The following is a 57,671-nucleotide window of genomic DNA, read 5'->3' on the forward strand; positions in this document are numbered from 1 at the left end:
CATGGTAAGTGGCAGTGGCCGCCTGAAGGAGTAGTGAATGAAATCTGGTTTGCTTCTGACGGTAGCCTCGTTCGCAATCGCGAGCAGTGCCGCGCTTGCGCAATATCCCGGCCGCGTCGATACGGAGAAGAAGGCTGCAACGTCGAGCCTGCGCTCGGTCGCTGTCCTGGAAACGACTGGCGATCCGAAGCATCCGGCGGCGACGCGCCTGGTTCCGGTGTCGCTGTTCGATGGAGAGCGGCTCGAAGACGGTGGCCTGTATCTGGCGCGGCCCGTGCCGCTCGCGCTCGACAGCGGGACGGAGTACGAGGTGGAGAGCTCCGGTGTGCCGCAGGGCTGGTACGACGTGAATAGCGCACGGCAGATCGGCACGGACTGGTTCGGTGTCGGCGATCTGAAGCCTTACATCGCGCCTCCGCCGAAGAAGCTCCACCCCTCGAAGGATCCCCCGACGGTGGTGCATGACAAGGCGCCAGCCGACGATCGCCCGCACTTCGTGCGCCGAGACCAGACGCCGGCAACGCCCGGTACCGCGAGCGCGACGCCTCAGCCGCAGGCATCCCAGGCGTCCTCTGCTCCGGTCGATCCGGATCGTCCAAAGCTGCGCCGCCGTCCGGATGAAGAGCGGCCGGCCGAGACCGCGTCCGCAGCACCGGCCGAAACGCCAAGCGCAGCGCCCGACCCCGAGCGCCCGCACCTGGGACACGGCGTGCCAGCTGATCTGAAAGATGAAGCGAAGCCGCTCGAGATCACGCCCGTGGATATGAATCAGCGTGTCGCCGTCTCGGATGCTGACAAGGTGGCGCCGCAGACCTGGGCCTATGACTGGGCGAGCGCCGGCGATGCCGCGAACGCGCAGAAGGAACTCGAAGCGCAGGCTGCGCAGTTGTTGGCGGCCGCGCCAGCGGCGTCCGGCTCACCAGCCACGCCCAAGCCCGCCGCAGTCAGAACGCCCGCCGGAGCAGGTCATACTGCACACCACACGACGCCGCGCTCTGCGCGCGTGAGGCCGGCAGACAAGGCGATTTCGGCGCTCACGGATGTGACGTTTCACGCGTTCGCGCTCACCAACGGAAGCGGCGCAACACTGGTGCTGACTGCGCGTGAGACCGGGACCACGCGATCGATTGCGCTGATCGCACAGCAGGATATCTACGGCAAGATCCAGGTAGTGTGGCACTCGATTACGGATGATCAGCATCTTGACGTCACGCCGCAGATGAGGCTCGTGGATGCGGTGGACCCGCGCGGCGACGGACGCGCGCACCTGCTGTTCGAGCAGCGCAACACGACTGATCGCCGATTCGTGCTGTATGCCGTGGGCGCGAATAGTGCGCAGCCGGTGTTTGCCGGCGATCCGCTTCCGCTGCATCCGATCGCCGCGCCAGCAACCGACTAGCAACCTTAAGGGTGCTGCGGAAGCTGTGTGCGATCCCAACCTCCGCCCAGTGACTTGACCAGCTGCACGCTCGCAGAAAACTGTCGCGTGGTGATGTCCGCCGCCGTGCGTCGATTGGTGAGTTCGATTGCCTGCGCCGTGATGACCTCAAGCGACGTGGTCAGCCCGCCCTTGTAGCGATTCGTCGAGATTTGGAGCGAGCGCTGCGCGTCAGCAACAGTGCGGGCCTGCTGCGCTGCCTCCTGGTTCAGAATGGTCAGTGACGAGAGCTGATCCTCGACATCCTGGAAGGACTGCAGCACGGTCTGCCGGTAGTTCGCGACCTGCAGGTCGTAGGCTGCGCGCGCCTGATCGCTCAATGCGCGACGACGGCCTGCGTCGAACAGAATCTGCGTCGCCGAGCCACCGAGCGACCACAGCGCACTGGGCCCCTGGAAGAGGATGCCCGGGCGTTTCGATTCCACGCCGCCGGTCCCGATGAGGTTAAGCCTCGGATAGTATGCGGCGATGTCGATGCCGATCTGCTCATTCGCCTGCGCCGCTCGGCGCTCGGCCGCGGCAACGTCAGGGCGGCGTTCCAGCAGCTCCGAAGGCACGCCGACAGGGAAGCTAGGCAGCGCCAACGTGAGTGGCGCTGGCGGCAAAGCGAAGGCGGATGCCGGCTGCCCGGTGAGTGTCGCGATGGCGTGCTCATACTGCGTGCGCGCGATGCTCACATCCACATCCTGGGCGCGTGTCTGGTCGAGCTGCGTCTGCGCCAGGGCCACATCCGATTCGCTCGCGACACCGCCACGGAATCGTGTCTGTGTCAGCTGCAGGTAGTGATCGTATTGCGCGATCGTGTCGTCGAGCAGTTGCTTCTGCGTGTCGAGGCCGCGCAACTCGAAGTAGTCGAGCGCCAGCTCCGAGCGGATGCTCAGGTCGGCATTTGCCAGCTCCGCGGCGGAGGCCTGGGCTACATCGCGCGCCTGCTGCACGGAGCGACGAATGTCGCCCCACAGGTCGGGCTCCCAGCTTGCCTGTCCGGCGACGACGTAATCGCTGTACGGATTGCCGCTGGTCGGCACGCCGATAGGACGATTGTTCGACTGGCGCGTGCGCGTGTACTGCGGCGTGAGCGCAACCTGTGGATAGTAGTTGGCCCGGTAGTAGCGGATTGCAGCCAAGGCTTCGGTGTACTGGGCCAGAGAGGCTTTGAGGGTCTGGTTGGAGATCGTCACGCGATCTTCGAGCGTGTTGAGCTGCGGGTCGCCGTAGGCCTCCCACCACTTGCCGCGGACGCGATCGTCTCCGGGCTGCGCCTGTTTCCAGCCCACGCCGGGTGCGTTCGGCGGCGGCACGCTGGGTATAGACACGCCGGGCTCCTCCTTGTAGGACGGAGCCATCGCCGCATCCGGCGTCTTGTAATTCGGGCCCACCTTGCAGCCGCCAAGCGCCGCGGCGATGGTTAGCGCCATGCCCGCAAGCATCAGCCGGCGAATGCTTGTTCTTGTTGCTGTCCTCACTGTCCCTGCTCCGCTCGATTCTGTCCCGGCTGGATGACGTGCAGCTTCTCGCCTTCGATCACCGAGTCCGGAGGATTCGTCACAATCATGGTATCTGGTTCGAGGCCGCTGACCACCTGCACCGTATCGCCGTCGTCGTGCCCGAGCACGATTGGCAGCAGCTTCGCGATGTCGCCGTTCGCGGTGTGATCGACCGTGACCACGCGCAGCCCTTCGCTGCGGAAGAGCAGCGCCGAGACGGGAATCACTGCTGTTGCCACGGGGCGGCCTACCTTCAGGTGAACCTCCGTGTAGGCGCCGGGAGTCAGCTCGCCCTTGGCGTTTGGCACATCGATTTCGACCAGCAAGGTGCGCGAGGTCAGGTCAATCGACTTCGCCGTGCGGACCAGCCTGCCTTCGAAGGTGCGCCCCGGGTACTCTGCGAACGTAAGCTGCGCGTTCACGCCCGGCAGTGCATCCCGCGAGTAGAGTTGCGGCACATTCACGTACACGCGGAGCACGTTTGTGGAGGCCATGTGGAACAGTTCCCGTGCTGCGCCGGCGTCGATGAGTTGCCCGATGTCGATGCTGCGCGAGGTGATGACACCATCGAATGGGGCATAGATATGTTCGAATCCGGCCAGTTGCTCCAGCCGCTGCACGTTTGCCTGCTGCGCACGAACCGTGGTGTTGCTGGACTGCGCCTGCGTGGTGAAGTTCTCCGTCTCCTGTCGCGACACGGCGTCCGAGCCGAGCAGGTCCTGGTAGCGCCTGGCCGTGGTCTTTGCGAGGCTGGCGTTCGACTCTGCGGTCGCCAGATCGGCGCGTGCCTGCAGAAGCTGCTGGTCGACTTCGGGCGAGCTGATCTCGGCCAGCAGCTGTCCCTTGCGTACATGCGCGCCGATGTCGAAGTTCCAGCGGCGGAGATAGCCGTTGGTGCGCGCGTAGATCGGCGCATCTTCGAACGCGTAGATGTTGCCGGGCAGCACAATTTCCGCGTTGGGCGAGCCGTTCTGCGCTTTTGCGAGCAGCACATCGGGCGCAGCCAGCGCGCTTGTCTCTGCGGCGAGTGTGGTGCCGGCATGCTTGCGCTGGATGATGCCGACCACCACGATCACGATGCCGGCGACCAGCACGATCGCAAGAAAGGTGAGCGCAGCGCGCGCGGAGACTTGAGCGGGCGCAGTCTCCGCGCGCGGCGGGTTCGTCTCGGAATTACGATCAGGCTGGTTCATGATCCTCGAAGCTCCCGGTATTGCCGGTTTTGTTGCCGTTCCGACCCGCGTTCTGCCGGCGACGCTCAAGCGCACCGTGCACGACGCTGAAGAAGGTGGGAACAAAGAAGAGTGTTGCCGCCGTGGCGAAAAGAAGACCTCCGATGACAGCGCGGCCGAGTGGCGCATTCTGTTCGCCGCCGTCGCCCAGGCCGAGCGCCATCGGCACCATGCCGATGATCATCGCCAGCGCCGTCATCAAGACCGGACGGAAGCGAGTGAACCCGGCATCCAGTGCGGCGCGGAGTGCGTCACCACCATTGCTCTCCATCTGCTCGCGGGCGAACGAGACCACGAGGATGGAGTTGGCCGTCGCGACGCCCATACACATGATGGAGCCGGTCAGCGCGGGCACGCTGATGTGTGTGCCGGTAAGAAAGAGCATCCACACGATGCCGGCCAGCGCGGCAGGCAATGCGGCGATGATGATGAACGGATCGAGCCATGACTGGAAGTTGACGACGATCAGCAGGTAGACCAGCAGGATTGAAAAGAGCAGGCCGCCGATCAGGCCAAGGAACGACGAGTTCATCGTCTGCACCTGGCCACGCACCACCAGGCGCGAGCCGCTGGGCAGTTCCTTGTGGTGCGCAGCAAGAATCTTGTTGATCCGGTCCGAGACGCTGCGCAGGTCAGCGCGCTCCACATTGCCGTAAATATCGACTACGGGCTGAATGTTGTAGTGGGTCACGGTGGCAAGCTGTTCGCCGCGCGTGATCGATGACAGGTTGCCGAGGATCTGCACCGGCTTGCCACCCATCTGTGCGGCCGGCGCGAAGACGCTGGGGCCGGTGTTGCCAGCGGCATTGCTGGCCGGGGTGAGCGGGATGTTCTGCAGATCGTTCAGTGTGTCCAGCGCATACTGCGGGGTCTGCGTTGCGATATTGTAACTAACGCCGTTCTTAGGATTCAGCCAATAGGTGGGCTGGGTCTGGAACGATCCGCTGAGCGCCACCAGTAGTGAACCCGCCACATCGCGCTGCGTCAGCCCGATGTCCTGCGCGCGTGAGCGGTCCACGTCAACGAACATGCGCGGCTGGTTGATGGGCTGCTGGATGCGCAGGTCTGCCGTCCCAGGCACGTACTTGATCTCATTCAGCAGGCGCTCGGCAAAGGCGTGGTTCGCGCTCTGGTTTGGGCCGATCACCTGGACGTCGAGCGGCGCCGGCAGACCGAAGTTCAGGATCTGCGTGGTGATGTCGACGGGCAGGCTGTAGAACGTGACGCCAGGGAACTGTTCTGCCAGCTTGCCGCGCAGGTCCTGCACGTACCGGTCGGTCGAGTGGTGATCCTTCGAGAGCGAGACCGTGATGTCCGCGTCGGCCGTGCCCACCACGCCCGAGTTGCTGTAGGAGAGGTTCAGGCCGGAGTAGGGAACGCCAATGTTGTCAATGATAGTGACGATTTCGCGGCGCGGGACTTCGCGGCGGATCGCGCCATCCACCTCGTCGCACAGGCGCGCCATCTCCTCGATGCGTGTGCCGGTTCGTGCCCGCACATGCAGCTTGAACTGCCCCGCATCGACGGAGGGGAAGAAGTCCTGACCCAGCCACGGGTAGAGCAGCGCGAACGAGCCGAGGCAGAAGATCACGAACAGGATCAGGAAGACGGTGCTCCGTGCGACGGCGAGCCCGAGCAGTCCGTGATAGAAGCCGCGAAGCTGCTCGAAGCGATGCTCGAACCCAAGCTGGAAGCGCACGAACGGGTTCCGGCTCTGCTGCTTGCGCTCTTCCTGCTCCGGGTCGTGCGCTTGCAGTAGATACTTCGCCATTGTCGGCACGACCGTGCGCGACAGGAAGTACGAGGCGAGCATGGCGAAGACGACGGACTCAGCGAGCGGGACAAAGAGATACTTTGCAACGCCGCCGAGAAAGAACATCGGCACGAACACGATGCAGATCGACAGTGTCGAGACAAAGGCCGGAATCGCGATCTGCGCGGCGCCGTCAAAGATGGCCTGCTCGATCTCCTTGCCTTCTTCGAGGTTGCGATTGACGTTCTCGATCTCGACCGTGGCGTCATCGACCAAGATGCCAACGGCAAGCGCCAGTCCGCCCAGCGTCATGATGTTGATGGTCTCGCCGAGCGCGCTCAGCAGGATCAGCGAGACGAGGATGGAGAGCGGAATCGAAACGGCGATGATCAGGGTCGAGCGCCAGCTGCCGAGGAAGACCAGGATCATGAAGCCGGTGAGGCAGAAGGCGATGATTGCCTCGCGGACAACGCCGGTGATCGCGCCTTTGACGAAGATCGATTGATCGGAGAGCGGTGTCAGGCGCAACTGTGGAGGCAGCGCGGCCTTGATGCCGGGCAGCTTGCCGTAGATGCCCTTGATGATGTCCAGCGTGGAGGCGTTGCCGTTCTTCTGGATGGTGAGCAGGGCGGCGCGCTGGCCATCCACGCGCACGATGTTGGTCTGCGGCGGAAAGCCGTCCCGCACATGCGCCACATCGCGGATGTAAACGGTGGCGCCGTTCACCTGACGGATGGGCAGATCGTTCAAGCCATCGATCGTGGTCGGCGCACTGTTCGTCTCCACCTGATATTCGTAGGCGCCCACTTTGACGGTGCCCGAAGGCAGGATCAGGTTCTGGTTGGCGATCGTGTTCGAGACGTCGCTTGGGGACAGCCCTTTGGCCTGCAGCTGCTTCAGGTCGAGATCCACCTGCACCTGGCGCTGCTTGCCGCCGTAAGGGTAGGGGACGGCAGCGCCACGCACGGTGACGAGCTGCGTGCGAACGAAGTTGAGACTGATGTCATTGAGTTGTTGTTCGGTCAGCCCTTCACCCGAGACGCCGAGCTGCAGGATCGGTACGCTCGACGCGCTGTAATCGATGATCAGCGGCGGTGTCGTGCCCGCGGGCAATTGGCGCAATTGCGTCTGCGAGACAGCCGTGACCTGCGCGATTGCCATCGACAGGTTCACCTGTGGCTGGAAGTAGAGCTTGACGACCGCGACGCCGTTCAGCGAGTTCGACTCGATGTGGTCGATGTTGTCGACCGTCGTCGTCAGGGCGCGCTCGGTGATGGTGATGATGCGCTCCGACATCTGCTCGGCGGAGAGCCCCTGGTAATTCCAGATAATGCTCACCACGGGGATGTCGATATTAGGGAAGATATCGACCGGCGTATTCAGGATCGAAAGCGGTCCGACGATGAGCAAAAGCAGCGCAAGGACGGCAAACGTATACGGCCGTCGAAGCGCGAGACGAACAATCCACATAGTGTTTTCGGACTTCCTGTAAACCGGACTGATGCCGGCCCGCTCTCCCTGTCCGCGCGAGCCGGAACGGAGGGGAGTGCAACATAGTGGGGCGGATGCCCCCAGTGTACAAAGAGAACCGGGTTCACCCGGACCGCACGGAGCGGCTCCCCTTCGCCTGCTGACTTGCCCTGGTGACGAGTGTCGCTCAGCCGCAGCGGCGGAGCGTGTCTCGAAGCCGGCGATTCTCCTGCTCAGCTTGAGCGCTGCTTAGGTAGATGTGAGATGCTGCCGGACCGATGCAGAAACTCCCACGTCAGCCGCAGGCGGCCTAAGTTCGAGTGACCCGCATGCGTGTTCCACATCGCCGGGTCAAAGAACAGAAGAGGGGCTCTGGCATCCTGGGAAATGCTGGAAAAGATTTACTCTTGTGCGAGAAACCAAAGCTCGTTCCTGTCCGTCTCCTAGCACAAGGCCGGCACCCCGCCCGCACTCGGGATGACACGCTGGTTCGAAAGCAGGCCGACGCCAGGGTTCGAGCTTCGGACCTATCGCATCGAGCCTCAGACGGCACAACGGAAAGAAGACTGCTCATGTCACCTGCTGCTCCAGTTGAACAGGCTCCCACCTCCACTTATGCGTACCGTGTTCCAGGTGGTGAGCCGCCCGCCGGCAGCCCGCCGGAGGAACCACGCCGTGGCGGCTGGGTCCGCTGGGTGGTGCTGCTCGTGCTGCTCTCGCTGGCTGGTCTTATCACCTGGCGCACCGTTACGGCGAAGCGTGAGGAGCAGGCCACCGCGGCCCGTCGCCAGCAGGCGATGGCGAACATGGCGATTCCGGTCCAGGTGGTTGCGGTGCAGCAGCGCACGGTCCCGATCTATCTCACGGGACTCGGGACCATCACGCCGTATTACAGCGTCAAGATCACCCCTCGCGTGACCGGCGAGTTGCTGCGCGTTAACTTCCACGAGGGCCAGGACGTGCACAAGGGCGAAGAGCTGATGACGATCGATCCGCGCCCCTACCAGGCGACGCTCGATCAGGCACGCGGCCAGCTGGCACGCGACCAGGCTCAGCTGCAGAACAACCAGGCGGAGTTCAACCGCTACAAGGCCCTGTACGACCAGGGCGTGGTTTCCAGGGAGCAGCTCGATACCTACCAATCCAACCTGGGCCAGTTCCAGGGTGCGATCAAGGCAGACGAGGCCTCGATCGAATCAGCTGAGCTGAACGTGACCTACTGCCACATCAAGTCGCCGATCGACGGCAAGGTCGGGCTCCGCCAGGTCGATCCCGGCAACCTGATCACCGCAAACACGACGCAGGCGCTCGTGATCAACCAGTTCCGGCCCATCGCGGTCTACTTCACGCTGCCGGAGGATGCTCTGCAGCGCGTGCTCGGCAAGCTGCGCTCCGACCACCACATGGACGCGATCGCCTATGACCGCTCCGACACGCACCAGCTCGAGAGCGGCCAGTTGATGGCCGCCGACAACCAGATCGACGTGACTACAGGCACGGACAAGCTGAAGGCGGTCTTTGCCAACCAGGATGAGGGTCTTTTCCCGAACCAGTTCGTCAACGTTCACCTCGTGCTCGAGCAGCGCAACAACGCCATCCTGGTGCCTGCGGCGGCCGTCCAGCACGGCACGGAGGGCGACTTCGTGTGGTTAGTGAAGCCCGGCTCGACAGGCGCGCAGCCGAGCTCGGCGAGCACCGATGCGTCGGATGCACCGAGTGGCGGCCGCCAGACCCGGGGTTCCGGGCAGCCCGCTGCGACGACGGGCACGCAGGACGGTCCGCAGCGTGCGCAGGCAGGCCCCAGCGGCACCGCGCAGATGCAGCCCGTTGTGGTTGACACCACCGAGGGCTCGATTGTGGTGCTCAAGAGCGGCGTTGCCCCTGGCGATCTGGTCGTGGTGGATGGCGCAGACAAGCTCCAGAACGGCAACAAGGTCGTCACCTCGATGGCGCGGCGCACGAACAGCGGCCAGCCGCCGCCGCAACAACAGCAGCTAGGTCCCTCGTGAGTCCTTCTCGCATCTTTATCCTTCGACCCGTGGCCACCTCGCTCCTGATGGTGGCCATCCTGCTGGCCGGCTTTGTCGCGTACCGGCAACTGCCGGTGTCGGCGCTGCCGGAGGTCGATTACCCGATTATTCAGGTCGTCACGTTCTATCCCGGCGCCAGCCCCGATGTGATGTCGTCCGCGGTGACAGCGCCGCTCGAGCGCCAGTTCGGCCAGATGCCGGGGCTGAACCAGATGACCTCGACCAGTTCGCAGGGCGGCTCGGTCATCACGCTGCAGTTCAATCTCGACGAAGACATCGATGTTGCCGAGCAGGAGGTGCAGGCCGGCATCAACGCTGCGCAGACCTTCCTGCCGCAGGGGCTGCCCAACCCGCCGATTTACAACAAGGTGAACCCGGCCGACCAGCCGGTCATGACGCTCGCGCTGACGTCGGAGACGATGCCGCTGACGCGGGTGGAAGATCTGGCCGACAGCAACCTGGCGCAGAAGATCTCGCAGGTACCGGGCGTAGGACTCGTCTCGATCGCCGGCGGACAAAAGCCGGCCGTCCGCATCCAGGCGAACCCGGCTCAGCTCGCCGCATACGGCATCAGCCTTGAAGACCTGCGCACCGCCGTCGCCGCAGCCAACGTGAACACCGCGAAGGGTAGCCTGAACGGCACGCGTCAGGCCTACACGATCGGCGCGAACGATCAGCTGCTCACCTCCGCCGAGTACCGGCCGGTGATCGTGGCCTACCGCAATGGCGCACCGGTGCGCATGTCGGATGTGGCGGACATCATCGATGGCGCGGAGAACACGATGCAGGCGGCCTGGATGAATCGCCAGCCTGCCGTGATCGTCAACGTGCAGCGGCAGCCGGGCGCCAACATCATCGCAGTCGTCGATCGCATTCGCAAGATCCTGCCGCAGTTGCAGAACACCCTGCCGGTGTCGATCCACGTGCAGGTGCTCACCGATCGCACGGAGACCATCCGCTCCTCTGTCGAGGACGTGCAGTTCGAACTGATGCTCACCATTGCGCTGGTCGTGATGGTGATCTTCCTGTTCCTGCGCAGCGTGGCCGCGACCATCATCCCCAGCGTGGCCGTGCCGCTCTCGCTGGTCGGCACCTTCGGCATCATGTACCTGCTCGGGTACAGCCTGAATAACCTCACCCTGATGGCACTCACGATCTCGACCGGCTTCGTCGTCGACGACGCCATCGTGATGATCGAGAACATCACGCGCTACATCGAGGAGGGCGAGCAGCCACTCGTGGCGGCGCTCAGGGGATCCGAGCAGATTGGCTTCACCATCGTCTCGCTCACCGTTTCGTTGATCGCGGTGCTGATCCCGCTGCTCTTCATGGGCGACGTCGTGGGCCGGCTCTTCCGGGAGTTTGCCATCACGCTCGCGGTCACCATCCTGGTCTCGGCCGTCGTCTCTCTGACGCTGACGCCGATGATGTGCGCCAAGCTGCTGCGTCATAAGCCGGCCGCGCAGCAGAACGTCTTTTATCGCCGGTCGGAGCAGTTCTTCGAGTATGTGATCCGCAAGTACGGCGAGACGCTCCAGTTCGTGCTGCGCCATCGTTTCGCCACTCTGCTGGTCACCATCGGCACGCTGGTTCTGACGCTGCTCCTGTATGTCGTCGTGCCCAAGGGCTTCTTCCCGATCGAAGACACGGGCGTGATTCTTGGCATTTCCGAGGCGCCGCAATCGGTGTCGTTCGCGAGTCTGGCTGAACGGCAGCAGCGGCTCGCCGATACCATCCTCCGTGACCCGGACGTGCTCAGCCTCAGCTCCTTCATCGGCGTCGACGGCGTGAACACAACGATGAACAGTGGCCGCATCCAGATCAATCTGAAGCCGCTGGCGCAGCGCACGGACCGGGTGAATGCCATCATCCAGCGTCTGCAGAGCTCAGTGCGCAATGTGCAGGGCATCACGCTGTACATGCAGCCGCTGCAGGATCTCACCGTTTCGGATGTGGTGAGCCGCACGCAGTATCAGTACTCACTCGAAGGCGCGGACGCGAATGAGCTGCGCACGTGGACTGTGCGCCTGGTCGACGAGTTGCGCAAGCATCCGGAGCTCACCGACGTTGCCAGTGATCTGCAGGACCAGGGGCTCGAGACCGACCTCATCGTCGATCGCGACACGGCGTCCCGCCTCGGCGTCAGCATGGCCACGATTGACAACGTGCTCTATGACGCGTTCGGTCAGCGCCAGGTCTCGACGATGTACACGCAACTGAATCAGTACCATGTGGTGCTCGAGGTATCGCCGAACTTCCAGGTCGATCCGAGCAAGCTGAGCAGCCTGTATGTGGCCTCCTCGACCGGCACAGAGGTCCCGCTGAGCACCTTCGTCAAGGTGCAGCCGACCAACACGGTGCTATCCATCGATCACCTGGGACAGTTCCCGGCCAGCACGATCTCATTCAACCTGGCTCCGGGCGCCTCGCTCGGCGACGCGGTTCGCATCATCAATCAGGTCGAGAACGACCTGCACATGCCGGAGACGGTGAACGCCAGCTTCCAGGGCACGGCCAAGGCGTTCGAGTCCTCGCTCACCAATGAGCCCATTCTCATCCTCGCCGCACTGATCACTGTCTACATCGTGCTGGGCGTGCTCTATGAGAGCTACATTCACCCGGTCACGATTCTCTCGACGCTGCCCTCGGCAGGCGTGGGTGCGATCCTTGCGCTGCTGCTCTTCCGCATGGACCTGAATGTGATCGGCATTATCGGGATCATCCTGCTGATTGGCATCGTGAAGAAGAACGCCATCATGATGATCGACTTCGCGCTCGAGGCAGAGCGGCAGGGCGGCAAGAGCTCTGAGGCGGCGATCTACGAAGCGTGCCTGCTGCGCTTCCGCCCCATCATGATGACCACAATGGCAGCGCTGCTCGGGGGCCTGCCTCTCGCACTTGGCACCGGCATGGGTTCGGAGCTGCGCAAGCCGCTCGGCATCACCATCGTTGGTGGCCTGATCGTCTCGCAGGCGCTCACGCTTTACACCACGCCGGTGATTTACATCTACTTCGACCGGCTTGCGCAGCGGCTCTCCCGTAGTCGCCGCGCGTCGATGCAGGTCACCGAACATACGGTCTCGGCGGACTAGGGCGATCGCATGCATCTCTCCGCACCCTTCATCCGCCGCCCCGTGGGCACCTCGCTGCTCAGCCTCGCGCTGCTGCTGGCCGGCGCAGTCGCGTATGCGCTGCTCCCCGTCTCATCGCTGCCCGAGGTCGACTTTCCGACGATCAACGTGCAGGCCAGCCTGCCCGGCGCCAGCCCCGAGACAGCTGCGTCCTCGCTTGCCACGCCATTGGAACGCCAGTTCGGCCGCATCGCCGGCGTGACAGAAATGACATCGTCGAGCACGCTCGGCGGCTCGAACATCACGCTGCAGTTCGACTTGAGTCGCGACATCAACGGAGCCGCGCGCGATGTGCAGGCCGCGATCAATGGGGCACGCGCGCAGTTGCCGGCGAACATGCCGCAGAATCCGCACTTCTATAAAGCGAATCCTGCGGACGCGCCGATCATGATCCTCGCGCTCACTTCAAACGTCCTCAGCCGGCCCGAAATGTTCGACGCCGCGGACTCGGTGCTGCAACAGAAGATCTCGCAGGTGCCGGGCGTGGGTCAGAGCTTCGTCGGCGGGGGCGCCAGCCCCGCGGTCCGTGTCGAGGCCAACCCGCTGCAGTTGAGCGCGTACGGCATCGGGCTCGAATCGCTGCGCGCGACGCTTGGCGCGGTCAACCAGAACATGGCGACCGGCTACTTCCGCAACAACCGCCGCATCAGCGACATTCGGACCAACGATCAGCTCTTTCACGCGAGCGCCTATGCGCCGCTGGTCGTCGGCTACAACCAGCAGACCGGCGCTGCGGTGCGCCTGCAGGACATCGCGCAAGTCGTGGACTCCAGCTCAAACCTGTACACCTCGGGCCTGGTGAACGGGAAAGACGCCGTCCTGATCATCATTTTCAAGATTGCCGGCGCGAACGTGATCGAGACGGTCGATCGCGTCAAGGCGGCACTGCCTTCGCTCGAGGCATCGGTCTCGCCACTCATCCACACCAGCATCGTGCTCGACCGCACCACCACGATCCGTGCCGCGGTTCGCGACGTGGAGATCACGCTGTTGATCTCGATCGTTCTGGTCATCGTCGTGGTCTTTGTGTTCCTGCGGGATCTTTGGGCGACCATCATCCCCAGCGTCGCCGTGCCGCTCTCGCTGGTCGGCACGTTTGGCGTGATGTACCTGCTCGGCTACACGCTCGACAATCTCTCGCTGATGGCCCTCACCATCTCCACTGGTTTCGTGGTCGACGATGCGATTGTCGTACTCGAGAACATCACCCGCTATCTAGAGCAGGGCCTGACACCGGTGGACGCAGCGCTCAAGGGTTCGCGCGAGATCGGCTTTACCGTGCTCTCGATGAGCACATCGCTCATCGCCGTCTTCATCCCCATCCTGTTGATGGGTGGGATCGTGGGCCGTCTCTTCCGCGAGTTCGCCGTCACGCTCTCGGTCGCGATTGCCGTCTCGCTGGTCGTCTCTCTGACGACGACACCCATGATGTGCGCGCGATTCCTGAAGCCACACAACCCGAGCACGCGCAGCGGGTGGTACCTGCTCGGCGAGCGCATGTTCAATCGCCTGCTCGCCTCCTACGAACGCGGCCTGCGCTGGGTGCTGCGCCACCAGAACGTCACCCTGCTGATCGCGGTTGCGACGCTCGCGCTGAATATCTATCTGTTCATCATCGTGCCCAAGGGCTTCTTCCCGCAGCAGGACGCGGGCCGGATGGGTGGCGCGGCGCGCGCATCTCAGGACATCTCCTTCGCCTCCATGGCAGTGAAGCAGGAGCAGCTGGCGAACATCGTCAAGCAGGATCCGGCGGTCGATTACGTGATGGCGTTTGCGGGCAGCGGCGGTGGTGGCGCCACGACCAATGTCGGTCGCATGTTCGTCTCGCTCAAGCCGCTCAGCGACCGTCATGCGACAGCGGACCAGGTGATCAATCGGCTGCGCCCCAAGCTCTCGCACATCCCTGGCGTGCAGCTCTTCCTGCAGGCAGCGCAGGAAATTTCCGTCGGTGGACGAGCCAGCGATGCGCAGTACCAGTACACCCTGCAGGATCCCAATCTAGACGAGCTGAACGCGTGGGCGCCGCGTCTGCTGGGCAGGATGCGCACCATGCCGGAGCTACGGGACGCCTCAACGGATCAGCAGGAGAACGGGCTGGAGGCGCGGCTGGTGATTGACCGTGACAGCGCCGCACGCCTTGGCGTGACCGCGCAGGCCATCGACAACGTGCTCTACGACGCCTTCGGTCAGCGCCAGGTTTCGACCATGTACACGGGGTTGAATCAGTACTACGTCGTGATGGAGGTCGACCCCAAGTTCCAGCGCGATCCGGACGCGCTCGACAACATCTACGTGCGCTCGAGTAACAGCACGAACGTTCCGCTCTCCGCGATCTCGCATTTTGAACGCCGTCGCACGGCACTCGCGGTGAACCACTCGGGCCAGTACCCGTCCATCACGCTGACCTTCAACCTGGCGCCCGGCATCGCTCTCGGCCAGGCAGTTACGGCGCTTGAAAAGGCCAAGCAGGAGATGCAGTTCCCGAGCACCGTGCAGGCGGCCTTCTCCGGCACCGCGCAGGCCTTCCAGTCGTCACTTTCGAGTGAGCCGCTGCTGATCGCGTTTGCGCTCGGCACGGTCTACATCGTGCTGGGTGTGCTTTATGAGAGCTTCGTGCACCCGATCACGATTCTTTCCACGCTGCCCTCCGCTGGCGTCGGCGCGCTACTGGCGCTGCTGCTGACGCATACAGAGCTCAGCGTCATCGCGCTGATCGGCATCATCCTGCTGATCGGCATCGTGAAGAAGAACGCCATTATGATGATCGACTTCGCGCTCTCGGCCGAACGCGTGGATGGCCGTTCGCCCGAAGAGGCGATCTACGAAGCGTGCATCCTGCGTTTTCGCCCCATCATGATGACCACGATGGCCGCGCTCCTGGGTGGTCTGCCGCTGGCACTGGGAACCGGCACGGGTTCCGAACTGCGCCGCCCGCTCGGCATCACGATCGTGGGCGGCCTGATCGTCTCGCAGATGCTGACGCTGTTCACCACGCCGGTGGTCTACCTGGTTTTCGATCGCCTGCGTCTTGCGTTCATTCCGGGCCACAAGGATCGCCTGCTCACGGCCGAGCAGGCCGGCGACTAACGCAAGCTACTGCAATGAGAGAGGCGACGCCGAAGCGCCGCCCTCTGGTGTTGCAGGATCAGGCTTAGCGAGCGAACGACTGCTCCAGAACGTCCGCCGCGTAGCTGGCCTTCTTCTCCGGGTAGTAGGCGTTCGAGACGTACTGCTCGAGCATGCGCTGCGTGTTGAAGAACGATCCGTTCATAGCGATCGTGGTCTGCATCAGCTTTCGCCAGCCGGCCGGGTCCTTGTAGTAGAGGGGCAGGATCTTCTCTTCGAGCTTTCCGTAGAGGCTGGCTGCTTCCTCTTCCGGCGTGTCGCGATCCTCGATCGCCCATCCGGTGACACCCTCGATGCAGCCCTCAATCCACCAGCCATCGAGCACGCTGAGACTGGGGACGCCATTCAGTGCTGCCTTCATCCCGCTGGTGCCGGACGCCTCGTATGGCCGCTGCGGATTGTTCAACCATAGATCAACGCCGCCGGTGAGCAGCGCGCCCAGCCGCCACTCGTAATCCTGCAGGTAGAGGATGCTGAGGTGCTCGGACGCAAGCTCCTGCGCCGCGGCAAAGATGTGCCGAATGATGCTCTTGCCCGGCTCATCCGCGGGATGAGCCTTGCCGCCGTAGAGGATCTGAAGGCCGCCATGCTCGTCGGCGAGCCGTGCCAGCCGGTGCGCATCGGTGAACAGCAGATCGCCGCGTTTGTACGTTGCGACACGCCGCGCGAACCCGATCGTGAAGACGTCCTCGCGCATGGCCACACCGGTGCGCTTTTCAACTTCGCTCAGCAGGATGCGCTTGCCGTCGGCGTGAGCTGCGGCGATCTCCTCCGCCGGAATGTCGATTGCGTAGCGCAGGTGCATGTTGTCCTCGCGCCAGCGGGGCAGGTGCTTGTCGAACGAGGCCTGCATCGCGGGAGCGGTCCACGTTGCGGCATGAACGCCATTGGTGATCGCGGTGATCTCGTACTCGGGGAACATGGCACGGCTGACCTTGCCATGTTGCATGGCGACGCCGTTGACAAAGCGCGACAGGCGAAGCGCGATGTAGGTCAGGTTGACCATGCCCTCATGACAGCCACCGATGCGCTCAATCAGCTGTGTCGGCTCTGTGCCGAGGATGCGATAGGACTGCTCCAGGCTGAATCGATCGTGGCCGGCGGGCACCGGCGTATGCGTGGTGAAGACGCACTGCTGGCGAACCCGGACCAGGTCGAGGTCGCTCGCGCTGCTCAGGGAGGCCCCTGCGACGGCCTTCTCCACCGCGGCGATTGTCAGCAGCGCAGCGTGACCTTCGTTCATGTGATAGACGCTGATGTCGTGCCCCAATGCCTCGAGCATGCGGTAGCCGCCGATGCCGAGCACAATCTCCTGCGCGAGCCGGTAATTCGAGTCGCCGCCATAGAGGCAGTCAGTCAGCTTGCGATCCTCGGGCGAATTGCCCTCGATGTCGGTATCCAGCATGTAGATCGGAATGGTGTGGCCAGTCACACCTTCGAGGTCGTACCGCCAGGCGCGCACTTGCACCGGCCGGCCTTCGATGGTGACCACCACCTGCGGCTCTTCCACCACGAGCCGCTCTTCGGGACTCCACGGCTGACTCTGCTCCACCTGTTGCCCGTTCGGCTCGAGCACCTGCTTGAAGTAGCCCTTGCGATGCGCCAGCGTCACCGCGGCCAGGTTCAGGCCGAGATCTGCAGCCGAGCGCAGCGTATCGCCTGCCAGCACCCCAAGACCGCCGCTGTACGTCGGCATGCTGGGCTCGATGGCGATCTCCATCGAGTAGTAGCCGACCATGCCCTCGGCTGGGATCGGCCGCGCCGATGGCAAACCGTTCGTTTTAGACTTATCGTTCATCGCAGAGATAACTCCCCCTCAGCCGCGTTACCGGCATCCGGCCGGCAAACGGTTCCCACGTTCGTTTCATGTGCACATATGCAAGCGATTACGTGCATTGCAGACGAGCCAGCAGAGCCCGCTTCCGCACATATTTCAGTTTTGGAAGTGGGCGTATTGTAGCAATCGTTCAAGCGCGAAAGATATTCCTCAACCCTGCGACTTCCGTAGCAGGCAAACGTTCCATCCCTGTCAAACACTCCTGAACGGCCGCCTCATCACGAATCGGCGACTGGCCCAGGGGCGCGGGACAGACATTGGGCCGTGAGATGCAGCGCCGTTTGGGAGGGTGTTGTCTCTCCCCTGACCCAATCCTGATGCGCAGGTCAGGTTGCCTAGGCGTTTTCCTCAGGGAGTAGCTTCAGTTGTGGTTCGAGTGCGTCGATGGCGTCCACGGTCCGGCCTGCAATCGCCTGCAGGTCACCATTGATCCCCTCCGTTGCCTTCAGCACCAGCTCCAGCTGCTTCTCACGCTTCGCCCACTGGCGCTCGATGAACTTGCGCTCGGCATCGAGGTCCGCGCGCATGTCAGTGAACTTCTCGGCGATCGTTTCCACGCGATGGCGGAACTGCGGCCCCGTCAGGTAGCTGTAGACCTGCTGCGCTTTGGTCTGCTCACCCTGGCTGGTGCGCCTCGCCCGCGCAAGTTCCATCAGCGCCTGTCGCAGCGCCACGGCAACGGGCAGCGTGCATCCCAGGCTGCTGACCCAGATACCTTCCATGTGATCAAAGAGAGTGACCTCCTTCGGCATGGTCTGGGTGACCAGAACGGCGAGCTCCGCTCCCGCTGCGCGCTGATCGCCGCGAAGCTTCGGCAGCCACCCGTCGGACCAGTTGCGTGTGCGCTTGAACTCCCACAGAATTTGCCCGCAGCTCTGTCCGCCGGTATCCTTCACCGTCTGCAGCAGGTCGCCCCCGAACTCGCCTTTCGGTACCGGCACGATCTCGTCCATAGGGAAGCGCTGACGCAGCAGCTGCTCCGTCTGGACTTCGAGCACTTCACCCTGCGCCTGCTGCGAGCCCTGCTCCGCCTTCCGCTTTAGCTCGTCAATCTGCCGGCGCAGGCCCTGGATGGCTTCGTCTTTGTCCTGCACCTTGAGGCGCATCTGCTCTTCTGTTTCCTGCCGCGCGCGCTGCCGGACCACCTCGAGCTCCTGCTGTACCTGGCGCTCCACCTGCAGCTTTAGCTCGCGGCGCTCGTCCTCAAGTGCACGCTGCCGGCGCAGGAAGTCAGCCTCCTGCTCCTGTGCGGCACGGAGCTTCTGGTCCATGGTCTGTAGCCGCTGCTGCTGCTCTTTCAGCTCGCGCGACTGCCGATCCAGGTCGGCGGCGACATTCTGGCGCGCCCGCTCCGCTTCGGTCGCGATAAGCTGCCGGCGCTCTGCGTCGAGCCGCGTCCGCAGCTGCTCCGCTATGCGGCGTTCCGCCTCCGCCGCCTGCCGCTCGAGCGCCGCGGCGCGCTCTGCCACGTCCTGCTCGCGCCCGGCAAGGGCGGCCTGCTGCTCTCGCATCTGCTGCTGATACTTTCGCTCCACCGCCGCAATCATGGGCGCTGCCAGCGACTCGGTCACCTTCACTTCGTACCCGCACTGCGGGCACGGCGTCGTCGGTTCGCCGACTGTCTGCACTTTGGACATCTGCACATCACCTCTTTGGCCCTTGTTGCTGTTCATCTCACTTTTGGCGGCGTGTTGCCCTCCGCGTGCTTGCGCGCCAGTGCCTCGATCGCACGGCTGGCGTGCGCCAGTCCGTTCTCGTGGCGCAGTTGCTCGCCCACTTCGGCCGCCCTGGCTGCGAACCGGGGGTGGCCCAGGATGCGGCGAATACGCCGGGCTGCGCGCTCAGCCGTGTAGTCCTGTCGGCGGATCACGCCCGCCACCCCCAGCCGCCGCATGCGTCGTGCGTTGTCGGGTTGGTCGTGACTATAGGGCATCACCAGCATAGGCCGGCCGGCATGCATGGCCTGCGCCGTAGTTCCCACACCACCCTGGTGCACGATGAGTGACGCGCGCGGGAACAGCTTCGAGTACGGCGCATATGGTGCCAGGCACAGATCGGGCGATTCGAAACCGGGACGGTTTCTTGGATCGTTGCCGATCAGCAACACTGCCCTCACTCCCGCGATGCGCGCGGCACGAGCACTCTCCTGGTAGAACGGACCGGCATCGAGCACTGCCGCCGACCCTAATGTGAACACGACTGGCGGCTCGCCCGCGGCCAGGAATCGCTCCACTTCGGCAGGCAGCTCCTGCTTGCCAGCGTCGCCGTCGTAGAAGACGAAGCCCGTGATCTGGGTGTGAGGCGGCCAGTCCGGTTGCGGCCGACCCAGCAGTGGCGAGAAGAGCGCCAACACCAGGTCCGGCGCATGCTTCGCTTCGAAGAGCACGTTGGCTCCGCGGTCCAGCCCTAGCTCCCTCCGCAGTTGATACACCGGCTCCGCCCAGCGCCGGGTCACCCAGCGCGCGAAGCGGGCGACGGCGTGGCCCGTGGCCGGTACGGCACTTTGCAGCCGAGCGAGCGCCGGATAGGGCGGCAGCACCGGCGCATCGTGGGCCGAGAAGAAGGACAGCGGCGCGAGCACATAACTGGCCCACGGAACCCCCGTAACCTCCGCCACGACAGGCGCCTGGTAGGTCAGCTCACCAGCGAGCAGCAGGTCCGCGCCACCATCCGCTGTGACCGCGGCGAGAAGTTCTTCATAGCTCTGCCGGATGGCCGGGAAGAGGATCTCGCGCAACGTGCGCTCAGTCCCCTTGTGAATATCCATTAGCATGGCGACCTGCTGCGGATCATCCGGGCGCAGTGTGGGTCCGACCTTGACGAACGACAACCCGAGCGGCTCGATCTTCGGCCGGAAGATTTCCGGTACGGCCAGCACCGGCTCATGCCCCCGCGCCCGCAACTCCAGCGCAATGGCGATCAGCGGATGCAGATCGCCAAGCGTGCCGAACGTGGTGAGAACGATGCGCACGGGGTCTAGGAGCAGCTTACCGGAGCCGCAGTCCCGCACTGCCCTGTGAAGAACGCAGCGCCGGATGTGCAACGTGCGTCCGTCCATCTCTGGTCGGATGGGCGCGTTGCGACGTTCGCGTTACTCGCATCTATCCCGGGTTTCTATACTGAAGCTATGCGTACCCTCACTCGTTCCCGGCAGTTGCAGCAGCGGGCCGAACGTCTTCTGCCTGGAGGCGTCGATTCACCTGTTCGCGCGTTTCGCGCTGTTGGCGGCGATCCGCCCTTTGTCGTTCGCGCGGAGGGCGCCTCGCTGTGGGACGCCGATGGCAATCGCTATCTAGACTACTTCGGCTCCTGGGGGCCGATGATCCTGGGCCACGCCTATCCTCCCGTCGTCGAGGCCATCCAGCAGTCAGCCACGCGGTCCTCCAGCTTCGGCGCATCCACGCCCGCCGAAGCCGACCTGGCTGAACTCATCGTGCGTGCGGTGCCCTCCATGGAGCGGCTGCGCTTCGTCTCCTCCGGCACAGAGGCGACGATGTCGGCGATCCGGCTCGCCCGCGCCTTCACCGGCCGCAAGTACATCATCAAATTCGAGGGCTGCTACCACGGTCATGCCGACGGCTTACTGGTGAAGGCTGGCTCGGGCGTCGCCACCTTCGGCATTCCAGGCTCGGCCGGCGTGCCGGAGGAGATTGCGCACTTTACCTTGGCGCTGCCCTACAACAATCTTTCCGTGGTCGAGGCCGCCTTCGCCGCGCGCCCCGACGAGATTGCCGCCATCATCCTCGAGCCGGTGGCCGGCAACATGGGCTGCGTCGCGCCTCAGCCTGGCTACCTCGAAGGTCTTCGCGAACTCACCGAGCGTGCTGGCGCGGTGCTGATCTTTGATGAAGTGATGACCGGCTTCCGCGTGGCGCATGGCGGCGTGCAGCAGCTCCATGGCATCCGACCGGACCTGACCTGCCTGGGCAAGATCATCGGGGGCGGGCTGCCCTGCGGTGCGTTCGGTGGCCGCGCGGAGATCATGGAGATGCTCGCGCCACTTGGCCCGGTCTACCAAGCCGGCACGCTGAGTGGTAATCCGCTGGCGATGGCCGCGGGTTTCGCGACGCTGTCGCATCTTGAGGCGCATCGGGATGAGGTTTACGGGCAGCTCGAAGCAGCCAGTCGCGGTGTCGCGGAGGGTGTCCGCGCGGTGCTCTCCGAGGCCGGCCTGCCGGTGACGACGAACCGCGTCGGAGCGATGTGGACGTGGTTCTTCACCGCCGAGCCGGTGGTTGACTTCGCTTCGGCGGCCACCTCAGACACTGCACGCTTTGGTGTCTTCCATCGCGCCATGCTCGATCAGGGTGTGTGGCTGCCGCCTTCGCAGTTCGAGGCAGCTTTCCTGGGCACGGCGCACACGCCGGAGGTGATTGACGCAACCGTGAGGGCAGCGCGCGCCGCCGTGGCCACGCTCCACTTGGGAACCGAAGCCGCAACAACCCGTTGAAATGGCGGCGCGCGGGGGCGCCGCGCACGGGCTACAGGGCTGGCTTCTCCCATTCGCCGAAGACGATCTCCTTCAGGTCCTTGCGTTGCCGCGGCGCCACCTCCTGCGTGCGCATCTGCTCCGGCAGCGAGTCGGGATTGCCGAGGTAGCCGATCGCGATCACGGCCACCGTGTCGAAGTCGTCCGGGATGTGCAGGCTCTGCTTCGCCTTCGCATGATCGAAGCCGGCCATCGAGTGCGCATGCAGACCGAGAGCCGTGAGTTGCGCCGTCAGGTTGGCTGAGGCTGCGCCCACGTCGTGCCAGGCATGCAGATTCACTTCGCCGCTGTGCGAGAAATGCTTGCGCGCCACCGAAATCACCAGGATGGGTGCGGACTTGGCCCACATTTGGTTGAAGCCGATGAGGCTTTCGAAGATTGCCTGGTACACCGGATCGCCGCGATGCCCCACAACAAATCGCCACGGCTGCTCGTTGTACGAGGAGGCAGCCCAACGCGCTGCTTCGAAGGCACGCTTCAGATCCTCTGCCGGCACAGGCCGATCCGCGAAGGCCCGCGGACTCCAGCGATGCAGAATCGGCTCGATCATGCCGGACACACCGGGCGCGTGCTTCAGGCTTTCCAGGCTCTCTGCGGATTGCGACATAGAAACTCTCCTCGATCAGGTGTTATCGAACTATCGACCGGTTGTTGGATTCAGCGAAGCGGCGGACGATGCAGCCGCGGAAGGCGCGGGCAGTCCAAGAGCAATGGCGACGGCAGGATCGGGAGCTTTCTGGCCGTCTTTCGTTTCGATGACGGCAAAACTGCCCTGGTAGTCCCACACCGCCCAGCCGATCCCGTAATGCTCGAGCGCAGTGCGTGTATCGCGCAGCCAGGCTGCCCGCATTGCCGGGTCCGCGTACATCTTGTACACCCCGAACTCGCCGCAGTAGACGGGCACGCGATGCTGATGCGACCATCGATCCGCGAAGCTCAACTCGGCATCAATACGCGCCGCATCCCAGTGGTTCAGGCCGTACTCATCGAGCCAGTGCTGATCGAGCAGCGTCGGTTCCTGCGAGAGGCTGCCTGCGATCGCTTCTGTCGATGACGGATACGGAACGCGCCGAAGCGGGCGCACCTGCGTGCTGGTCCATGTCGCGCCCTGATGCGTGAACGGGAACGGTTCGTAATCGTGAAATGTGTAAATCACATTCGGATCATCGACCGGCTCCATCGCGAGCAGGTCGGTCAACCCGGAGTAGCGGGCGGCGGTTGCGATAATGGTGTGGCGCGGGGCAGCCTGCCGGATGGCTGTGATGGCCGGCGTCTCGACCCGCGTCCAGGACGCGGCATCAGTGAACTCAGGTTCGTTCAGCACCTCGAAGAGAACGCGTTCAGGATCACTCGACGCAAAATGCGTAGCCAGCGCCCTCCACAATTGCGCAAAGCACGCAGCCTCGGTCTCATTGGTTCGCAGGCGCTCCTTGAAGCTGTCGCTGGGGTGCAAATCCACGATCACGCGCAACTGGTTCTGGAGCATCGTGCTGATCGCCCGATCAAGTTCGGCGACGAACGGCGCATTCAGAGTGACTGCGTTCGCGGTCGAACCGCGCATCAGTTCGTCTCCATCGATGCTGAGCCTCACATGATCGAAGCCCATCCGGTGCATCAGGGCGATGTCCGTCGCCGTCGTGTAGCTGCGCAACCGCGACGGCGAGTAGTCGTGCGCCTGCGCAAACCACATGCTCGCGTTGACGCCGCGGCGCAGCGAGTGAGCGCGAGCGAATGCCGGGGAATCGGACGGCGACTGCGCGGACAGTGAGCCGGCCAGGAGCAGGATCGGGAGAGCAGGGAAGATCCGCATGTCTGCCCTTGTACCAGAGTTGACGGCCACGTGCAGGCGCTCGAGTCTGGCATCTCCGAGACCTTAAAAGCTAGGCAAACGGAACGGTGTGCACGGCCTCCCAGGGACCGCCCAGGTAGCGCCACAGCCTCAGCCCCGTGCCCGTGCAGGAGAACGGGGTAAAGGCGGCCGCGAGTTCCGCATACAAGGCACGGGCGGCCTGCGGCTCGGCCTTGTTCTGGATCACGATGTGCGGTCGTATTCCCTGCCGGTCTTGCGGAGTGAGCCACGTCTGCCAGGTCTGCTGGAGCCCTCGGTGCAGCTTCATCAGCGGCGAGGAGTCGATTGCGTAGGCAACACCTCGGCCGAGCCGCATGAGCCCGGTTACGTGCAGCAATAGCGGCGGCTGACGCGCAGCTTCGCCGAGGGTGGCGAGGATGCTTGCTTCTTCGGCCCCGGGTAACGCATGAAAGAGGCTGAGGTGCGCCGGGATGAAGTTTCGCTCCGGCGGGAAGTAACGTTCTCGCATGAGGTCGAAGTGCCGTTGCGCGGCCTCATCCAGAGCCAGCGTGACGATGAGAGGAGCGCGATCGCCTGCATCGCACGTATTTTGCCGCAGGCTGCTCATAGCAAATTTGTATCGCAGCTCACTGGAGGCGCCCAGTAGTCATGCAATTGATTGCTCGATATCATGAAGGGAGCATGGCTCATCCCGTCCCACGCAACACGCGCCAGAAGCAAGCTATCCGAGAGGCCTTCCTCGAGGCGGACCGGCCACTCTCGCCGGACGAAGCCCTTTCGGCCGCGCAGCGCCGCCACGAGGCGCTCGGGATCGCCACTATCTATCGCAACATCAAGGCTCTCGTTGACGAGGGCTGGCTGGAGACGGTTTCTGTCCCCGGCGAGGCGACACGCTACGAAGTAGCCGGCAAGGCGCACCACCACCACTTTCACTGCCGTACCTGCGGCAGGATGTACGAGCTGGGCGCCTGCCGAGGCACAGTTTTGCCCCGGGCTCCGCGTGGCTTCCGTGTCAGCGGGCACGAGCTGATGCTGTTCGGAAGCTGCGACCGCTGTGCGGGGCGGCGCTCAACGCGGATCACACGATAATGAGTATGCGGTAACCCATGCACGCTGCCCTGCTCATCGACGCGCTCCTTGCGGTCTTCGCCCTTGAAGCGGCGGCGATGCTGGCTGCGTGGCTCTTGCGTCGGCGGGAAGAGGCGCTCACCGCGTTCCTGCCCTACCTGGTCAGCGTGGCCACGGGCCTGCTGCTGGCGACGGCGCTGTTGCACCTTCTCCCCGAAGCGGTCGCCTCGCTTGGCAACACGCCGCGGCTCTGGATCTTGTTGACGGGCTGCATCCTCGGCCTGTTTGCGATTGAGCAGCTCGTCTCCACGATGGTCGAGAGCGATGATCACGCGCAGCTTCCCGCCACGGCGGTGATGCCGGTGCATTCGCATGGTCATGATCACGGCACGCATTTGCATGCATTGCGTCCGGCCAGCCTGATCGTCGCCAGTGGCCTGCACAGCTTTCTTGACGGTGTCTCGGTCGCCGCTGCATTCGCTGCGGGACCGCAGGTGGGCTGGATTACAGCGCTCGCCGTCAGCCTGCATGAAGTGCCGCACCGGGTTGGCGATTTTGCCGTGCTGCTGCAGGCCGGGTATCGCGCCGTGCCGGCGTTCCGGATGGCAGTGCTGCCCTCGCTCGGCGCATTGCTCGGCGTCGCACTCGTCGCAGTCTTCGGGGCCGGGGGTGGACACGCTGTGTATTGGCTGCTGCCCATCAGCGCTGCCAGCTTTCTTTACATTGCATGTACGAACCTGCTGCCGGAACTGCGTCACACGCGCGGCCGCGCCGCGATTGCTCTCCAGATGCTCTGCCTGTTTGGTGGCGCAGTCTTGGTTGCGCTGCTTGCCGGAATTCCCGGCGCTTAACTCGGCAGCGAGTTCTGGCAGGTGCTGCTGGTGCAACCGCAGCTCTTGCCTTGGAACGCGCGCACACCCTCCCGGACCAGCAACGGCACCAGTACCAGCGCGGCGATCTCGTCGGCGATCGCGATATGCAGCCAGCGGCTGGCCGCCAGCCCAAGCAGCACGATGAGCGCCTGCAACGCGCAGAAGTCTGCCTGGCGCGAATCCGCAAAGAGCGCATCACTGTCGAGCAGTGCAGCAGTACGCCGCTTCGCCCGCGCCAGCACGGGCATCACGAGGACGGCGGACATCGTCACCACGATGCCCAGCAGGTTTGGCGAGGTACTCGCGCCCGATCGCAGTGCGATCATGGCGCCAAGGGTGACATAGATGGCTAGCATCAGCAGGCAGACCGCGGCGATCCGCAGGCTGATCCGCTCTGCACGTGCCTGTTGCGCTGGGTCTGCCCGGTGCTGTAGGCGCCACAGCAGAGCGCATGCGGAGATCAACTCAATGAGGCTGTCCAGCCCGAACGCAGCCAGCGAAAGCGCATGTGCCTGCCACGCGCTCCACAGCCCGAGTGCTGCTTCGGCCGCCGCCCACGCGATCGTGATCTGCTCCAAACTGCGGCCACGCTCGATGAGGCTCGTTCTGTCAATCAGGCTTGCCGTGGACATTGGTCGCACCCGCTCGTGCTGTCATCAGACTACGCCTTGCGCATAACTCCGCTCAGAAGACGAATTCCAGCTGGCCGGTGACGGTCCTTGGCGAGACGAAATGCGTTCCGCTGAACGTGGACAGGAAGTTATAGAGCGCGTACTGATTCGTCAGGTTCACGACAGAGACGTTGGCGTTCACGCGATAGCGCTCCGTGTGAAACAGATTGTCGTATCCCGCCAGCGCGTCGAACGTGTTTCGTGGCTGCACGCGCGGTGGATTGTGATCGTCGTTCTCTTTGCCGGGAGCAGGGATCTTCACCAGCGGAGATGACAACTGGTTGGCAGGGCAGGAGGTCAACGGTGCCGCGAACGTGGCGCGCACCGTTCCGCAGGTGACGTCGATCTGCTGCTGCTGGTCGGGTGTCAGGTAGGTCAGGTCGACCTGGTAACCCGGTGCACTGGGATCGGCAGTCCTGGCGAACGGAACGCGTCCTGCCACGAGCCCGCTCTCGTATGTCCAGTTCAGCCCGAGCAGCGGTCCGCGACCGGTCGTCTTCTGATACTGAATGTGTGACGTTTGCTGGAATGCCTGGTCATGATCGATGCGGAAGGGTGCGCCGGAAAGCGGTGTGTTCGGATTGTTGAACAGGATGCCGCCGACCTCCGGACCGAAGAAGCGCGACCGTGTGTGGCCGAGCACGGTGTAGGCGGAGATCCCGTGCACCGGCGTCAGATTCACGCGCACTGCCAGACCGTCGATCTTGGACTTGCGCCACTGGACGGGGAAGGACAGTGGCGTGTTGAACAGGACGTCGAAGTCGTAGTCGCGATCCGTGTACTTCCAGAAATAGTCGGCCTGCACCGCGATCTTCGGGCCGATCGACTGCTCGAATCCTGCAGAGAAGTGATGCCGCCGCCCCGGTTTTAGCGTGCTCTCGCCGAAGGCGCCGAATACATTCTGCGCCAGGCCGCCTGTTCCTGTGGTGCTTGAGAGGATCAGGTTTTCGTTGTAGGGCGTCAGGAAGAACTTGCCGTAAGAGCCGCGAAGCACCGTGTTGGTGCGCTCGATGCGATAGGACGCCCCAGCCCGCGGCTCCACCATGGAGCGGCTGACGATGCCGTTGTAGTTGTCTGCGCGCACCCCGCCAGAGAGCAGCCAGCCGCCGAAATGTATCTGGTCCTCCACATAGATGGCTTCCTGCTTGATGTCCGTCGTGTGATTGAACTGGAACAACTGGCCGCCGCGCGTCAGGTCATAAGCAGAGAGGTTGGGCAGGTAGCCCGGATTCGGCATCAGCGGCGGACTGCATACCGTCACCCCGGGATCGCCATCGGCCGTACCGTCCGCGTTCAGGCACGGCGCGTTGTACGCCGGATCGGTAATACCAAGGGAGAAGCTCTCCGAGAGCGGCGTCTGATACACGTTTGCGCCGATCTTCAGGTTGTGAATGCCGCGCGCGTAGGTGAAGTCTTCCTTGATGCCGAAATTCGTCAGCCGGCGCGATTGGCGCAGCGTTGCCGGCCGGTCGGCGAACACATCGCTCGACGGGTAGTAGTGCACCTGGTCCTGCCGCACATAGACGTTCGAACTCAGCAGTGCTGCTGAATTGAAGATGTGGGTCCAGAACGCAGAGGTGTTGAAGCTCTTGATCTCGTTGCGCTGATCCTGGCCAAGTGCCTGCTGATCGTACTGATTCGGTGTCTGCGCCCAGGAGCGTGAGAGGCTGATGTCGAAATGAAAGCTGTCTGTTGCGGATCCCTGCGCGTCGAACCGTTCGAACACGTTCTCCACATTCCCGCGGTCATGGAACGGCACGAACTCTGCTGAGTCGAGAAAGCGTCCGCTGTTCACGACATCGATGCTGGTGAAGCTGCCAAATTGCGCGGAGCCCACGCCAAGGCTGCCGCCGCCACTGCTGGTCCCGAAGCTCCCATAGCTGCCGTAGAGATTTCCGTGCAGCTTCTGCGCCAGTCCCGACTTCGTCGTGGTCTGCACGACGAGGCTCGCCTTGTCCCCGTATTCGGCCGGCGGCACACCACTGATCACGTTCATGCTGCTGATCGAGCTGAGTGCGATCTGGTTGGAGAACTGGCGGCTCTGCTGATCGGAGATCGGCTGCCCGTCCACGCTGAACTGCACATCCTGGTGCTCGCCTTGCGCGTGGATGATCCCGTTAGAATCCTGCGCGATCCCAGGCGTTGCGAGTGTCAGTAACGAACTCACGGCTCCGTTGGTGTTCTGGTAAGGGATCGTGCCGAGCGCATTGGCATCGAGGTCGGTGTGCGCTGTTGGCGTGTTGCTCACGACATCCTCAGCGCCCGCATCGACGTTCACGGTCTGCACCGAGCTTGAGACGGTGAGTTGTGGACTCAGGCTGACCGGCACCGCGGAGCGCACGCTCGCGTCCGCTGTCATGGCACTAAAACCCGGAGCGGTCACGGTCACGTGATAGCTACCGAATGGAACGTCGTCGAAGCTGAAGCCGCCGGTCGCGTTTGTCGTCGTCTGGCGGTTCAGTCCGCTGACCGGATTGGTGATGCTGACGATCGCCCCGGCGATGACGTTGCCCTGCGGGTCTGTCACCGTTCCGGTGACGGAGCCGTAGATAGTCTGAGCAACGGCAGCGGCCGTCAATAGTAGAGCGGGAGCCCAACGGGCGAGATTACGACTGGCTGACACGAAAGCCTCCAAAAGCGAATGGTCCGGAAGGCTGCAGCGCAGTGCGCGGCAGCGGAGGACATGGGCTATCGGAAGGCGGGTGGAGGACGAGTGGTGGGGAGCGCCAACAGCTGCGGACTGCCGCGCGTGGGCGCGTTGGCGCCAATCAGCAGCAGGACATGCATCATCACCAGCAGGTCAACGATGGCCGCAATTGTCGCCGTGGTGTGGCCTAGGGCGCAGACTTGGCAGTGCGTCGCATGATCGCCATCGACGCCGGGGCCGTGGTGGTGCATGACCATGGCCGTGAAGAACGCGACCACGGCAAGACACAACGCGATCGCCATCACGCGCGCAAAGACGCTGCGTTTGATCGGGTTGAGGTTGGCAGGTCGCATGGCACTCAGGTGGGCGTGCTACCGGAGTGCTTACCGGTCGCCGCCACTTCGTTCAGTATGGGTGGATGCGGAGTGGTCAGTCAACGTGGTACAAGGGCCGGCCACCTTCCGGCTAAGGCTGCTTTCGCAGCTCCGGAACGTCGATCGTGGTCTCCCCCGGGCCCAGGGGCCGCGACATTCCTTGCCACACAAAGGTGCCCTGCAGGCCGGGCGGAAGCGTGATCTCCGCGTGCAAACCGTGCGACGCCGGCGCACCTGTGCGGCGGCAGTGCACGACGATGTCTCCCAGAGGGTGTGGGGCACGCGCGGTCACCTCTTTGAGCGATCCGAGTTCCGGCTCGACCAGCACCGTTGCATAGCCGGGGGACGCCGGCCGTACCCCCGCCACCAGTGTGATCAGGTCCGCAGTGGGATGCGCGCTCCACGCGTGCGAATCGGAGCGCGTGTCGCCGGGCTGCTCCGGCCAGGTGCTGAAACCGAGCCGCAGCAGCGACCGCCACGGACCGAGCGCGGCGACATATGCATCCGCCATGCCTGCATGCTCGAGTGCGCGCGCCAGATAGAAGCGGAAGTAGTAGCTGGCCGGGATCAGTCCCTCCTTGCCGGCCAGCAGGCGTCCCAGCACGGCCCCTTGCTGCTCCCGTGGGATGACGTCGTACAGCACGCCGAGGATGTTCGCGTGTTCGCTGAAGGCCGGTTCGTTCCCGTGGCTGTTGCCATTCGTGACAGGAGTATCCGCTAGTAACTGCCGCTTCGGCGACCAGCACTGTGCGAGTATTCCCTTCCGTAGCGCAGCAATGCGGCTGTCGTATTGCTGCGCTACTGCAGCATCGCCCATGGCGCGCTCCAGTGTGGCGGCATCGCCCAATGCACCGGTCAGCTCCAGGCTCAGTACGCAGGACTCGCCGTTCGCGCCCCAGCTTGGGATGTGCTCACCCTCCGGCACCCAGTCGACGAAGTTCCAGTACGGCGGCTCGCGGACCAGCCCATCCGGACCCTGACGGTGCGCAAACCACGCGAGCACATCACGCGTCCCCTGGAGATGTTCGCGGATCATTTCGTGGTCCGGGCGATACCAGTACAGATCGTGCAGCATGCCGATCCAGTAAAGCGAGAACGGCGGAATCACCTGCTGAACCGTGCTTGGGTAGCGGCTCTGGGTCAGCCCCTCGGGGATGCGCGAGTTGGCAAACGCAGTGATCGCCTGCCGGGCCAGCCGGTCGTCGCCGGTCACAATGTAGGAGATCAGCGCCTGAATGCGCGTGTCGCCGACGTACTGGAGCTGCTCGTAGTAGGGCGTGTCCATGTACGTCTCGTGCGCATCGAGGCGCGCCGTGCGCCAGCCGATCTCCCAGATCCGCTGGAGCTGCGGATCATCGGACGTGAACTGTGCCTTCGCGACGAAGGGGTAGGTGCTTTCGTGCGCGGTCAAACGCTCGAGCGTCAGCGGCTCGTCAGCCGTCGTCACCTTGATCGATAGATAGCGCCAGGTGCGCCACCACAGCGGCTCGAAGCTCCGGTCGCGGCCAACGTCGGGCGCGATCTCGTCGTAGAGACCGATGGCCTGGCGCTGACCAACTTCATCGCGGTTGCCCTTCTTCAGGTGCTCGTCGTAGAGCGCCTCTGCGTACGTCATCCGCACATGCGAGCCGCGTCCGCCCGCGAAGTGCAGCTCCGGATACGCGGTGGTCAGCGTCTTGCGGTCGAGCAGAATCTCCACGCTCATATGCGCCGGGATCGTGATCGGCCGCGCCGGAAAGCCAGACGCGTCTGCTTGCGCAGGCTCAGTGCGGATGACCTCGCCAGCCGTTATATCGATGTACGTCATTGCAGGCAGTGGATCGGGGACCAGACGCCATGGGATGTTCGCCTGGTCCTTCTCGAGCGCTGCGCGCGCGGAACCAGGGCCCTCGTCCTCGCGGATGGCAGAGGCGGCCGGCACCCACGTAAGCTGCGGATCGTGCCCTGTCTGCCAGCCCCAGCCGTAATTTGCGGCGTTGAGCGACTCGCCCGGACTCATCGCCATGTAATCGTGACGACCGTCATCGCGACGCGGGATGGGTGTCACGCCCGGCTCGACCGCAACCGACCATGTCGCATTCGTATCGGCCGCAGCTTCCTTTTCCGTGTCCCCCTGCACGAGGAACGCCGTCCGGTCGGAAATATGCGCAATCGCCGAATAGACACCGAAGTTCCATACGGTCGCGCTCAGTTGGTTCTCCCCGGCGTGCAGGGCGGGCGCCAGGTCGAAGGTCTGATAGCGCCAGTGGGCGAGGTCGCTTGCCGCCGGCCCTGTGCCGATACGTGTGCCATTCACCTGGAGCATGAAGCGGCGGTCTCCGCTGACGTGCACGATGTAGTGCTCCTGCCGAGCGGGCAGCGTGATCGTCTTGCGGAAGTGCAGCACCAGCGGCTCACGCAGTGGTGCGGTCGGGTGCGAGATCCAGAGTGCGGACCAGTGCTGTGGTCCCGGCTGCGACCCGGATTGCCATCCTGGCTGTGCCATAGCCAACCGGATGCATGCCATCAGCAGGGCGATCATCAGCGAGGAAGTGCGACGCGGCACAGGGACCTCCATTGACGGGGCAAACCCCGGCAACGCCCGATCTTACGGGAACCTGCAGCGGGCGATGTATATATGGATCGGTCTGTCAGCAGCGGGGCGGAACAAGTACCAGCGCGGAGGGAAAGCATGAACATCCTGGGTGTGGACATCGGCGGCACCAACCTGAAGTTCCGCTCGCAGCGGCAATCGGAGGTCGTCAAAGTGCCTTCTGGCCCGCGCATGACACCCGAGATGATGATGAAGGCGCTGCAAGAGCACACGGCCGGCTGGAATTACGATCGCGTATCGATAGGCTTTCCCGGTCCCGTCATCCATGATCGTCCGCTGCTCGAGCCGCACAATCTTGGCAAGGGCTGGGTGCGCTTCGATTTCAAGAAGGCCTTCGGCAACAAGCCCCTGAAGCTGTTGAACGACGCGGCGATGCAGGCTGTGGGCAGTTACACGGGTGGCCGCATGCTTTATCTCGGGCTCGGCACCGGCCTCGGGTCCGCCATGATCGTCGACGGCTCCGTGCAGGCGATGGAACTCGCGCATCTGCCATGGAAGAAGCACAAGAGCTACGAAGACTACCTGGGCAAAGCGGGCCTGAAGCGTTACGGGCGCAAGGCTTGGGAGAAGAATGTGCTGAAGGTCGTGGAGTTGATGTCGCACGCCATGGAGACGGATTGGGTCGTGCTTGGCGGCGGCAATGCGAAGCTTGTGCGCAATCTGCCGCCCAATGTCAGCCTGGGCTCCAACGACAACGCCTTCAAAGGCGCCTTCATGCTCTGGGAGAATGAGAAGACGATTAGCGCGAAGTGATCGGACCTGGCCGGATACCGTCGTGGTCAGCACAGGATCTGCATAGCAAAGCTGACGGAAGACGGGTGCAGTGCCACCGGCCTCGAACACTGCATCGAGTCGGTGCGCAGCGTTATCGAGACGATCCACTCCTCGAGCGCCTTCTGGATCGACGCACTCCAGTTGGGACGCCGGCCGATGTCTGCGTAGTTCGCTGCTTCAAGAGTGGTGGCCAGGGACGGGATCGAACCGCCGACGCCGGCCTTTTCAGGGCCGCGCTCTACCACTGAGCTACCTGGCCAACGCGCGCCACGAGTGCGGGCTGGAAGTGCTGTTCACGCTTTCCGGTCGGAGTGCCGATCGCGGTGGCCGCACCCCATCACCAAAAGGGCGCATGCGCACGCATCAGGCGAGCGAAACAACTGCCTGAGTATAACAACCGCTTCCGATTCGGCCAAATGCTGCGGCTGCGCAGACGAACGACTACCAGCGCAGCGTCACCTGCTGCTTCACGTAGCCATTCGCATCCGCCGGACCCGCCGAGAAATGCACCTCAAGCTTTCCCTCGCGCAGCGACCCGCCATCGGCCGTGACCCGCTCACGACGATCCCGCTGTCGCAGGAACAGGTGATCCGTGGTGCCAGCGGGAGCCGCCAGCTGAAGCGTCAGCGTACGCGCTTCCGCTTTCTGGCTGAGCACCTTCATCATCGCCGTGCGCGACCCCGGCAAGGGCAGCGCACCATCCGCACCGTAGTCGAGCCCCACCTCCACGGCGGGCCCGGGAATCCGAAGACTTGTACCATCGCCGCTCGCCTTCGCACCCGCTGCGTTGCTCTTCAGCGTAATCTTTCCACCGGCTCCGGGCTCTGCCTTCGCCGTGATCAGCCACCCCTCCGCCGTGCGCTCATACGTCAGGTCAATCATGGCGTCGCCCACGTGGACGTGGTGCAGCGTCGCATGCTCCCACTGCGCCGGCAGGTGCGGATCGATTGTGATGCTGTGATCCAGTGCATCGGGCGATATGCCAAACAGCCCCCGCACGGCAGGGATAATCACCATGGCCGACGACCAGAGCTGATGCGTGGTGCTGCGCCCCATCGGGACGAAGAAGTCGCCGCTCAGCAACTCCGTCACCGCACCCAGATCCTGCGCCGTCGTCAGGTTTGCTGTCTGCATCAGGTGCGCATAGCCGGACAGGGTGTGCCCGGTGCGGTATTCCGCGACCGTCGTCCACCCGGTGAACAGCGGCCACACTGAACCCTGGTGGTAGCTGATCGGGTCGTAGATCGCCTCGTGATTGCCGACGTCGCGTGTACCCCAGTCGGTCGAGAACTCGGCGGAGGCCCACCGCGCAAACATCGCTTCCGACTGCGGCAGGCTGGCGTGCCCATCCCACCACGCGACCGTTGGGTAGATGGTCGCCGTGTGATCCAGGCCCTCACCCGCGTTGTAGCTGAACGCATCCATGTCGTCCTGCTGTGTGTATTCTGCCGGGATTTTTGCCGCGATTGCCTTCTCGCGTCCCGCTGCCTGCGTGGCGAGGTCTGTCTTCTTCAGCAGCGCACTCAGCCGGCTCATCGCACCGCTCGCCTGCTGATCCAGCAGCGCGAGATAGATCTCCTGGTGCGGCATCTTGGGGATCCAACTCTCGACCCACCCAGTGCCCTGCGAGTTGTCGTAGATGCCGTCTCCATCCGTGTCGTGCGTGCGCTCGAACTCCCACGCCTTCGCGACCGCGTCCCAGTGCTCGTTCAGGAACGCGACATCGCCACTCGCGTGGACGTAGTCCTCCATCCCCATCAGGAAAAGCGGTGTCGAGTCAGCCGCCGCATACTCGTACGGGGTCGAGGCCCAGTCCACCAACTCGGCTGTCTGCGAAAACTCGTGCGGCATCTTGCCGTCCGCACGCTGACGCGCGATCAGGAACTGAAGCTCGGCCCGGGTCAGCGCGAAGTCGCCATAACTGTCGATCGCGTCGATGGTGTACAGCGAGTCGCGCCCGAAGAACCACCCGAACCCCGGCCGGGCCGAGTCGCCCGACGAGTAGAAGCCCGCCACCAGCCCCAGCTCCTGGCCATGTCGCGCGCGCAGTTGATCGATGGCGACGGACGCCCAGCGAAAGTCATCGTTGAAGGCAGCATCCGGCGTATCGGCCGTCATGCGCGTGTCGAAGAAATGCGTGTAGTAGTCGGCCGTCTGCTGGTAGAGCGTCACCGCCTCGCGATTCTGCCGGGCCAGCGCTGCTTCGAGGTGGCGAAAGTCAGCAGCCTCGCGCGTGCGCCCCGCCGCCATCAGCAGCGGAAACGCCTTGCCACGATCGGTCTTGGGATCCCAGTGCAGCACGAGCTGCGTCGGGTAGAGCTTTGGCCGCTCCTGGTACGGCGGCAGGATGCCCGGCCGTGTCCCCGGCATCGCCACGGCGGCGGCCAGCTCCGGCCAGTCGGTGTGCAGCATGTACCAGCCCGGCGACTGCAGCGCCTGCTCCTCCGAGTGTTGCGGGTGTAGCGGCACCCATTCTGCATTCACCTCGCCGAACTGCGGCGCGGGCCACATCGGCTCCACCTGCGGATTGAAGCTGAAGGTCAGCGTCGTCGCACGATCGCTGTCCAGCGTAAACATCGCCATCAGCCCGGTCGTGCTCTCCTTCGGGTCCTGCGGTCCGCACTGCTCGGCAAACAGCGTCTCGCGCAGCGTGAACGCGATATGCGAAAACGTGATTGTGGTGTGATCGGGTTGGACGTCGATCTCCGCCGCATCTTCATTCAGGTCGATCGGCACGTCGTACCCCTCCACGCGCGCCTGAATGCGCAAGTGGCTCAGCAGCTTCACTGGAAATAGCCACGCTTCGAACTGCCCATCCTGCTGGCCGACGAACGTGCCGCACTCGCCAGCCACGGTGAATGGCTGAAGCGCCCGAGATGGCTGCGTCAGATGCAGCCCGTGCGGCTGCGGGGTCGTCAGCGGCTTTGGCATGTCCACCGCATGCAGCCAGTCGCCCTGCGCGTGGGCGGTCGCTGCCGAGCAAAGGCAAGCGAACGCCAGCAGCACCTGGCCTACACTGGAAACCATCATTCTCGAACGCACACCACACCCAGTCATCTCGCGCATGCTTTCTCTTCGTCTCCGCCTCACGCAGCTTACTCTGCTCGGCTTGGTGTTGGTGGCGTCCGTCGGCTCATCGGCGCAGCGTCATCACCCGGCGCGCAGCGCACATCCCGCGGATGTCGTCCCCGCGACTACCCCGGCAGTGACGAGTTCGACCTTGCTCACTGCGAGCGAGCAGGCCGCCGCCGCTGCGATGGAGCGCGCCCGCGGCCAAGGACCGGCGGCATTGGAGGCTTGGCTGCGCGCGATGCCCAAAGGCGGCGACCTGCACAACCACCTCGCCGGTGCGGTCTACGCCGAGACATGGCTGCGCGATGCCGCGCACGATCACGTCTGTATCGATCCGCAGACGCTCGCCTTCGCGCATCGCCCCCCAGCCGACAGCACGCTCGCGACTGAACCCTGCGCCGCCGGCACCACCGCCGCCAGCAGCCTGCCGCAGAACCAGTCGTTGTATGACGAGCTGATCGACTCCTTCTCCATGCGCTCCTTTGTCCCGATGACGGGCGACAGCAGCCATGACCATTTCTTCTCCAGCTTCGATCGCTTTCTCGGCTTGTCCGAGAGCCACACGCCGGAGTGGGTCGATGAAGTCGCCGGACGCGCCGCGGCCCAGAACGAGCAATACCTAGAGTTGATGAATACTCCGGGCATCGCGTTCGCTGTGATCGCCGGAGCGAAGCCAGTCCCGCCAGGCACGGGCTACGCTGGCTGGCGGGAAGACCTGCTCCACAACGGATTGCGCGAGCAGGCAGCATCCGTCCGCGCGCAGATGGACGACTTTGAGACCACTCGCCGCCGCATGGAACGCTGCGACAGCGCGCAGCCAGAGGCCGCTTGCTCTGTGCAGGTGCGCTACCTCTATCAGGTGTTGCGCAACCAGAAGCCCGCGGCCGTCTTCGCGCAGATCGTGCTCGGCTTCGAGGTAGTCGCCGCCGATCTCGCCTCGGGTCATCCGCATTACGTCGGACTCAACCTCGTCCAGCCGGAAGACTGGCAGCACTCGATGGCGGATTACACGCTGCACATGCAGATGATTGCCGCGCTACGCCCGCTCTACCCTGGGGTTCCGGTGTCGCTCCATGCCGGCGAACTCGCGCCGGGCCTGGTGCCACCGGAGGGCCTGCGCTTCCACATCCGCCAGGCGGTCGAGATCGCGGGCGCCGAACGCATCGGCCATGGCGTCGACGTGATGCACGAAGACCAGCCGTTCGCCTTGCTCGATGAGATGGCGGCGCGCCACACACTGGTCGAAATCAACCTCACCAGCAATGACGTGATCCTCAACGTGAAGGGTCGCGAACATCCGTTGCCGCTCTACCTAAGTCACGGCGTGCCGGTGGCGCTCTCGACGGATGACGAAGGCGTGTCGCGCATTACGCTTACCCGCGAGTACCTCCGTGCGGCGGATGGGTTCGGGCTTGGCTATCCGGAGCTCAAGCAGATGGTGCGGCACTCGATCGAGTACAGCTTCCTGCCCGGCGCCAGCCTATGGCGCGATCACGACTACCATCAGCCGCAGCCCGCCTGTGCATCTTCGCTGCAATCGCTACAGCCTGCCGCGGCCTGCCGCGAACTGCTCGCGGCCAATGCCAAGGCCGAGCAGCAGTGGGAGCTGGAGCGGCGTCTTCGGACGTTCGAAACGGCGCCGCCCCGCTGATACACTGAACCCGCTCTCGCCCTGAGCGCAGAAAGAGCTCCGTTGCCCCAAGCCAAAGCCAAGCCCGTCACCTATGCCGATGCCGGCGTCGACATCACCAGCGGCGACGCGGCCAAGGAGCGCATCAAGACGCTCGCGAAGCAGACCTTCAACAAAAGCGTGCTCGGCGGCATCGGCGGCTTCGGCGCGCTGTTCGCACCCAACCTCAAGAAGTACAAAGAGCCTGTGCTGGTCTCGAGCGCGGATGGTGTCGGCACCAAGCTGAAGATCGCCTTCGAACTCGGCGTGCATGACACGGTCGGACAAGACCTCGTCAATCACTGTGTGAACGACATCGCGGTTCAGGGTGCGGAGCCGCTTTTCATGCTCGACTACCTCGCGACCGGCCGCCTTGAATCGAACGTCATCGAGCAGGTCGTCAGCGGCCTCGCCAAGGCGTGCAAGGAGAACGGCTGCGCGTTGATCGGCGGAGAGACGGCGCAGATGCCCGGCTTCTACGCGGATGGCGAATACGATCTGGCCGGCTTCATCGTCGGCATCGTCGACCGTAAAAGGCTGATCACCGGGAAAGAAATCAGTGAAGGCGACGTATTTATTGGCCTTCCGTCGACCGGTCTCCACACCAACGGCTACTCGCTTGCCCGCAAGCTGCTCTTCGAGGTCGGTGGCCACAAGGCATCCGACCGTGTTGCCGCGATCGAGGACAAAGCTGGTGCGGCGCTCCTGAAGGTGCATCGCAGCTATCTGCCGGTCATTCGTGAACTGACCAAGGCACGCGTCGTCGCCGGCATGGCGCACATCACAGGTGGCGGTATCACGGAGAACCTTCCCCGTATCCTGCCCAAGGGAATCGCCGCCGAGATCGACACCGGCTCATGGACGCGGCCGCCACTCTTCACTTACCTGCAGCAGTTAGGCAGCGTGCCGGAAGATGAGATGCTGCGCACCTTCAACCTCGGCATCGGGCTCATCGTCGCTGTGCCGCAGGACAAGTTCAAGCGCGCCCAGAAGCTGCTCGGCAAACTGGGCGAGACATTCCACGTCATCGGTCAGGCTGTGCGCGTCAGCCGCGGCGACGATCGACGCGTGCACTACCGCTCGTGAGCGCGATGCATCGGCTCGGCATTCTGCTCTCCGGCCGCGGGTCCAACTTTGTCGCGATTGCGGACAGCATCGCGGCCGGTAGTCTTCCCGGGGCAGAGATCGCGGTCGTCATCTCGAACAAGGCGGAAGCGCCAGGTCTCGAAGCAGCGCGCAGCCGAGGATTCAAAGCGCTCGCCATCGAAGCCAACGGCCGCAAACGCGCCGAGCACGACCAGGCAATCCTGGCTGCGCTGCGCGAGCATCTCGTGGACCTTGTGTGCCTCGCCGGCTACATGCGTCTGCTCTCGCCGAGCTTTGTGCAGGCATTTCCGCAGCGCATCATCAACATCCATCCGTCGCTGCTGCCGGCATTTCCTGGTCTCGATGCGCAGCAGCAGGCCTTCGACTACGGCGTGCAGGTGACGGGGTGCACCGTCCACTTTGTGGATGAGCAACTCGACCACGGCGCCATCATCCTGCAGCGCACCGTCGCCGTGCTCGATGGTGACGACGCGCACACACTGGCCGCGCGCATCCTTGAGCAGGAGCACCTCGCTTACCCTGAGGCGCTCGGACGCGTGCTCTCCGGCGGCTACGTGATTGAGGGACGCCGCTATGTGCGGCGTGGCACTTAAGCCGTTGCGGTAAGCGCGTCGTAGCGCACGCCCGTTAGCTCCTCGGAAATCGACCACAGCCGCCGTCCGGTCTGCGGATCGAGAGCCTTCGGCCTGGGCTTGACCTCGATCGGTGTCCCCTTCATCTCTGCAATGCCGTCGGGTCCGTAGTAGGCGCCGCCCTGCGCTGCAGGCGAGGTCGCCGCATACAACGTCGGCCATGAGCCGCGATCATCCGATTGCGCGATCAGCGGCAACACGAGATTTGCGATGCGCCCCTCGATGCCATTGCCCATGCCGTTGCTCACAATGCTGGTCACGGCTACACCTGGGTGCGCGATGATGCTTGCGGTGTTCGCGTGCATCGCGCGCAACCGCCGGTCCAGCTCGATGCCGAAGACCAGGTTCGCCAGCTTCGACTGCTGGTACGCCTTGCGCGGGTTATAGCTGCGCTCGCCCTGCAGATCGTCGAAGTTCAACTCGCCGCCCTTGTGTGCGATCGAGGCAACGGTTACGACGCGGCTTCCCGCGCGCGAGAGCAATGACGGCAGCAGTCGTCCAGTCAGCGCAAAGTGCCCAAGATGATTGGTGCCGAACTGCCGCTCAAAGCTCTGCGGTGTGATCTGCCGCTGGGGCAGACTCATGACGCCAGCGTTGTTGATCAGCAGATCGAGCGGCTGGTTCTGCGCCAGAAATTCGTCGGCAAACTGCCGTACCGAGCCCAAGTCCGCCACATCGAGCACCCGCACCTCGACCTTCGCGGCCGGCTGCTCCGTCAGTATGCGCGCCATCGCAACGTCCCCTTTGTTCTTGTTGCGGCAGGCCAGAATGACATGCGCCCCGGCCCGCGCCAGGTAGCGCGCCGTGTGAAAGCCAATGCCGCTGTTCGCGCCCGTAACAATCGCTAGCCGATCCTGCTGCGCCGGTATCTGCTGTGGAGTCCACTTGGTGCTCATCCGCATGCTCCTCTTCCTGTTCGCTACGCCGATCGAGTTCCTGCTTCTTCGAGTGTTACCTGCACGGTCAGCTTGCGCTTGCCACGCAGAATCGTCACCGTAACTGTATCGCCCGTCTTGTGCTCGTCCATGATTTGCGAGATGTCCTGCCCAGTAGTGATCTGGCGATCATCGATCGCGATGATCAGGTCACCGCCCAGCAGAATCGGCGTGTTTCCGAGGTAGGCCTGCTGCGTGCCTCCATGCAGGCCTGCACGCTCGGCAGCGCCGCCCGGCAGCACGCGCTGGATCAGCACGCCAGAGCTCGTTCCCAGCCCCATCTCCTGCGCAAGGTCCGGCCCGATCGGCAGGGAAGTGATGCCCAGCGACGGCCTCCGCACTCGACCGTAGTGCGCGAAGTCTTCGAGCACCGCCTTTGCCGTGTTCACCGGGATGGCAAAGCCGATGCCCGCACTCTGCTCGATCTGCTGATTCGGGTTCGTCGCGATCAGCGAATTGATGCCGATCACCTCGCCATGCGAGTTCAGCAGAGGTCCGCCGGAGTTGCCGGGATTGATCGCCGCATCCGTCTGGATCGCATTCTCAATCAGGTTGCCCTCCGGTCCGCGTACCGAGCGCAGCGCGCTGATGATGCCCGTTGTCATCGTCCCGTTCAGCCCAAAGGGGTTGCCGATCGCGTAGACCTTTTGGCCTACCTGCAGGCCTTGTGAGTTGGACAGTACAGCGGGGGTCAGGTTGGGCGCGTCGATCTGTAACAGCGCCAGATCGTGAGGCTTGTCCTCGAGCACAAGCTGCGCCTTGTACTTGTGCTTGTTCGCCAGCGTGACCTCGATCTGCCTGCCACCGGCGATCACGTGGTAATTGGTCAGGATGTGGCCCTTCACATCGACGATGAAGCCGGAGCCCTGCCCCTCCTGTGGCACCGGTCCGTAGAACCAGTCATACGCCACCGCCACCGATGTGATGTTGACCACAGCCGGCAGCACCCGCTTGTACACCGCAATGTTGTTCTGCTCCTGCGCGTCGTAGCTGCTCTGCGCATCGGCTTCTGTCAGCGACAACGAGTGATCCAGGTGCGCCGCACTCCGCAGGCGCGACACACCCGCCAGCTCGGGCAGGCGTCGTGCGCCGGGAACGCCGAAGCTCGTCACGTACCAGAACGCGGCCACAAGCAGGACCGCAAGCAGAACCAGGCGACGAAATCTCATAGCGACTCAGTGCTCCTCTTGCTCTTCGCGGCGGCTCGTTTCCGCAACTCGCGGTAGACAGTCTCGGTGCGCCTCTTCAGCGTCTCGTACGAGCCGTCGTTCACGAGGATGGTATCGCTGAGTGGGATCTTGTCGGCATCCGGGAGTTGCGCCGCGATACGTCGTCGCGCCTCTGCCTCGAGTCCAGCGCGTTCCGAAGCATCCTGGGTCGCCATCCGCTCCACATAGCGCGAGATGCGCAGCGGCTCAGGTGCCGTCACAAGCATGACGTGGTCGAAGCGCTCTCGCCAGCCTGCCGTACCCGCTGCACGGCTCGCCTCAAACAAGAGCGCTGTCTCGTAGACCGCCACTCCATCCGGGTGTGTCTCGGCAAGCTGGGCCATCCATCGCTCCTGCTCTGCGATCACTGCCGGATGCACGATCGCGTTCAGTTCTTCGAGACGTCTCTCGCGAAAGCAAAGCTCCGCGAGTCGCTTGCGGTTGAGCGCGCCGCCCGTCAGCACGACCTCCGGCCCAAAGGCGCGCACAATCTGCTGGTACACCGGCTCTCCCGGCTCCATCAGCGCACGGCCGACCTGGTCGGCCTCCATCACGGGCGCGCCCAGCTCGCGGAGAATTGCAGCCACGGTGCTCTTTCCGCTGCCCAGCCCGCCCGTCAATGCAACGCGCAGCATGCTCCGCGTCAGACCGGCAGCCCGCGCCGCAGCCGCGCGGCACGCACCGTGTTTGCCATCAGCATCGCGATGGTCAGCGGCCCCACGCCGCCCGGCACCGGCGTGTACGCGCCTGCCAGTGCATACGCTGCCGGATGCACATCGCCCACCAGCGTCGACCCTTTCAGCCGGAACATCTCTTCACGCCGCGTGTCGCCCTTGAAGAAGCGATCGAACTCCTCGTGCGTGGTCAGACGGTTGATCCCCACGTCGATCACCGTTGCACCCGGCTTCACCATGTGCGGGGTGACAAATCCCGGACGTCCGATGGCCGCCACCAGGATGTCCGCCGTGCGGCACACCATCGGCAGATCGCGCGTCTTGGAGTGGCAGATCGTCACCGTCGCATTTTCGGCCAGTAGCAGAATCGCCGCTGGTTTGCCGACGATATCGCTGCGGCCGATGATCACGGCATTCTCGCCTGCGATCGGGATGTTGCTGCGCTTCAGAATTTCGATCACGCCTGCCGGCGTGCAGGGCGCGAGCGCGGGCTGACCCGTCTGCAGGCGGCCCACGTTCACTGGATGAAAGCCGTCCACATCCTTCTCTGGCGCTACCGCCTCCAGCAGCCGCTTGCTGTTCACCTGTGCCGGCATGGGCAGTTGCAGCAGAATGCCGTCGATGTCATCGCGCGCGTTCAGATCCGCAACCAGCGCCAGCATCTCTTCCGTGGTGACGCTCTCGGGTGGCGTGATCAGTTCACTACCTAGGCCCAATTCTTCGCACGTGCGCACTTTGCTGCGCACATAGATCTCGGACGCCGGCACATGACCCACCAGCACGGCGGCCAGCGTCGGCCGGATACTGTGCGCCTTCAGCGCGCCCACCTCTCGCGCCACATCCTGCTTGATCGCGGCCGCGATCGCATTGCCGTCCAGCCTGCGTGCCTCTGTCATCGCTCTCCCATCCGTTCTTATCGTAATCGGGCCGATGCGTCGGGCACGGACGGCGGCGGCCGTACACTGCCCACATGAGAGATGCAGACGGCGGCCACGCGCTTCCCCCAAACATGCTTCTCGATGACGCCAGGCTTCGGCTGCTCGCCTGCCCTGTCTGCCACGGCGACTTAGCTCACACCGCCTCCACCGGCATCGCCTGTCAGGCGTGCGGGCGGCAGTATCCCGTGCGCGACGGCCTGCCCGTGCTTCTGGCCGGCGCTGCCACGCTTCCCTGACTCAGTGGGTCGGAAAGTTGTGCCGGGTGATGAGATAGGCCAGCACCATGGCTCCGATCATGGTTCCGATCAGCAGCACCACCAACAGACCCCAGGTAAAGCCTCGCTTCTCGAGCAACAGGTCGTCGTCGCCCGATGTTCTTCTGGTTGCTTCCACTTCGTTCCCTGGCTCGATTTCGTGCATAGGATGAACGGATTTGCCCCCTGTTCCCATTCCTACAACAGTTTCGAACATCGTCATACATACCGAAGCGCGGCAATGCGCGTCTCTGTAAGTGTGACTGCGAGTTCAGCCGTGGCAGCAGCGTTTCGGGCAGCAAGAACGATTCTCTTCGCATCCGATAGAAACCTTTCGGACGTGATTAGGTCTGAAAGATAGAAGCAGCGAACTGGAGTCGCGCAGGGGAGAGCCGGCCCGGTGAACAGGAGGCAGTCATGGAAGATCGCGTTAGACCGGAGCTCATGCAGCAGGTCCCCACGCCGTCCCCTCAGGAGATTACCCCGCCGGGCATCGAGAAGTTCACCGTCGCTGAACTGACCAGCCTGCGCCACGAACTGCTGAGCAGCCAGCTCGATAGTTGGCAGGCCGCCGACGTTGCAGCCAGCTTTCTGGCTGGCCATGGCTATGGCGCGAGCTCTGATCACCTGCGCTCTGCCATCTCGCGGCTGGAGCTCTCGCGCTGCTCGATTGACTGCCTGCAGGCAGAGCTTGAGCGCGTGGCTTATATCCAGTAGTTCTCCTAGAACTCTGCCTTGTTCCTTGAATAGCCGGGCCACGCTGCCCGGCTATTCGTATTTCAGGCTCTCGACTGGATCGAGCTGCGCTGCCCGTGTCGCTGGCAGCGTGCCGAACACCACCCCCACAAGCACCGACGTCGCCAGCGCAATCACCACCGACCACAATGAGATTGGGATCTTGTAATCGGTGAACAGCCGCGCCGCAATCGGCGGCGCCATGCCAAGAATCGCGCCCACCATGCCGCCAGCCAGCGAGATGAACACCGCTTCCATCAGGAACTGAATGCGAATCTCGCGTGCCGTCGCGCCCAGCGCCTTGCGGATCCCGATCTCACGAATGCGGGAGCGCACATTCGCCAACATGATGTTCATGATGCCGACGCCACCCACCGCCAGCGTCACCGTCGCGAGCAGCAACAGCATCACGGTCAACCCGTCGGCAATCGACGATGCGGTGCGCAGAATCTCCACCAGCGTGTTGGCCTTATAGACCGAGTTGGTCTGATGCCGGCTTTGGATCACAGCCAGGATCTGCTTGGTCGCATACGGTATGTCGTTGCGATCGCGGATTGAAAAGAAGATCTGCTTCACCTTGTCCGTGCCGGAGAAGTAGCGCCCGACCGAGTAGGGAATCAGGATCGTTTGGTCCGCCACCTCGGACATGCCGAAGGTGCTGACGCTCTCCTTGAACGTGCCCACGATGGTGAACGGAATACCACTCAATTGAAAGCTCTGGTTGATCGCCGAATCCGGGCTGCCGAACATCTCCGTAGCAAACGGCTCCGTCACCACGGCCGCATGGCTGTGCGTCGTCTCATCCGTCTCGTCGAAGAACCGCCCTGCAGTCACAATCAGGTGACGCACGAGGCGGTACTGCGGCGAAACGCCAAGCACCAGTACGTCCTTGGCCACGCCGCGCCCGAAGCTCACGCGGTCGTGCATCTCGAGCATCGGTGAAGATGCTGCCACCACCGGCACCTCTTCATCGACCGCCCGCTCATCGTCGATCGTCAGCAGGTCGTTGCGGAATTCGCCCACGCTGCTCGACGACCCGCCCGAGTACTCGACCTCCACCATGTTCGGCCCGATGTTCTCGAGCTTCTTCATGGCATAGTCCTTGCCCGTCAGTCCGATGGTCACGACCAGGATCAGCGAGGCGGAGCCGATCACCATGCCGAGCGCGGTCAGTGCGAACCGCACTTTGTTCACTCGGAAGCTATCGATGGCCAGCAGCGCTATCTCGCGCAGCAGGATCGTGCGCTTGGCACTGTCCAGCGTGTTCTCAAAGGCGGCGCGGTTCGGCTGCGTGGCGGTCTGCGGAGTCATAACACCTGCACTAAGGATGCCAGAAGCCGGCCCCGGGACGCAGTCTCTGCTCTGGCTCACCCGGTCCAGCCCCGACCTGCACTTCCACCGGCTGGTCTCAGAGCCGTATCATAGGGCTGCCATCCCCGCGCGGAGGGATGTGTGAGCGGTTGAAACAGGCGGTCTTGAAAACCGCTTTACCCTAACGGGTAACGGGGGTTCGAATCCCTCTCCCTCCGCCATAAAGCTGCACCGAAGGCGCTTGCAGCAAGTGCTAACTCACGTGGACCACGGGTCTTCGTTCCGGGTCGGGGACAGCCCTGCGTAGAACCTCGTGCGTGACCGGGGCAGCGTCTCCCTCTCCCAGAAAGATGAACCGAAACATGTTCGCGACCGGATTTCCTTCCTTCCACTTGAAGTACGCGTGAGGAACTCGTCCAGTCTGCTTCTCGACATGGATCAGGAAGGCCGCGATTGAATTGGCCACCGTTGCGCTCTTGGCGTACAGCACTTTATGGACACCGAGGTTCCGTACGTCAACACAAAGACACTGATGGAAGTCGGACGCATCTGTACGCTCCACTTCGAGAAAGTAAATGGTCTCATTCGGTGCGAGGCCGAATCTGGACCTCACGAGACCATCGATCCTGTCCAGGTCCTCCGCTGATTCCTGCTGTGGCCTGCGCGCGACAAAGCGCACCACGCGACCGTTCTCCCCAGCCAGCATGTCCGTGGCCTGGTCAGAAAGCTGGATCTCGTTGATGCGCAACTCTGTGGAGCGCATGGCCCTCGACACCAGCGAAATGCTGATGATCGCAAGGATGAAGAAGGTGGATATCTTCAGGCCTTCCGGCCGTTCCCATATATTCAGCCCCGTTGTGTAGACAAAAATAAGCGTCACAATCAGGTAAGCCCACCGCATCCGGGTCTTCCAAACGGAGATCGTCACAGCCGTAGCGGCCGAAGTGATCAGCACCAGGACGCCGGTCGCATAAGCGCCCCCCTGCGCATCCACATCCGCATGGAAGGCGATGGTCACAAGGAATCCGACCGTCATGAAGACCAAGACAAGTGGACGAGAGGCCAACGCCCACTCCGGCGCCATCCCAAGCCGCGGAAGGTAGCGCGGAATCAGATTTAGTAAGCCCGCCATAGCGGACGCTCCAGCAAACGCCAGGATGAGAATGGTGCTCAGGTCGTAAATCGAGCCGAATACCGGGCCGAAGTACTGATGCGCAAGGTAGGCCATGGCCCGGCCGTTCGCTGCTCCGCCCTCGGCGAACGCGGCTGGCGGAATCAGCAGTGTCGTCACCAGACTCGTCGCCAGCAAGAAGATGCTCATGATGATGGCAGCGGTGTTGAGCAGTCTGCGGGTGTTTCGCACGCGGTCTTTCAGTTCTGTCCCGGAGATCAAGGGCATGACCGCAACGCCAGTCTCGAAACCCGACAGACCTAGCGCCAGCTTGGGAAAAAGCAGGAGCGACACGCCCAGCATCGCGAGCCAACTCGGATGCTCAGCAAACAGCGCGTCCCGCCAGCGAGGAAGGAGTTCAGGGTGATGCATCACGATGCTGATCGCCTTTGCCGTGACAACTGCGTTCAGGGCGAGATAGAGGGCAACGAGCACGACGGCGATGCCGATCGCTTCTTTGAAGCCTTTGAGAAAAATAGCGCTCAATGCGGACAGCAGCAGCAACGTCACCAGCATCTGCGAGCTGAGCCAATGCGGCGCATATGGATTGTGGATGAAGTGCGCCGCCGCATCCGCGGCCGAGAGCGTCATCGTGATGATGAAATCGGTGGAGGCGAATCCGAGCAGCACAAGCACGAAGACCTTGCCGCCCCACTCGGGGAACAGTCGCTCCAGCATGGCGATGCTCCCCTGTCCGTTCGGGCTGGCTCCCGCCACGCGGCGGTACAAGGGAAGTGCTGCGAAAAGGGTAACCAGAACCAGGACGAGTGTCGCTATCGGCGAGAGAACACCCGCGGCAAGAAACGCAATGCCCGGCTGATATCCCAGTGTCGAGAAGTAGTCCACGCCCGTCAGGCACATCACTCGCCACCAGTTGTGGACCGGTTCGGGCTCGCTATGCACACCCTTGGGTAGCCGAATGTCTGCAAGTAGCCAATCTGTAAAGCCGTGCTTACTCATGCATTGGGTCCACTCGCGGTGTGTCGGTGCTGGAAAGATTGGGACGGATCATCGCGGAGCAGAATTCCCCCGGGCATGAGTCTGCGAACTCTTTGAGATGCGATCGCGTATCAATCAATCAGCTTGTCCAGGACCGCTCTGAAATGAGGATCTTGCCGGCCATCCTCGAGGATCTTGGCAAATTGCATTCCGACCACCCTAATCGGTTCACTCTCAATTCACATAATTGTTGTTCAAACGCAACACGGCCGGCTTAGGTTGGCCGTTATGCACAAAAGTAAGATCTGCCTGGTTCTCACCGTTGCCCTCGGTGTGTCTGCCCCTTATGCCCTGGCCCAGTACGACAAGGGCAGCCTGGTCGGCACTGTGCGCGACAGCGCGGGCTCTGCCGTAGCGGGTGCCAGCGTCACCGTCACCAACACGGGCACCGGCCTGACCAGCACTGGCACCACCAGCAATAGTGGCGACTACGAAGTCCCCGAGTTGCGCGTCGGCCAGTACAACATCGAGATCGACAAGCCGGGCTTCGCACCGACTCGCGCCACCAACATCACCGTCTCCGTCGGCCAGCGTGAGCGGCTGGATCTGAGCTTGAAGGTCGGCGATACCAGCACTACCGTCGAGGTCACCGGCCTCTCTCTCCAGGTCCAGACCGAAACCAGCCAGCGTGAACAGATCGTCACCGGCTACCAGAGTGCCGCACTTCCGCTGGTGACGCGCAACTACTCTGACCTGCTCGGACTCGTCACCGGCGTCCGTCAGGCGCCCACGGCCGCGACCACCAGTTCGATCAGCAGCCTGGCCCGCGCCGGCGCTTACAACGTGAATGGTCAGCGCAGCATGTTCAACAACTTTCTGCTCGACGGCATCGACAACAATGCCTACGGCGAAAGCAATCAGGGCTTCGACAACCAGATCATCGCGGTCCCCCCGGACTCCGTCGCCCAGTTCAGCGTCGTGACCAACAATGAAGACGCGGAGTTCGGTCGCTCCTCGGGTGCAACCGTCAACACCGCCTCCGCCTCCGGTACCAACAACTACCACGCGACGGCGTACGAGTTCATTCGCAACACCAAGCTGAACGCCGCCGGCTTCTTCAAGCCGACCACCGTCAGCAATACAGGCTCGAGCGTGCCCTTTCAGAAACCGACCTTCAATCGCAATCAGTTCGGCATGAATGTCGGCGGTCCTATCCTGAAGGACAAGCTGTTCTTCTTTCTCGACTACGAAGGGTTCCGCCAGACCCTCAAGCCCCTCAGCGTGCTCACTCTGCCCACGCAGAACCAGATCAATGGCATCCTCGTCGTGCCCGTCACAAATCCGCTGACCGGGGTTACTTATCCAGCCCACACGCCGATTCCGACGAATGCAATCAGCCCCCTCTCGCGGCAGATCCTCGCCTCCTTCGCCACCATCGGCGGTCTGCCCGTCAGCGGCTCTCCTACTACTGGCCTCGCCTCGAACGACTACGCCGTTCAGGCGCCTTTCACGGACAAATCCGACAAGGGCGATCTCCGCCTCGACTTCCAGCAGAGTGCCGCTACCTCCTGGTTCCTGCGCGTCAGCGATCGCAAGGAAACCGGCGTCAACCATCCCACGATCCCGCTGCCGCTCGATGGCCAGACCAACGGCACGATCCGCATCCTCGACCAGCAGGTTGCGGCTGGCTACACGCACCTGTTCGGCTCCAGCCGCATCCTCGATGCGCGCCTCGGGCTGTCCCGCACCAAGGCCGGCAAGTACACGCTCTCCATCGGCGATAACGCCTTCAGCATCCCCGGCCTGCCCAACAACCCGATCGTGGCCGGTGGTCTCCCGTCCGTCAGCATCACCGGGTTTACGGGCTTCGGCCGCCAGAGCACGAATCCTCAGTGGCAGAACCCGGCCCTGCTGAACCCCAAGGTGAACTACACCTGGATCCGTGGGCACCATTCGCTCAAGCTCGGTTACGAATACGAGCACATCTGGATGGCAGTGAATGACAACAATCCGCTCTACGGAGCGTTTACCTATGCCGGCGGCTACACGGCAGCCAAGACCCCGGTTACGGATAACTACTGGGCCGACTTCCTCTTTGGCCTGACTAACTCCTACTCACTCGCGAACTACTTCGTGGCGCATCTGCGCCAGACCATGCACAGCGGTTATGGGCAGGATGACTGGAAGGTCACGCCGAACCTCACGCTCAACCTGGGACTACGCTGGGAGTACGGTTCACCCTACTCCGAACAGCACAACTACATCTCCAACTTCGACCCGGCCACGCAAACAGTGTTGACTCTCAGCCCCGGAGCCGTCGCGGCGCCTGGTCTGAAGCCCGTCTCCGCCGGCGGCGTCTACGGCAAAACGCTGGTTAATCCCGATCTCAACGACTTCGGTCCGCGCGTTGGCTTCTCCTACGCTCTAAAGGCGGACACGGCGATCCGGGGCGGATTTGGTGTCAGCTACGTGCACTACACACGTGCCGGCTCGGGTGACATTCTCGCCATCAACGCTCCGCAGGCCCTGTTCGTTTCCGTGCCGCAGAAGGCCCCAAAGCCGACCAACGCCTGCCCTCCTGGCGCCGCTGCGACTACCTGCTACACCACGTCTGACCAGGGCTTTCCCACCACGCTGGCCACCACCTTCAATCCAGCTACCGACAACGTCACCTGGGTTCCGAAAGATACTCGTGACAGTTACGTAGAGAATTACTACCTCAGCCTGCAGCACGAGATCTCGAAGAACATCCTGTTGGACATCGCCTATGTGGGCAACCACGGCCTGAAGCTGCAGGGCTTCTTCAACGCCAACCAGAAGAACCCGGCCGCCGGCTTCCAGCGGCCCTTCGGCAACTGGCCAAGCGATATCACCGCCGCGAAGAATAGCTTCTACTCGAACTACAACGCACTGCAGGTTCGCTACGAGCAGCGCTCGCGCGGCGGACTCACCCTGCTGAACTCCTTCACCTGGGAGCATTCACTCGACAACGCCAGTGCTTCGCTGGAAGGCAATACGCCTTCGCCGCAGGACGGCAACAATCCCGCGGCCGACTACTCGCAGTCGGATTACAACCTGCCCGTCGCCAATGTCACCAGCGTGGTCTACGAACTCCCGTTCGGCCACGGCAAGCGCTTCCTCAATCAATCCGGCGGCCTCGCGGAGAACGCCTTCGGTGGCTGGCAACTCAGCCTCATCAACACCGCGCAGGCGGGCACGCCGTTCAACCTCACCTACACGCCCAACAGCAGCAACGCGGTCTCGCCCCAGATCTCCGCAACCTACCGCGGCGCGAATGAGTACCGGCCTAACTTCGTGCGGGGGCAGAACGTCACGCAGGGTCGCAAGGTGCGGCTGCCGAACACGGGCTACGTGCAGTACGTCAACCTGAGCTCGCTCTCCCTTCCTGCCACTCGGGATGGAGCGGGCGGTCTGCTCAGTCCCTTCGGCAACGCCGCCCGCAACCCAGGTCGCACGCCCGCGTTCTACGAAAGCGACCTGGCCGTGAACAAGAACTTCACCACCCCGGTGGAGTCACTCAAGGTCCAGTTCCGCTCGGAGTTCTACAACCTGTTCAACCACACCAACCTTTACCTTCCGTCGAGTGGCCTGGGCGGCACTCTTGGCAGCTCTCCCACGAGTGGCGGCGTCATCTCCAGCACCTTCGAGCCGCGCATTATTCAGTTCGGGCTCAAGATTCTCTACTAACGTTCCTGTTAAAAATTGCGCTGGCGAAGCAGTCGTCAGTGTTGCAGGAAACAGAAAAGGGCCGCAGCGAACAGACTCGCTGCGGCCCTTTTGTTTGCTTCTCTACTTCGCCTGCGGTGTCGCTCCCAGATACTTGTCGTACCACGCGAACCAGCGCTCATACCGATCGCGAATGAAGCTCGGCCGCGTGAACCCGTGAAATTGGCCGGGGTAGATGATCAACTCCGCCGGTGTGCCCACGCTCTTCAGCGCCTGGTACATCTGCTCACCGCCCTCAAGCGAGACGTTGAAGTCCTTGTCTCCGCCCATAAAGAGCGTCGGCGTTTTGATCCGATCCGCGTGGAGGAACGGATACGACAGCTTGATGTATGTCTCCGGGTGCTTCCACGGCGCACCCAGCTCGTTGTCGTACTGCAGGATGTACTCATCGATGCCGTACATGCCGAAGACGTTCGCCGTGCCGGCGCCGCTGGATGCGGCCTTGAATCGATCTGTCGATGCAATCAGGTAGTCCGTCAGGATGCCGCCATAACTCCAGCCGCCGACCAGCAGCTTGTTCGGATCGACCTTGCCTGTGGCCACCGCCGCATCCACCGTAGCCAGCAGATCGGCGACTTCCTTGTTGCCCCAATCCGCGCTGATGGTTTCGCTGTATGCGTGCCCACGGCCGTTGCTGCCGCGGTAGTTGACGTTCAGCACGGCGTATCCATGCGCGGCGAACATCTGCCGCTCCGTCGCGAAGTCATGCTCATCCTGGTAAGTAGGGCCGCCATGGATGAAAAGCAGCAGCGGCACCTTCGTGCCAGCCTGGTAGTTCACCGGCATGGTGAGGAGGCCGTGCACATCCGTGCCGTCCTTGCTTTTCGCTCGGATGTCTTCAGCCGGCATCAGCGTGCGCTGCGTCAGCAGCGCGTCGTTGTGACTGGTCAGCTTGTGCAGGGCACCGTTGTCGAGCGAGTAGATCTCCGGAGCCGCCGTGTCCGTCGACCACAGCAGCGCGACGTGTCCTGCCGCGCTATCCAGTGCGTTCGCCACGCCAGAGTCGGTCGTCACGCGGTGTGGTGCTCCGTCACCAAGCGGCACCTCCTCGACGTACTGCACGCGGTCATCAGTAATGGTCGTCAGCAGAGCCTTGCCATCCTGAGTGAAGACAGGCGCGCCGGCACTGTTATCGATGCTCTTCGCCTCCAACTGCGCGGCCCCGCCTTCTGCTGAAATGACCGCCAACCGCGGCCCGTCGTACTCACTGAACGTTGGCGAGATCGACTGACGATAGGCGATCATTCGGCTGTCTGGGCTCCACGCCAGCGGCGCGTGATCCTCACCGGTAAACGTCGTGAGCTTGCGCGGCGCGGAGCCAGGCTTCGCATCCACCACAAACACATCGTCATTCTCCACACGGTCCGGATCGGGTGCGCTCTGGTTGCTGACGTACGCAATCTTCGTTCCGTCGGGCGACCACTCTGCCTCGTGCTCTTCGTAGCTGCCCGCACCGCTTGCCGGTGCACTGGTGAGCTTGGTCAGTTTCTTTGTCGAGATATCAAACAGATAGAGCTGGTCGTGCTTGTCGGTCAAGTAACCTTCAACGTCCTGCTTGAAGTGATAGCGATCGATCGCGATCGGCTTCGGCGGCTTCGGCTTGGTGCTCTTGTCGTCCTCGGGCTCATCCTTTTCGTGCAGCGTCAGCAGCAACTGCTTCGCATCGGGCGACCAGCGGAAGTCGCTCAGGTCTTGCTTCACCTCCGTCACCTGGCGCGCTTCACCTCCGCGCTGATCCAGCACCCAGACCTGCGTGCCCTTGGCCTTACCCGGCCGCGATGACGTAAATGCGAGATAGCGTCCGTCCGGGCTCCATTTCGGCGAGCTCGCAGACTCCGTCCCATAAGTCAGTTGCACATCGTTCTTGCCGTCGTAGTCGATGCGCCATAACTCGCTGACGCTCTTGTCGTCATCGGTGTCGACGCGGGAGACGGTGTAAACGATTTCCTTGCCATCGGGCGAGAGCTTAGGCGCTCCAACGCGCACCATCTGGGCAAGGTCGGCGGGAGTGAGTCCGGGCTTTGTCTGGGCGAGGAGCGGGGACACTCCGAGCAGGGCAATAGAAACAAGGGAAGTGCGAAGCATGCCCCGGAGTGTAGCAGGCAGGGTCCAGGAGCAGCGGCTACTTGCTGCCGGTGCTCCGTGCGTCCCCGCTGGCGCGACCCAGCCGCCGCAGCTCATCGCTCAACACGATGGCCTCAGCAAGTTCTTTCATGGAGCGGCGTTTCTGGCGGCTCTGCTTGCGCAGTGCCGCGTAGGCGCTCTCTTCATCGATCTTCAGATCGCGCTGCAGAATGCCTTTGGCACGATCGACGATCTTGCGCGTCTCCAGCCTGTCACTCAACTCTTCGCGCTCCATCTCCAGGCGCGCCATCTCGATCTCTGCGCCCACCAGAAAGCCGATCGTCGACAGCAACTGGATCTCGCGCTGCGTGTGCTCATGCGATTTCTTGTGCTGCACATTGATCACGCCCACCAGCTTGCCGCGGCTCAGCAGCGGCACAGATAAAAACGCTTCGAAGCGATCCTCGGGCAGATCCTTGAAGGCCTTGAACCGCGGGTCTGCCGCTGCATTGCGCGAGATCGCCACCGGCTCGCGATGTTCCGCCACCCATCCGGTAATACCCTGGCCAAGGGGCAGGTCGAGTGTGTCCACCAATTCCGCATGCGGAATTTTCGACGCCTGCATCACCAGCTTTTCGCCCTGCAGCACATAGATCAGGCACGCATCGCAGCGCACGATTGACGTTGCGAATTCGACGACCCGCCGCAGCACATCGTGCAGCGGGTCGGCTGCGGCGATCGCACTTCCAAGTTCATGCAGGAATTGCAGATGCGTATCGTCTGCTTCTTGCCAGCCGGATCCGTCCATGGCTCTGCCTCTTCCTCTTCGGGTGTTCTGCGACGCGGCACGTGGGAAGTACGGTGTGGTGCCCTGGAGACGGAGAAGCGCCGCTTCTTCGTCTCGTCAGTCCACCATCTTTTCCGTTGCGCTGGGAACGGGTTCTTCGTACAGTAAGAAATCCCAGAGCTTTCATCAAGCGAAACCGGCCTCGCTCCCTCGCAGCAGCAGGCCCTGGGCGTCCTTCCTTCCACGTCGAAGACGCTGACTCACCCTCTTCCAAGCTGAAGAACGCAACACTACGGGACCGTGCCATTTGGCACTGGTCTTTCGCAGTCGTGTTTCTTTTGGAGGCTTCATGCTGTGGCGTCGTTCATTCTTCGTCCCCTCGGGACGAGTCGTCCTCTCTTTGTCTCTTTTATCTGCGTCCGTGCTCAGCGCGCAGACCTTCCGCGGTGCCATCAATGGCAGCATCACCGACGCCAGCGGAGCCGCCGTCCCCGGCTCGCAGGTGCAACTGGTCGATGACGCCACCGGCATCGCGCACCAGACCGTCGCCTCCGCTGCAGGCGATTTCAGCTTCCCCGATCTTCCCCTCGGCTCGTACACCGTCACTGTCATCTCGCAGGGCTTCGACACGGTAAAGGTCACCAAGGTGACCGTCTCCGCTGGCGCCATCCACACCGTCCCGGTCAAGCTCGCCGTCGCGCAGCAGGCCACCACGGTCGAGGTCAGTGCCGCCGCGCTCGCACTCGACACCACTACACCCGTCCAGACGACGACCATTCCCAGCAAAACCGTGCAGGACATCCCGCTCAATGGCCGCGACTTCACGCAGCTCATCGGCCTCGCCCCCGGCTTCGCCGGCTACTCCGCTGGTGGCTACGGCTCTGTCAACGGCACGCGCGCCAACCAGGTCAATTGGCAGATCGACGGCTCAGATAACAACGACCTCTGGCACAACATCCCCGCTGTCAATCAGGGCGGCGTCGAGAACATCGCCGGTGTCACGCTCCCCATCGACTCCGTCGAAGAGTTCTCGTTGCAAACGCAATCTTCTCCAGAGACGGGGCGCAACCCCGGCGGTACGGTCAATCTCGTCACCAAGTCCGGCACGAATCAGATTCACGGCACGGCTTACTACTACAACCGCAACGAAGCCCTCGCCAAGGTGTCCCCCTTCGTCACCGGCAATCCGCCACTGCGCAATGAGCAGTGGGGCGCCAGCGCGGGTGGCCCGTTCTGGAAGGACCACACCTTCTGGTTCGCCAACTTCGAAAAGCAGAAGTTCAAGATCGCTCCCGGCAGCCAGGGCTATGTGCCCAACGCCGCCCTGCAGGGCCAGGCAACTGCGCTGATCCAGAGCTACTCGGCCCAGGGCGCCGCGGTGAACTCAGCCACCAGCGCGGTGCTCAACACGCTCTGGCCCGCGGACGTGCTCGCCGGCCCCGCGCTCAACATCAGTTCGGCGCCCGAGACCGGCTACAGCTATAACGGCGTCATCAAAATCGACCACACATTCAACGAGCGGCAGTCGCTCTCCGCCCGCGCCTTCCTTGGCCAGGGCACTCAGGTCGCTCCCGTCTGCGGCACCTGCACCATTCCGTACTACTTCGAGTCCGCGCCGATCCACGTCTACAACTACTCGATCGTGCACAACTTCACCTTCTCCCCGCACCTGACGAACCAGATCAACGTCGGGGTGAACTACTTCAATCAGATCTTCAACGACGCGAGGACCGGGTTCAACGTCAACGCGCTCGGCTTTGTTACGAACTCGCCCTACTCGAACGCGCCGCACATCAACATCAGCGGCTTCCAGCCGATCGGCGAAACCGCGCCCGCCGGTCGCAATGACATCACGGGCCACCTTGACGAGGCACTCTCCTGGACGCGCGGCAAGCACCAGTTCCGCTTCGGGGGCGAGTATCGCCAGGCGCAGATTGACGAGTTCTATCAACGCCACTCGAATGGCTCGTTCAACTTCACCGGCAAGAACGGGCCGTGGTGCACGTCGGACGCAAACTGCGGCGGCAACGTCCAGGCGCTGGCTGACTTCCTCGGCGGCTACCTCGACCAGGGCACCATCGCCCGCGGCAATGCAGAGCGCCAGGTCTTCATCAACACCTTCGACCTGTTCGCGCAGGATAGCTGGCAGATCACGCCGTCCCTCAACTTCAACTACGGAGTGCGCTACGACTATGTGCAGCCCATGCACTCGCAGTACAAGAACCTCTCCGTCTTCCGCCCGGAACTGACCGCCACCAACGGTCTTGCCTTCCAGGGTGCGCAGATCGGCGAGGTCTACCCCAGCGACTGGGTCAACTTCAGCCCGCGCGTCGGCTTCAGCTACTCACCGTCGAGGGTCAAAGGCGTCGTGATCCGCGGTGGTGCCGGCATCTTCTTCGACACGCCGAACGCCAACCCCTTCCTCGACAACCGTCCCGGCAACGCCGCACCCAATGGGCTTGAGGGCAATCCGGGTGGTCCCGACCCTGTCTTCACCATCTCCCGCTACGGCGTGTCGATCCTCCCAGGGCAACCGATCCTGCCCTCCGCCTCCGACGGCTGCTCGCCTGATAACCCGTGCGGCGTCTTCTCCGTCAATCGCAACTTCCGCACGCCTTACAACTACAACTACAACCTGCAGCTCGAACAGGCGCTCGGCACCAAAGCACTGGTCCAGATCGGCTACGTGGGCAGCGAGGGGCGTCGTCTTCTTAGCCTCCTCGACATCAACCAGCCGTCCTACCAGCCGTTCGTCGGCGCTGGCGCTCGACCGTACGCGGATCAGTACCCGCAGTACGGCGACATCAACCAGATCGAGAGCATCGGCACCTCGAACTACAACTCGCTTCAGGCCGTGGTCAGCCTGCGCAGCATGCATGGGGTCACCACCCAGTTCAGCTACACCTGGAGCCACAACCTCGACGAGGTCACGTCCTACCGCGGTCAACTGCCGCAGGACAGCCGCAACTTCAAAGGGGATTACGGCGCGAGCGACTTCGATACTCGCAACAGCTTCACGGGCTACGTGAACTACGAGGTGCCCGGCTTCCGCGGGCCGTCGCTGCTGACCCACGGCTGGGCCGTCAACTCGGTGATCACTCTTCGCGGCGGACAGCCGATCAACCTCTACACTGGCAACGACACCACCGGCAGCAACGAGTACACGCAGCGTCCGGACCAGATCGCCAACCCCTTCGCCGGGGTCAGCCACAAGGTGCAGAACGTTGACGGAGCCCGCTTCGTTCAGTGGTTCAACCCGAACTCGTTCGTCGATCCCCAGACCGGCTTCAACGGCAACTTCCGCCGCAACAGCTTCTTTGGTCCTGGCTTCGCGGATGCGGATCTGTCCCTCTTCAAAAACACGCACATCACGGAGCGCGTGAACACCCAGTTCCGCGTCGAGATGTTCAACGTGACCAACCGCCTCAACCTGGCCAGCCCCGGTCCGCAGCAGCTTGGCAACAGCTACACGGATTCCGACGGCTTCGGCCAGACATCTTCCACGATCGGCGCCGGCAACTATGCTCCCGGCATCGGTCCTGGCGAACCTTTCAACACGCAGCTGGCGCTGAAGATTATCTTCTAGAGCACGCAGTCGTGTTGGCCTCCCGCGGCATGGCTGCGCC

At 63.3% G+C, this 57,671-nt stretch carries 38 protein-coding genes and 2 tRNA genes; 16 read left to right on the forward strand and 24 right to left on the reverse strand.

The genetic code is table 11. The features are described 5' to 3' along the window. Nucleotides 1-37: 37 nt before the first annotated feature. Nucleotides 38-1,399, forward strand: a complete 1,362-nt coding sequence (locus AC5IJH_RS12315; RefSeq protein WP_491903123.1) for a hypothetical protein — start codon at nucleotides 38-40, stop codon at nucleotides 1,397-1,399. A gap of 5 nt (nucleotides 1,400-1,404) precedes the next feature. Here AC5IJH_RS12315 and AC5IJH_RS12320 read toward each other — a convergent pair whose 3' ends face one another. The 3 genes from AC5IJH_RS12320 to AC5IJH_RS12330 are packed head-to-tail and all read right to left on the reverse strand — an operon-like array spanning nucleotide 1,405 to nucleotide 7,380. After that, complete coding sequence (locus tag AC5IJH_RS12320; RefSeq protein WP_491903124.1) at nucleotides 1,405-2,856, reverse strand: efflux transporter outer membrane subunit; 1,452 nt, start codon at nucleotides 2,854-2,856, stop codon at nucleotides 1,405-1,407. A gap of 44 nt (nucleotides 2,857-2,900) precedes the next feature. Next, nucleotides 2,901-4,118 (reverse strand): efflux RND transporter periplasmic adaptor subunit, encoded by a 1,218-nt coding sequence (locus AC5IJH_RS12325; RefSeq protein WP_491903125.1) that lies wholly within the window; start codon nucleotides 4,116-4,118, stop codon nucleotides 2,901-2,903. After that, complete coding sequence (locus tag AC5IJH_RS12330) at nucleotides 4,105-7,380, reverse strand: efflux RND transporter permease subunit (RefSeq protein ID WP_491903126.1); 3,276 nt, start codon at nucleotides 7,378-7,380, stop codon at nucleotides 4,105-4,107. Before AC5IJH_RS12330 ends, AC5IJH_RS12325 begins: the two co-directional genes overlap by 14 nt. 572 nt (nucleotides 7,381-7,952) lie before the next feature. On the opposite strand from AC5IJH_RS12330, the gene AC5IJH_RS12335 reads away from it, so the two are divergent. Genes AC5IJH_RS12335 through AC5IJH_RS12345 form a run of 3 tightly spaced genes read left to right on the forward strand, consistent with a single transcriptional unit; the run spans nucleotide 7,953 to nucleotide 15,628 of the window. After that, nucleotides 7,953-9,389 carry an efflux RND transporter periplasmic adaptor subunit gene (locus AC5IJH_RS12335; RefSeq protein ID WP_491903127.1) on the forward strand — a complete coding sequence of 479 codons (1,437 nt, stop codon included), beginning with the start codon at nucleotides 7,953-7,955 and terminating at the stop codon, nucleotides 9,387-9,389. After that, entirely contained in the window at nucleotides 9,386-12,502 is a 3,117-nt protein-coding gene (locus AC5IJH_RS12340; protein WP_491903128.1) for an MdtB/MuxB family multidrug efflux RND transporter permease subunit, read from the forward strand. Before AC5IJH_RS12335 ends, AC5IJH_RS12340 begins: the two co-directional genes overlap by 4 nt. A gap of 9 nt (nucleotides 12,503-12,511) precedes the next feature. Beyond that, nucleotides 12,512-15,628 (forward strand): multidrug efflux RND transporter permease subunit, encoded by a 3,117-nt coding sequence (locus AC5IJH_RS12345; protein WP_491903129.1) that lies wholly within the window; start codon nucleotides 12,512-12,514, stop codon nucleotides 15,626-15,628. A gap of 64 nt (nucleotides 15,629-15,692) precedes the next feature. Here the strand turns inward: AC5IJH_RS12345 and glgP are convergent, their stop codons facing one another. The 3 genes from glgP to AC5IJH_RS12360 all read right to left on the reverse strand — a co-directional run bounded on the left by glgP (nucleotide 15,693) and on the right by AC5IJH_RS12360 (nucleotide 20,475). Then, entirely contained in the window at nucleotides 15,693-17,465 is a 1,773-nt protein-coding gene (gene glgP, locus AC5IJH_RS12350) for an alpha-glucan family phosphorylase (protein WP_491903130.1), read from the reverse strand. A gap of 374 nt (nucleotides 17,466-17,839) precedes the next feature. Beyond that, nucleotides 17,840-19,141 (reverse strand): DUF2130 domain-containing protein, encoded by a 1,302-nt coding sequence (locus AC5IJH_RS12355; protein ID WP_491903131.1) that lies wholly within the window; start codon nucleotides 19,139-19,141, stop codon nucleotides 17,840-17,842. A 32-nt stretch (nucleotides 19,142-19,173) separates the two neighbouring features. After that, nucleotides 19,174-20,475 (reverse strand): glycosyltransferase, encoded by a 1,302-nt coding sequence (locus AC5IJH_RS12360; protein WP_491903132.1) that lies wholly within the window; start codon nucleotides 20,473-20,475, stop codon nucleotides 19,174-19,176. Nucleotides 20,476-20,631: 156 nt separating this feature from the next. Here AC5IJH_RS12360 and hemL point away from each other — a divergent pair, with 156 nt between their 5' ends. Further along, a complete protein-coding gene (gene hemL, locus AC5IJH_RS12365; RefSeq protein ID WP_491903133.1) occupies nucleotides 20,632-21,954 on the forward strand; it encodes a glutamate-1-semialdehyde 2,1-aminomutase in 1,323 nt (440 codons plus the stop codon). 31 nt (nucleotides 21,955-21,985) lie between these two features. Here the strand turns inward: hemL and AC5IJH_RS12370 are convergent, their stop codons facing one another. The 3 genes from AC5IJH_RS12370 to AC5IJH_RS12380 all read right to left on the reverse strand — a co-directional run bounded on the left by AC5IJH_RS12370 (nucleotide 21,986) and on the right by AC5IJH_RS12380 (nucleotide 24,410). Beyond that, nucleotides 21,986-22,600: a nitroreductase family protein gene (locus AC5IJH_RS12370; protein WP_491903134.1), complete on the reverse strand. Its 615-nt coding sequence runs from the start codon at nucleotides 22,598-22,600 to the stop codon at nucleotides 21,986-21,988. A gap of 30 nt (nucleotides 22,601-22,630) precedes the next feature. Then, nucleotides 22,631-23,803: a glycoside hydrolase family 5 protein gene (locus tag AC5IJH_RS12375; protein ID WP_491903135.1), complete on the reverse strand. Its 1,173-nt coding sequence runs from the start codon at nucleotides 23,801-23,803 to the stop codon at nucleotides 22,631-22,633. 70 nt (nucleotides 23,804-23,873) lie between these two features. Continuing rightward, entirely contained in the window at nucleotides 23,874-24,410 is a 537-nt protein-coding gene (locus AC5IJH_RS12380) for a 2'-5' RNA ligase family protein (protein ID WP_491903136.1), read from the reverse strand. Nucleotides 24,411-24,484: 74 nt separating this feature from the next. On the opposite strand from AC5IJH_RS12380, the gene AC5IJH_RS12385 reads away from it, so the two are divergent. Beyond that, nucleotides 24,485-24,892, forward strand: coding sequence for a Fur family transcriptional regulator (locus AC5IJH_RS12385; protein ID WP_491903137.1), 408 nt, complete (start codon nucleotides 24,485-24,487; stop codon nucleotides 24,890-24,892). 17 nt (nucleotides 24,893-24,909) lie between these two features. Beyond that, nucleotides 24,910-25,722, forward strand: coding sequence for a ZIP family metal transporter (locus tag AC5IJH_RS12390; protein WP_491903138.1), 813 nt, complete (start codon nucleotides 24,910-24,912; stop codon nucleotides 25,720-25,722). Here AC5IJH_RS12390 and AC5IJH_RS12395 read toward each other — a convergent pair. From AC5IJH_RS12395 to AC5IJH_RS12410, 4 genes are all read right to left on the reverse strand, one after another. Further along, on the reverse strand, nucleotides 25,719-26,375 hold the full coding sequence (locus tag AC5IJH_RS12395; RefSeq protein WP_491903139.1) for a cation diffusion facilitator family transporter: 657 nt from the start codon (nucleotides 26,373-26,375) through the stop codon (nucleotides 25,719-25,721). The two genes, AC5IJH_RS12390 and AC5IJH_RS12395, sit on opposite strands and share 4 nt — an antisense overlap. 52 nt (nucleotides 26,376-26,427) lie before the next feature. Next, nucleotides 26,428-29,037, reverse strand: a complete 2,610-nt coding sequence (locus AC5IJH_RS12400) for a TonB-dependent receptor (protein WP_491903140.1) — start codon at nucleotides 29,035-29,037, stop codon at nucleotides 26,428-26,430. Between the two features lie 65 nt (nucleotides 29,038-29,102). Further along, on the reverse strand, nucleotides 29,103-29,414 hold the full coding sequence (locus AC5IJH_RS12405) for a hypothetical protein (RefSeq protein WP_491903141.1): 312 nt from the start codon (nucleotides 29,412-29,414) through the stop codon (nucleotides 29,103-29,105). Between the two features lie 112 nt (nucleotides 29,415-29,526). Continuing rightward, the gene (locus tag AC5IJH_RS12410; RefSeq protein ID WP_491903142.1) at nucleotides 29,527-31,980 is read right to left on the reverse strand and encodes an alpha-L-rhamnosidase-related protein; all 2,454 of its coding nucleotides are present in this window, start codon (nucleotides 31,978-31,980) and stop codon (nucleotides 29,527-29,529) included. 126 nt (nucleotides 31,981-32,106) lie between these two features. On the opposite strand from AC5IJH_RS12410, the gene AC5IJH_RS12415 reads away from it, so the two are divergent. Next, a complete protein-coding gene (locus AC5IJH_RS12415) occupies nucleotides 32,107-32,781 on the forward strand; it encodes an ROK family protein (protein ID WP_491903143.1) in 675 nt (224 codons plus the stop codon). A 205-nt stretch (nucleotides 32,782-32,986) separates the two neighbouring features. Here AC5IJH_RS12415 and AC5IJH_RS12420 read toward each other — a convergent pair. Together AC5IJH_RS12420 and AC5IJH_RS12425 are read right to left on the reverse strand one after the other, a co-directional pair. Continuing rightward, nucleotides 32,987-33,061: transfer RNA gene (locus AC5IJH_RS12420), tRNA-Phe, on the reverse strand. A 182-nt stretch (nucleotides 33,062-33,243) separates the two neighbouring features. Further along, the gene (locus tag AC5IJH_RS12425; protein ID WP_491903144.1) at nucleotides 33,244-35,832 is read right to left on the reverse strand and encodes an amylo-alpha-1,6-glucosidase; all 2,589 of its coding nucleotides are present in this window, start codon (nucleotides 35,830-35,832) and stop codon (nucleotides 33,244-33,246) included. Nucleotides 35,833-35,866: 34 nt separating this feature from the next. Here AC5IJH_RS12425 and AC5IJH_RS12430 point away from each other — a divergent pair, with 34 nt between their 5' ends. The 3 genes from AC5IJH_RS12430 to purN are packed head-to-tail and all read left to right on the forward strand — an operon-like array spanning nucleotide 35,867 to nucleotide 39,243. Next, entirely contained in the window at nucleotides 35,867-37,525 is a 1,659-nt protein-coding gene (locus AC5IJH_RS12430; RefSeq protein ID WP_491903145.1) for an adenosine deaminase family protein, read from the forward strand. Nucleotides 37,526-37,567: 42 nt separating this feature from the next. Further along, nucleotides 37,568-38,629 (forward strand): phosphoribosylformylglycinamidine cyclo-ligase, encoded by a 1,062-nt coding sequence (purM, locus tag AC5IJH_RS12435; RefSeq protein ID WP_491903146.1) that lies wholly within the window; start codon nucleotides 37,568-37,570, stop codon nucleotides 38,627-38,629. 5 nt (nucleotides 38,630-38,634) lie between these two features. Then, on the forward strand, nucleotides 38,635-39,243 hold the full coding sequence (gene purN / locus AC5IJH_RS12440) for a phosphoribosylglycinamide formyltransferase (RefSeq protein ID WP_491903160.1): 609 nt from the start codon (nucleotides 38,635-38,637) through the stop codon (nucleotides 39,241-39,243). Here the strand turns inward: purN and AC5IJH_RS12445 are convergent. The 4 genes from AC5IJH_RS12445 to AC5IJH_RS12460 are packed head-to-tail and all read right to left on the reverse strand — an operon-like array spanning nucleotide 39,240 to nucleotide 42,995. After that, entirely contained in the window at nucleotides 39,240-40,178 is a 939-nt protein-coding gene (locus tag AC5IJH_RS12445) for an oxidoreductase (protein WP_491903147.1), read from the reverse strand. The genes purN and AC5IJH_RS12445 overlap by 4 nt on opposite strands. Nucleotides 40,179-40,201: 23 nt before the next feature. Continuing rightward, nucleotides 40,202-41,386: a S1C family serine protease gene (locus AC5IJH_RS12450; RefSeq protein ID WP_491903148.1), complete on the reverse strand. Its 1,185-nt coding sequence runs from the start codon at nucleotides 41,384-41,386 to the stop codon at nucleotides 40,202-40,204. Next, on the reverse strand, nucleotides 41,383-42,060 hold the full coding sequence (coaE, locus tag AC5IJH_RS12455) for a dephospho-CoA kinase (protein WP_491903149.1): 678 nt from the start codon (nucleotides 42,058-42,060) through the stop codon (nucleotides 41,383-41,385). Before coaE ends, AC5IJH_RS12450 begins: the two co-directional genes overlap by 4 nt. Before the next feature lie 8 nt (nucleotides 42,061-42,068). Then, nucleotides 42,069-42,995 carry a bifunctional 5,10-methylenetetrahydrofolate dehydrogenase/5,10-methenyltetrahydrofolate cyclohydrolase gene (locus AC5IJH_RS12460; RefSeq protein ID WP_491903150.1) on the reverse strand — a complete coding sequence of 309 codons (927 nt, stop codon included), beginning with the start codon at nucleotides 42,993-42,995 and terminating at the stop codon, nucleotides 42,069-42,071. Nucleotides 42,996-43,069: 74 nt separating this feature from the next. Here AC5IJH_RS12460 and AC5IJH_RS12465 point away from each other — a divergent pair, with 74 nt between their 5' ends. Next, complete coding sequence (locus tag AC5IJH_RS12465; RefSeq protein ID WP_491903151.1) at nucleotides 43,070-43,273, forward strand: Trm112 family protein; 204 nt, start codon at nucleotides 43,070-43,072, stop codon at nucleotides 43,271-43,273. A gap of 1 nt (nucleotide 43,274) precedes the next feature. On the opposite strand, the gene AC5IJH_RS12470 is transcribed toward AC5IJH_RS12465, so the two are convergent. Continuing rightward, on the reverse strand, nucleotides 43,275-43,514 hold the full coding sequence (locus tag AC5IJH_RS12470) for a hypothetical protein (protein WP_491903152.1): 240 nt from the start codon (nucleotides 43,512-43,514) through the stop codon (nucleotides 43,275-43,277). Between the two features lie 194 nt (nucleotides 43,515-43,708). Between AC5IJH_RS12470 and AC5IJH_RS12475 the strand changes: the two genes are divergently transcribed. Further along, nucleotides 43,709-44,008 (forward strand): hypothetical protein, encoded by a 300-nt coding sequence (locus AC5IJH_RS12475; RefSeq protein WP_491903153.1) that lies wholly within the window; start codon nucleotides 43,709-43,711, stop codon nucleotides 44,006-44,008. A gap of 51 nt (nucleotides 44,009-44,059) precedes the next feature. Here AC5IJH_RS12475 and AC5IJH_RS12480 read toward each other — a convergent pair whose 3' ends face one another. After that, nucleotides 44,060-45,337, reverse strand: coding sequence for an ABC transporter permease (locus tag AC5IJH_RS12480; RefSeq protein WP_491903154.1), 1,278 nt, complete (start codon nucleotides 45,335-45,337; stop codon nucleotides 44,060-44,062). 131 nt (nucleotides 45,338-45,468) lie between these two features. Between AC5IJH_RS12480 and AC5IJH_RS12485 the strand changes: the two genes are divergently transcribed. Continuing rightward, nucleotides 45,469-45,558: transfer RNA gene (locus tag AC5IJH_RS12485), tRNA-Ser, on the forward strand. 32 nt (nucleotides 45,559-45,590) lie between these two features. Here AC5IJH_RS12485 and AC5IJH_RS12490 read toward each other — a convergent pair. Further along, nucleotides 45,591-47,468 (reverse strand): APC family permease, encoded by a 1,878-nt coding sequence (locus AC5IJH_RS12490; protein WP_491903155.1) that lies wholly within the window; start codon nucleotides 47,466-47,468, stop codon nucleotides 45,591-45,593. A gap of 267 nt (nucleotides 47,469-47,735) precedes the next feature. Here AC5IJH_RS12490 and AC5IJH_RS12495 point away from each other — a divergent pair, with 267 nt between their 5' ends. Next, nucleotides 47,736-51,155 carry an outer membrane beta-barrel protein gene (locus tag AC5IJH_RS12495; protein ID WP_491903156.1) on the forward strand — a complete coding sequence of 1,140 codons (3,420 nt, stop codon included), beginning with the start codon at nucleotides 47,736-47,738 and terminating at the stop codon, nucleotides 51,153-51,155. Nucleotides 51,156-51,257: 102 nt separating this feature from the next. Here the strand turns inward: AC5IJH_RS12495 and AC5IJH_RS12500 are convergent, their stop codons facing one another. Then, the gene (locus tag AC5IJH_RS12500) at nucleotides 51,258-53,279 is read right to left on the reverse strand and encodes an alpha/beta fold hydrolase (protein WP_491903157.1); all 2,022 of its coding nucleotides are present in this window, start codon (nucleotides 53,277-53,279) and stop codon (nucleotides 51,258-51,260) included. 37 nt (nucleotides 53,280-53,316) lie between these two features. Continuing rightward, nucleotides 53,317-54,066, reverse strand: a complete 750-nt coding sequence (locus tag AC5IJH_RS12505; protein WP_491903158.1) for a GAF domain-containing protein — start codon at nucleotides 54,064-54,066, stop codon at nucleotides 53,317-53,319. A gap of 328 nt (nucleotides 54,067-54,394) precedes the next feature. Here AC5IJH_RS12505 and AC5IJH_RS12510 point away from each other — a divergent pair, with 328 nt between their 5' ends. After that, entirely contained in the window at nucleotides 54,395-57,631 is a 3,237-nt protein-coding gene (locus AC5IJH_RS12510; RefSeq protein ID WP_491903159.1) for a TonB-dependent receptor, read from the forward strand. Nucleotides 57,632-57,671 lie beyond the last annotated feature (40 nt).

Origin of the sequence: Candidatus Dedyshia acidiphila (assembly GCF_051025295.1) — a bacterium.
Classification (GTDB): Bacteria; Acidobacteriota; Terriglobia; order Terriglobales; family Acidobacteriaceae; genus KBS-83.

Coding starts and splice junctions, on each gene's coding strand:
- AC5IJH_RS12315 (WP_491903123.1), top strand. CDS start 38: ATGAAATCTGGTTTGCTTCTGACGGTAGCCTCGTTCGCAATCGCGAGC.
- AC5IJH_RS12320 (WP_491903124.1), bottom strand. CDS start 2,856: ATGGCGCTAACCATCGCCGCGGCGCTTGGCGGCTGCAAGGTGGGCCCG.
- AC5IJH_RS12325 (WP_491903125.1), bottom strand. CDS start 4,118: ATGAACCAGCCTGATCGTAATTCCGAGACGAACCCGCCGCGCGCGGAG.
- AC5IJH_RS12330 (WP_491903126.1), bottom strand. CDS start 7,380: ATGTGGATTGTTCGTCTCGCGCTTCGACGGCCGTATACGTTTGCCGTC.
- AC5IJH_RS12335 (WP_491903127.1), top strand. CDS start 7,953: ATGTCACCTGCTGCTCCAGTTGAACAGGCTCCCACCTCCACTTATGCG.
- AC5IJH_RS12345 (WP_491903129.1), top strand. CDS start 12,512: ATGCATCTCTCCGCACCCTTCATCCGCCGCCCCGTGGGCACCTCGCTG.
- glgP (WP_491903130.1), bottom strand. CDS start 17,465: ATGAACGATAAGTCTAAAACGAACGGTTTGCCATCGGCGCGGCCGATC.
- AC5IJH_RS12355 (WP_491903131.1), bottom strand. CDS start 19,141: ATGTCCAAAGTGCAGACAGTCGGCGAACCGACGACGCCGTGCCCGCAG.
- hemL (WP_491903133.1), top strand. CDS start 20,632: ATGCGTACCCTCACTCGTTCCCGGCAGTTGCAGCAGCGGGCCGAACGT.
- AC5IJH_RS12370 (WP_491903134.1), bottom strand. CDS start 22,600: ATGTCGCAATCCGCAGAGAGCCTGGAAAGCCTGAAGCACGCGCCCGGT.
- AC5IJH_RS12375 (WP_491903135.1), bottom strand. CDS start 23,803: ATGCGGATCTTCCCTGCTCTCCCGATCCTGCTCCTGGCCGGCTCACTG.
- AC5IJH_RS12380 (WP_491903136.1), bottom strand. CDS start 24,410: ATGAGCAGCCTGCGGCAAAATACGTGCGATGCAGGCGATCGCGCTCCT.
- AC5IJH_RS12385 (WP_491903137.1), top strand. CDS start 24,485: ATGGCTCATCCCGTCCCACGCAACACGCGCCAGAAGCAAGCTATCCGA.
- AC5IJH_RS12390 (WP_491903138.1), top strand. CDS start 24,910: ATGCACGCTGCCCTGCTCATCGACGCGCTCCTTGCGGTCTTCGCCCTT.
- AC5IJH_RS12395 (WP_491903139.1), bottom strand. CDS start 26,375: ATGTCCACGGCAAGCCTGATTGACAGAACGAGCCTCATCGAGCGTGGC.
- AC5IJH_RS12405 (WP_491903141.1), bottom strand. CDS start 29,414: ATGCGACCTGCCAACCTCAACCCGATCAAACGCAGCGTCTTTGCGCGC.
- AC5IJH_RS12415 (WP_491903143.1), top strand. CDS start 32,107: ATGAACATCCTGGGTGTGGACATCGGCGGCACCAACCTGAAGTTCCGC.
- AC5IJH_RS12425 (WP_491903144.1), bottom strand. CDS start 35,832: ATGATGGTTTCCAGTGTAGGCCAGGTGCTGCTGGCGTTCGCTTGCCTT.
- AC5IJH_RS12430 (WP_491903145.1), top strand. CDS start 35,867: ATGCTTTCTCTTCGTCTCCGCCTCACGCAGCTTACTCTGCTCGGCTTG.
- purN (WP_491903160.1), top strand. CDS start 38,635: ATGCATCGGCTCGGCATTCTGCTCTCCGGCCGCGGGTCCAACTTTGTC.
- AC5IJH_RS12445 (WP_491903147.1), bottom strand. CDS start 40,178: ATGAGCACCAAGTGGACTCCACAGCAGATACCGGCGCAGCAGGATCGG.
- AC5IJH_RS12450 (WP_491903148.1), bottom strand. CDS start 41,386: ATGAGATTTCGTCGCCTGGTTCTGCTTGCGGTCCTGCTTGTGGCCGCG.
- coaE (WP_491903149.1), bottom strand. CDS start 42,060: ATGCTGCGCGTTGCATTGACGGGCGGGCTGGGCAGCGGAAAGAGCACC.
- AC5IJH_RS12460 (WP_491903150.1), bottom strand. CDS start 42,995: ATGACAGAGGCACGCAGGCTGGACGGCAATGCGATCGCGGCCGCGATC.
- AC5IJH_RS12465 (WP_491903151.1), top strand. CDS start 43,070: ATGAGAGATGCAGACGGCGGCCACGCGCTTCCCCCAAACATGCTTCTC.
- AC5IJH_RS12470 (WP_491903152.1), bottom strand. CDS start 43,514: ATGACGATGTTCGAAACTGTTGTAGGAATGGGAACAGGGGGCAAATCC.
- AC5IJH_RS12475 (WP_491903153.1), top strand. CDS start 43,709: ATGGAAGATCGCGTTAGACCGGAGCTCATGCAGCAGGTCCCCACGCCG.
- AC5IJH_RS12480 (WP_491903154.1), bottom strand. CDS start 45,337: ATGACTCCGCAGACCGCCACGCAGCCGAACCGCGCCGCCTTTGAGAAC.
- AC5IJH_RS12490 (WP_491903155.1), bottom strand. CDS start 47,468: ATGAGTAAGCACGGCTTTACAGATTGGCTACTTGCAGACATTCGGCTA.
- AC5IJH_RS12495 (WP_491903156.1), top strand. CDS start 47,736: ATGCACAAAAGTAAGATCTGCCTGGTTCTCACCGTTGCCCTCGGTGTG.
- AC5IJH_RS12500 (WP_491903157.1), bottom strand. CDS start 53,279: ATGCTTCGCACTTCCCTTGTTTCTATTGCCCTGCTCGGAGTGTCCCCG.
- AC5IJH_RS12505 (WP_491903158.1), bottom strand. CDS start 54,066: ATGGACGGATCCGGCTGGCAAGAAGCAGACGATACGCATCTGCAATTC.
- AC5IJH_RS12510 (WP_491903159.1), top strand. CDS start 54,395: ATGCTGTGGCGTCGTTCATTCTTCGTCCCCTCGGGACGAGTCGTCCTC.